The sequence below is a fragment of the Bradyrhizobium sp. BR13661 genome, from assembly GCF_029892425.1.
In the GTDB taxonomy this organism is placed as follows: Bacteria; Pseudomonadota; Alphaproteobacteria; order Rhizobiales; family Xanthobacteraceae; genus Bradyrhizobium.
The window spans coordinates 1-57,671 of the sequence record NZ_JARXWB010000009.1; the positions used below are offsets into that span (position 1 = coordinate 1).

At 64.9% G+C, this 57,671-nt stretch carries 49 protein-coding genes (1 of these 49 running past the window's edge); 33 read left to right on the top strand and 16 right to left on the bottom strand.

Going from position 1 to position 57,671, the window contains the following annotated elements:
• Positions 1-234: 234 nt before the first annotated feature.
• Positions 235-3,024, top strand: a complete 2,790-nt coding sequence (gene ppc / locus M2427_RS16550) for a phosphoenolpyruvate carboxylase (protein WP_280707491.1) — start codon at positions 235-237, stop codon at positions 3,022-3,024.
• A gap of 167 nt (positions 3,025-3,191) precedes the next feature.
• Here the strand turns inward: ppc and M2427_RS16555 are convergent, their stop codons facing one another.
• The 3 genes from M2427_RS16555 to M2427_RS16565 all read right to left on the bottom strand — a co-directional run bounded on the left by M2427_RS16555 (position 3,192) and on the right by M2427_RS16565 (position 5,768).
• A complete protein-coding gene (locus M2427_RS16555) occupies positions 3,192-4,106 on the bottom strand; it encodes an SDR family oxidoreductase (RefSeq protein WP_280707492.1) in 915 nt (304 codons plus the stop codon).
• Positions 4,107-4,211: 105 nt separating this feature from the next.
• Complete coding sequence (locus M2427_RS16560; RefSeq protein WP_280707493.1) at positions 4,212-5,351, bottom strand: thiolase; 1,140 nt, start codon at positions 5,349-5,351, stop codon at positions 4,212-4,214.
• Positions 5,352-5,354: 3 nt separating this feature from the next.
• Complete coding sequence (locus M2427_RS16565; protein WP_280707494.1) at positions 5,355-5,768, bottom strand: Zn-ribbon domain-containing OB-fold protein; 414 nt, start codon at positions 5,766-5,768, stop codon at positions 5,355-5,357.
• 190 nt (positions 5,769-5,958) lie between these two features.
• On the opposite strand from M2427_RS16565, the gene M2427_RS16570 reads away from it, so the two are divergent.
• From M2427_RS16570 to M2427_RS16590, 5 genes are all read left to right on the top strand, one after another.
• A complete protein-coding gene (locus M2427_RS16570; protein ID WP_280707495.1) occupies positions 5,959-7,320 on the top strand; it encodes an amidase in 1,362 nt (453 codons plus the stop codon).
• Complete coding sequence (locus tag M2427_RS16575) at positions 7,313-7,999, top strand: DUF2848 domain-containing protein (protein ID WP_280707497.1); 687 nt, start codon at positions 7,313-7,315, stop codon at positions 7,997-7,999. Before M2427_RS16570 ends, M2427_RS16575 begins: the two co-directional genes overlap by 8 nt.
• Before the next feature lie 158 nt (positions 8,000-8,157).
• Positions 8,158-8,904, top strand: coding sequence for a 2OG-Fe(II) oxygenase (locus M2427_RS16580; protein ID WP_280707498.1), 747 nt, complete (start codon positions 8,158-8,160; stop codon positions 8,902-8,904).
• Positions 8,905-8,913: 9 nt separating this feature from the next.
• Positions 8,914-9,567 carry a DNA oxidative demethylase AlkB gene (alkB, locus tag M2427_RS16585; protein ID WP_280707499.1) on the top strand — a complete coding sequence of 218 codons (654 nt, stop codon included), beginning with the start codon at positions 8,914-8,916 and terminating at the stop codon, positions 9,565-9,567.
• Between the two features lie 50 nt (positions 9,568-9,617).
• Positions 9,618-10,859, top strand: a complete 1,242-nt coding sequence (locus tag M2427_RS16590) for an MFS transporter (protein WP_280707501.1) — start codon at positions 9,618-9,620, stop codon at positions 10,857-10,859.
• Here the strand turns inward: M2427_RS16590 and M2427_RS16595 are convergent.
• The 6 genes from M2427_RS16595 to hpaH are packed head-to-tail and all read right to left on the bottom strand — an operon-like array spanning position 10,837 to position 17,141.
• The gene (locus tag M2427_RS16595) at positions 10,837-12,462 is read right to left on the bottom strand and encodes a thiamine pyrophosphate-dependent enzyme (protein ID WP_280707502.1); all 1,626 of its coding nucleotides are present in this window, start codon (positions 12,460-12,462) and stop codon (positions 10,837-10,839) included. The genes M2427_RS16590 and M2427_RS16595 overlap by 23 nt on opposite strands.
• Before the next feature lie 25 nt (positions 12,463-12,487).
• Positions 12,488-13,357 (bottom strand): fumarylacetoacetate hydrolase family protein, encoded by an 870-nt coding sequence (locus tag M2427_RS16600; protein WP_280707504.1) that lies wholly within the window; start codon positions 13,355-13,357, stop codon positions 12,488-12,490.
• Between the two features lie 3 nt (positions 13,358-13,360).
• Positions 13,361-14,344, bottom strand: coding sequence for a 3,4-dihydroxyphenylacetate 2,3-dioxygenase (gene hpaD, locus M2427_RS16605; protein ID WP_280707505.1), 984 nt, complete (start codon positions 14,342-14,344; stop codon positions 13,361-13,363).
• Positions 14,345-14,370: 26 nt separating this feature from the next.
• The gene (gene hpaE, locus M2427_RS16610) at positions 14,371-15,909 is read right to left on the bottom strand and encodes a 5-carboxymethyl-2-hydroxymuconate semialdehyde dehydrogenase (RefSeq protein WP_280707507.1); all 1,539 of its coding nucleotides are present in this window, start codon (positions 15,907-15,909) and stop codon (positions 14,371-14,373) included.
• The gene (locus tag M2427_RS16615) at positions 15,902-16,300 is read right to left on the bottom strand and encodes a 5-carboxymethyl-2-hydroxymuconate Delta-isomerase (protein ID WP_280707508.1); all 399 of its coding nucleotides are present in this window, start codon (positions 16,298-16,300) and stop codon (positions 15,902-15,904) included. The genes hpaE and M2427_RS16615 overlap by 8 nt, the downstream gene beginning before the upstream one ends.
• Before the next feature lie 34 nt (positions 16,301-16,334).
• The gene (gene hpaH / locus M2427_RS16620) at positions 16,335-17,141 is read right to left on the bottom strand and encodes a 2-oxo-hept-4-ene-1,7-dioate hydratase (RefSeq protein WP_280707509.1); all 807 of its coding nucleotides are present in this window, start codon (positions 17,139-17,141) and stop codon (positions 16,335-16,337) included.
• Between the two features lie 125 nt (positions 17,142-17,266).
• Between hpaH and hpaR the strand changes: the two genes are divergently transcribed.
• The 11 genes from hpaR to M2427_RS16675 all read left to right on the top strand — a co-directional run bounded on the left by hpaR (position 17,267) and on the right by M2427_RS16675 (position 32,842).
• Positions 17,267-17,785, top strand: a complete 519-nt coding sequence (hpaR, locus tag M2427_RS16625) for a homoprotocatechuate degradation operon regulator HpaR (RefSeq protein WP_280707510.1) — start codon at positions 17,267-17,269, stop codon at positions 17,783-17,785.
• Between the two features lie 186 nt (positions 17,786-17,971).
• The gene (locus M2427_RS16630; RefSeq protein ID WP_280707773.1) at positions 17,972-18,748 is read left to right on the top strand and encodes an aldolase/citrate lyase family protein; all 777 of its coding nucleotides are present in this window, start codon (positions 17,972-17,974) and stop codon (positions 18,746-18,748) included.
• Between the two features lie 166 nt (positions 18,749-18,914).
• Positions 18,915-20,438, top strand: coding sequence for an altronate dehydratase family protein (locus M2427_RS16635; protein WP_280707511.1), 1,524 nt, complete (start codon positions 18,915-18,917; stop codon positions 20,436-20,438).
• A 167-nt stretch (positions 20,439-20,605) separates the two neighbouring features.
• A complete protein-coding gene (locus M2427_RS16640; RefSeq protein ID WP_280707513.1) occupies positions 20,606-21,127 on the top strand; it encodes a PAS domain-containing protein in 522 nt (173 codons plus the stop codon).
• Entirely contained in the window at positions 21,105-22,409 is a 1,305-nt protein-coding gene (locus M2427_RS16645; RefSeq protein WP_280707514.1) for a methyl-accepting chemotaxis protein, read from the top strand. The genes M2427_RS16640 and M2427_RS16645 overlap by 23 nt, the downstream gene beginning before the upstream one ends.
• Before the next feature lie 263 nt (positions 22,410-22,672).
• Positions 22,673-25,942, top strand: a complete 3,270-nt coding sequence (locus M2427_RS16650; protein WP_280707515.1) for a transglutaminase family protein — start codon at positions 22,673-22,675, stop codon at positions 25,940-25,942.
• A 27-nt stretch (positions 25,943-25,969) separates the two neighbouring features.
• Positions 25,970-28,495, top strand: a complete 2,526-nt coding sequence (locus M2427_RS16655; protein ID WP_280707516.1) for a circularly permuted type 2 ATP-grasp protein — start codon at positions 25,970-25,972, stop codon at positions 28,493-28,495.
• The gene (locus M2427_RS16660) at positions 28,492-29,370 is read left to right on the top strand and encodes a transglutaminase family protein (protein WP_280707517.1); all 879 of its coding nucleotides are present in this window, start codon (positions 28,492-28,494) and stop codon (positions 29,368-29,370) included. Before M2427_RS16655 ends, M2427_RS16660 begins: the two co-directional genes overlap by 4 nt.
• A 159-nt stretch (positions 29,371-29,529) precedes the next feature.
• A complete protein-coding gene (locus tag M2427_RS16665) occupies positions 29,530-31,176 on the top strand; it encodes a tetratricopeptide repeat protein (RefSeq protein ID WP_280707518.1) in 1,647 nt (548 codons plus the stop codon).
• A 311-nt stretch (positions 31,177-31,487) separates the two neighbouring features.
• Entirely contained in the window at positions 31,488-32,315 is an 828-nt protein-coding gene (locus tag M2427_RS16670) for an HD domain-containing protein (protein ID WP_280707519.1), read from the top strand.
• Between the two features lie 83 nt (positions 32,316-32,398).
• Positions 32,399-32,842 (top strand): TspO/MBR family protein, encoded by a 444-nt coding sequence (locus M2427_RS16675; protein ID WP_348521929.1) that lies wholly within the window; start codon positions 32,399-32,401, stop codon positions 32,840-32,842.
• Positions 32,843-32,850: 8 nt separating this feature from the next.
• On the opposite strand, the gene M2427_RS16680 is transcribed toward M2427_RS16675, so the two are convergent.
• From M2427_RS16680 to M2427_RS16695, 4 genes are all read right to left on the bottom strand, one after another.
• Positions 32,851-34,389, bottom strand: coding sequence for a cryptochrome/photolyase family protein (locus M2427_RS16680; RefSeq protein ID WP_280707521.1), 1,539 nt, complete (start codon positions 34,387-34,389; stop codon positions 32,851-32,853).
• An 8-nt stretch (positions 34,390-34,397) separates the two neighbouring features.
• Positions 34,398-34,994: a sigma-70 family RNA polymerase sigma factor gene (locus M2427_RS16685; RefSeq protein ID WP_280707522.1), complete on the bottom strand. Its 597-nt coding sequence runs from the start codon at positions 34,992-34,994 to the stop codon at positions 34,398-34,400.
• A 68-nt stretch (positions 34,995-35,062) separates the two neighbouring features.
• Positions 35,063-35,716: a ChrR family anti-sigma-E factor gene (locus tag M2427_RS16690; protein ID WP_280707523.1), complete on the bottom strand. Its 654-nt coding sequence runs from the start codon at positions 35,714-35,716 to the stop codon at positions 35,063-35,065.
• 1 nt (position 35,717) lies between these two features.
• The gene (locus M2427_RS16695; protein ID WP_280707524.1) at positions 35,718-36,257 is read right to left on the bottom strand and encodes a sigma-70 family RNA polymerase sigma factor; all 540 of its coding nucleotides are present in this window, start codon (positions 36,255-36,257) and stop codon (positions 35,718-35,720) included.
• A gap of 466 nt (positions 36,258-36,723) precedes the next feature.
• Between M2427_RS16695 and M2427_RS16700 the strand changes: the two genes are divergently transcribed.
• Positions 36,724-38,805 carry a bifunctional diguanylate cyclase/phosphodiesterase gene (locus tag M2427_RS16700; protein ID WP_280707525.1) on the top strand — a complete coding sequence of 694 codons (2,082 nt, stop codon included), beginning with the start codon at positions 36,724-36,726 and terminating at the stop codon, positions 38,803-38,805.
• A 9-nt stretch (positions 38,806-38,814) separates the two neighbouring features.
• Here M2427_RS16700 and M2427_RS16705 read toward each other — a convergent pair whose 3' ends face one another.
• The gene (locus M2427_RS16705) at positions 38,815-39,147 is read right to left on the bottom strand and encodes a hypothetical protein (protein WP_280707526.1); all 333 of its coding nucleotides are present in this window, start codon (positions 39,145-39,147) and stop codon (positions 38,815-38,817) included.
• 98 nt (positions 39,148-39,245) lie between these two features.
• Here M2427_RS16705 and M2427_RS16710 point away from each other — a divergent pair, with 98 nt between their 5' ends.
• From M2427_RS16710 to M2427_RS16735, 6 genes are all read left to right on the top strand, one after another.
• Positions 39,246-40,145, top strand: coding sequence for an alpha/beta hydrolase (locus M2427_RS16710; protein ID WP_280707527.1), 900 nt, complete (start codon positions 39,246-39,248; stop codon positions 40,143-40,145).
• 104 nt (positions 40,146-40,249) lie between these two features.
• Positions 40,250-40,825, top strand: coding sequence for an HdeD family acid-resistance protein (locus M2427_RS16715; protein WP_280707528.1), 576 nt, complete (start codon positions 40,250-40,252; stop codon positions 40,823-40,825).
• Between the two features lie 22 nt (positions 40,826-40,847).
• Positions 40,848-41,072, top strand: a complete 225-nt coding sequence (locus M2427_RS16720; RefSeq protein WP_280707529.1) for a hypothetical protein — start codon at positions 40,848-40,850, stop codon at positions 41,070-41,072.
• Positions 41,073-41,185: 113 nt separating this feature from the next.
• Positions 41,186-42,397: an ABC transporter substrate-binding protein gene (locus M2427_RS16725; protein ID WP_280707530.1), complete on the top strand. Its 1,212-nt coding sequence runs from the start codon at positions 41,186-41,188 to the stop codon at positions 42,395-42,397.
• Between the two features lie 212 nt (positions 42,398-42,609).
• Complete coding sequence (locus M2427_RS16730; RefSeq protein WP_280707531.1) at positions 42,610-43,824, top strand: acyl-CoA dehydrogenase family protein; 1,215 nt, start codon at positions 42,610-42,612, stop codon at positions 43,822-43,824.
• Positions 43,825-44,170: 346 nt separating this feature from the next.
• Positions 44,171-44,662 carry a septal ring lytic transglycosylase RlpA family protein gene (locus tag M2427_RS16735; protein WP_280707532.1) on the top strand — a complete coding sequence of 164 codons (492 nt, stop codon included), beginning with the start codon at positions 44,171-44,173 and terminating at the stop codon, positions 44,660-44,662.
• A gap of 37 nt (positions 44,663-44,699) precedes the next feature.
• Here the strand turns inward: M2427_RS16735 and M2427_RS16740 are convergent, their stop codons facing one another.
• A complete protein-coding gene (locus tag M2427_RS16740) occupies positions 44,700-45,743 on the bottom strand; it encodes a carbon-nitrogen hydrolase family protein (RefSeq protein ID WP_280707533.1) in 1,044 nt (347 codons plus the stop codon).
• 159 nt (positions 45,744-45,902) lie between these two features.
• Here M2427_RS16740 and M2427_RS16745 point away from each other — a divergent pair, with 159 nt between their 5' ends.
• From M2427_RS16745 to M2427_RS16765, 5 genes are all read left to right on the top strand, one after another.
• Positions 45,903-46,850, top strand: coding sequence for a LysR family transcriptional regulator (locus M2427_RS16745; protein WP_280707534.1), 948 nt, complete (start codon positions 45,903-45,905; stop codon positions 46,848-46,850).
• A gap of 93 nt (positions 46,851-46,943) precedes the next feature.
• Positions 46,944-47,237: a DUF485 domain-containing protein gene (locus M2427_RS16750; protein WP_280707535.1), complete on the top strand. Its 294-nt coding sequence runs from the start codon at positions 46,944-46,946 to the stop codon at positions 47,235-47,237.
• A gap of 9 nt (positions 47,238-47,246) precedes the next feature.
• Complete coding sequence (locus tag M2427_RS16755) at positions 47,247-48,812, top strand: cation acetate symporter (protein WP_280707536.1); 1,566 nt, start codon at positions 47,247-47,249, stop codon at positions 48,810-48,812.
• Between the two features lie 73 nt (positions 48,813-48,885).
• Positions 48,886-49,392: an AAA family ATPase gene (locus M2427_RS16760; protein WP_280707537.1), complete on the top strand. Its 507-nt coding sequence runs from the start codon at positions 48,886-48,888 to the stop codon at positions 49,390-49,392.
• 295 nt (positions 49,393-49,687) lie between these two features.
• Complete coding sequence (locus M2427_RS16765; protein WP_280707538.1) at positions 49,688-49,951, top strand: hypothetical protein; 264 nt, start codon at positions 49,688-49,690, stop codon at positions 49,949-49,951.
• A 526-nt stretch (positions 49,952-50,477) separates the two neighbouring features.
• Here M2427_RS16765 and M2427_RS16770 read toward each other — a convergent pair.
• Complete coding sequence (locus M2427_RS16770) at positions 50,478-52,208, bottom strand: HAMP domain-containing methyl-accepting chemotaxis protein (protein WP_280707539.1); 1,731 nt, start codon at positions 52,206-52,208, stop codon at positions 50,478-50,480.
• A gap of 314 nt (positions 52,209-52,522) precedes the next feature.
• Here M2427_RS16770 and M2427_RS16775 point away from each other — a divergent pair, with 314 nt between their 5' ends.
• The 4 genes from M2427_RS16775 to M2427_RS16790 form a co-directional block, all read left to right on the top strand.
• Positions 52,523-53,905: an ethanolamine ammonia-lyase subunit EutB gene (locus M2427_RS16775; protein ID WP_280707540.1), complete on the top strand. Its 1,383-nt coding sequence runs from the start codon at positions 52,523-52,525 to the stop codon at positions 53,903-53,905.
• Positions 53,906-54,078: 173 nt separating this feature from the next.
• Positions 54,079-55,665: a B12-binding domain-containing radical SAM protein gene (locus M2427_RS16780; RefSeq protein ID WP_280707541.1), complete on the top strand. Its 1,587-nt coding sequence runs from the start codon at positions 54,079-54,081 to the stop codon at positions 55,663-55,665.
• The gene (gene eutC, locus M2427_RS16785) at positions 55,662-56,447 is read left to right on the top strand and encodes an ethanolamine ammonia-lyase subunit EutC (RefSeq protein WP_280707543.1); all 786 of its coding nucleotides are present in this window, start codon (positions 55,662-55,664) and stop codon (positions 56,445-56,447) included. Before M2427_RS16780 ends, eutC begins: the two co-directional genes overlap by 4 nt.
• A gap of 205 nt (positions 56,448-56,652) precedes the next feature.
• Positions 56,653-57,671, top strand: partial view of an MMPL family transporter gene (locus M2427_RS16790; RefSeq protein ID WP_280707544.1) — the 5' end (the start) only. The gene runs 1,348 nt beyond the window's last position; the window shows 1,019 of its 2,367 coding nt (coding positions 1-1,019); it begins with the start codon at positions 56,653-56,655; its stop codon lies off the right edge, out of view.

Below are 57,671 nucleotides of genomic sequence, written 5' to 3' on the forward strand. Positions count from 1 at the left end.
CAGGAAGCTTCTAACCGTGCTCAACGCAATGATGCGCGACCGAAAACCTTATATGATCGCCCCATCGACATAACAGTTGCCGGCTCTGCGCAGCAACGCTGAAGGGCGTTGCAGCGCGTCCGGGACACGGAAGCTGGTGTGCGCCGCCCCAACTTCATCTTGCACTGCGGCAGAAAAATATCGCACACTCCTCCGGCCGGGGAGCCATTGGGAGCTCTAGAACAGGAGCGAGCCATGTCCCTCCAGACTGCACCATCCGACGCTGCCGATCTTCGCGCGAACCGGCCTGAGGACGCTCAGGCGCTGGAGGCGGACGTCCGGCTGCGCGACGATATCCGCCTGCTCGGGCGCATCCTGGGCGACACGGTGCGTGACCAGGAGGGGGCTGATGTGTTCGACCTGGTCGAGCGCATCCGCCAGACCTCGATCCGGTTTCACCGTGACGAGGACCGGCTCGCCCGCCGCGAGCTCGAGCAGATCCTCGACAGCATGTCGACCTCCGACACGGTGCGGATCGTGCGCGCCTTCAGCTATTTCTCCCACCTCGCCAACATCGCCGAGGACCAGAATAACATCCGCCAGATGCGTGCCGGCAAGAACGGCGGCTCCGGCGTCCTGGCGGAGACGCTCGCCAAGGCCAGGAGTGCAGGGATCGACGCCGACGCGCTGCGCAAATTCTTCAAGAGCGCGCTGGTCAGCCCGGTGCTGACCGCGCACCCGACCGAGGTCCGACGCAAGAGCACCATGGACCGCGAGATGGAGGTGGCCGCGCTGCTCGACCGTCGCGAGCGCGTCGCCTTGACAGCGGACGAGGCCGCCGCCAGCGACGAGCAGCTTCGCCGCGAGGTTCTGACGCTGTGGCAGACCAATCTCTTGCGCCGGACCAAGCTCACCGTGCTCGACGAGGTCGCCAACGGCCTGTCGTTCTACGACTACACGTTCCTGCGCGAGGTGCCGCGGCTGGTCAACGCGCTGGAAGACCGGCTGGAGGAGGGCGGCGAGCAGGCCGCCTCCGAGCTCGCCTCGTTCCTGCGCATGGGCAGCTGGATCGGCGGCGACCGCGACGGCAATCCCTTCGTCACCGCCGACGTGATGCGCGGCACACTACGGCTGCAGTCGAGCCGGGTGATGCAGTTCTATCTGAACGAGCTGCACGTGCTCGGCTCGGAATTGTCGATCGCGGCGCATCTCGCCGACATCTCCGAGGAGTTGCGGAACCTCGCGGAGCGCTCGCCCGATACCTCGCCGCACCGGAGCGGCGAGCCCTATCGCCTTGCGGTCTCCGGCATCTATGCGCGCCTGACCGCCACGGCCGAAAAGCTCGAGGTCGAGATCACCCGCCGGCCGGTCGGCAAGGGCGCTCCTTACGAGAGCGTCAAGGAATTGCAGGCCGATCTCGACGTGCTGCACCGCTCGCTGATCTCCAACAACGCCCGCGTCATCGCCCGCGGCCGGCTGCGACTGCTCCGGCGCGCCGTCGATTGCTTTGGCTTTCACCTTGCGCGGCTCGACATCCGCCAGAATTCGGCCGTGCACGAGCGCACCATCGCCGAGCTGATGGACGCCGCCAATCCCGGCATGTCCTATCTCGCGCTCGGCGAGGACGCGCGCATCTCGCTCCTGACGAACGAACTGCGCAGCACACGCTCGCTGGTGTCGCCCTTCGTCAAATACAGCGACGAGACCATGGGCGAGCTCAACGTTTTCCATGCGGCCGCGGAAGCGCATGCGCGTTTCGGCTCGGATGCGATCCCCCAATGCATCATCTCGATGTGCAAGGGCATGTCCGACATGCTCGAGGTCGCGGTGCTGCTCAAGGAAGTCGGCCTCGTTCATCCCTCCGGGCGCAGCGCCATCAACATCGTGCCGCTGTTCGAGACCATCGAGGATTTGCAGGCGTCCTCCGGCATCATGGATCGCATGCTGTCGCTGCACGATTATCGCCGTCTCGTCGACAGCCGCGGCAGCGTCCAGGAGGTCATGCTCGGCTATTCCGACTCGAACAAGGATGGCGGCTTCGTCACCTCGGGCTGGGAGCTCTACAAGGCCGAGATCGGCCTCGTCGAGGTGTTCGAGCGTCATCACGTGCGGCTGCGCCTGTTCCACGGCCGCGGCGGTTCGGTCGGTCGCGGCGGCGGTCCGAGCTATGACGCCATCATCGCCCAGCCCGGTGGCGCGGTGAACGGCCAGATCCGCATCACCGAGCAGGGCGAGATCATCTCGTCGAAATATTCCAATGCGGAAGTCGGCCGCAACAATCTCGAGATCCTGGCGGCTGCGACGCTGGAGGCGAGCCTGTTGCATCCGCGCCAGAGCGCGCCGCGCCGCGACTATCTGACTGCGATGGACGAGCTGTCGAGCCTCGCCTTCAAGGCCTATCGCGGCCTCGTCTACGAGACCGAGGGCTTCGTCGATTACTTCTGGTCGTCGACCGTGATCAACGAGATCGCGACGCTCAACATCGGCAGCCGCCCGGCCTCGCGCAAGAAGACCCGCGCGATCGAGGATCTGCGCGCGATCCCCTGGGTGTTCTCCTGGGCGCAATGCCGCCTGATGCTGCCGGGCTGGTACGGCTTCGGCAGCGCGGTCGAGCAATGGATCGCGGAGCATCCCGATAAGGGCATGCCGTTCCTGAAAGAGCTCTACAAGGAATGGCCGTTCTTCCGCATGCTCTTGTCGAACATGGACATGGTGCTGGCGAAAAGCTCGATCGCGATCGCCTCGCGCTATGCCGAACTGGTGCCGGATGAGGCCTTGCGCGAAAAGATCTTCGGCCGCATCCGCCGCGAATGGCATTCCTGCATCGAGACGCTGCTCGATATCATGGGGCAGGACCGCCTGCTCCAGGGCAACCCGCTGCTCGAGCGCTCGGTGCGCCACCGCTTCCCCTATCTCGATCCGCTCAACCACGTGCAGGTCGAACTGTTGAGGGCGCACCGCGCGCAGTCCCCAGACGAGCAGGTGCTGCGCGGGATTCAGCTGACGATCAACGGCATCTCGGCGGGACTGCGGAATACGGGGTAGGGCGACGCAGCCGCCACGCGCTCAGCCGTCATGCCCGGGCCTGTCCCGGGCATCCACGTTCTTCGTACCCCGCGTCAAGACGTGGATGGCCGGGTCATAGGCGAGCGGAAGCGACGCCGTCCTTCGGACGGCTATGCCCGGCCATGACGTGTGGAAAGACTGCGTCCTTACACCGGATCCCACGGGAAAATATCCGCCGAGCGGTCGAGCTTGTAGAACGAGCCCTTCAGCGCCGGCATGCCGTGCTCCGCGATCGATTGCGGCGTCCAGCCTTCGCTGCGATGCACCGAGCGCAGCGGGCGGTTCTGGCTGAACAGGAACAGCTCATTCATGCGTGCGCCAAAAATCTGGCCCGAAACGTCCTTGGCGGCATCCGAGAGCAGATAGGCGCAGATCGGCGCGATCTTCTCCGGGCCCATCTGCTTGATCTTCTCGACGCGCGCCTTCTCGGCCTCGGTCTCGGTCGGGATAGTGCCGATCATGCGGGTCCAGGCGAACGGCGAAACGCAGTTGGAGCGGACGTTGAAGCGGCCCATGTCGAGCGCGATCGACTTGGAGAGGCCGACGATGCCGAGCTTGGCGGCGGCGTAATTGGCCTGGCCGAAATTGCCGATCAGGCCGGAGGTCGAGGTGAAGTGCACGAAAGAGCCGCTCTCCTGCTCGCGGAAGATGCGCGCGGCGGCGTGGCTGACGTAGAACGAGCCCATCAGATGCACCTTGATCACGGCCTCGAACGCTTCCACGCTCATCTTGTGGAAGATCATGTCGCGCAGGATGCCCGCATTGTTGACGACGCCGTCGAGCCGGCCGAAATGATCGGTCGCGGTCTTCACGATCTTGCTGGCGGGGATGGCTTCCGCGACCGACTCGAAATTGGCAACCGCCGTGCCGCCGCGCTTCTTGATCTCGTCCACCACTTCCTCAGCCGGTGAAGCACTCGATCCGGCACCATCGGCAGCTCCGCCGGGATCGTTGACGACGACCTTGGCGCCCTCAGCCGCGCAGAGCAGCGCGATCTCGCGCCCGATGCCGCGGCCTGCGCCGGTGACGATGATGACCTTGTCCTGCAGTGATTTGCTCATGTGGGTTCTCCTGTTATGTCCGTCACTCCGGGATGGTGCGAAGCACCAGACCCGGAATCTCGAGATTCCGGGTTCGCGCTGCGCGCGCCCCGGAATGACGGGCTGCTACCTCTCGTTCGTAAACACGATCGTGCCCGACGCGGCGAACATGCCGCCGACGCCGTGGCACACGGAAATCTTCGCGTTCGGCACCTGTGCCGGCGCGATGCCGCGCATCTGCCGTACGCTCTCCTGGAGCGCGTACATGCCGTACATGCCCGAATGCATGTAGGAGAGGCCACCGCCATTGGTGTTGAGCGGCAGCTTAGCCCCGGGCCGCGTGTTGCCGTCAGCGATGAACTTGCCGGTCTCCTCGTGCGGCATGAAGCCGAGGTCGCCGAGGCCGAACAGCGGCAGATGCGCAAAGGCGTCGTAGATCATGAGATGGTCGACGTCCTTGTGGGCGATGCCGGCCTCCTTGAAGGCCAGCGGCCCCGCGGTCTTGAAGGCGCGCGAGGAATTGAACGTCTCCATCTGACTCACCATCGGCGTCTCCACGCTCTCGCCAGTGCCCATGATGTAGACGGGCTTGCGCGGAAAGTCCCTGGCGCGATCGGCCGAGGTCAGGATCAGCGCGCCGCCGCCGTCGGTGACGAGGCAGCACTGCAAGAGGCGAAACGGATAGGCGATCATGCGGGAGTTGAGGACGTCGGCGACCGTGATCGGGTCCTTCATCATTGCCCGCGGATTCTTCGCGGCCCATTCGCGCTGCACGACCGCGACCGAAGCGAGCTGCTCATGCGTGATGCCGTAGGTCTTCATGAAGCGCAGCACGGGAATCGGGAACATGCTGGGCGGACCATAAACGCCGTAAGGCGCCTCGAACTGGCCGTTGAGGCTGTCGGCCGGCGTCGAACGTGGCTGTTTGCCGATCATCGACTTGCCGCTCTCGGCATGGGTGATCAGCACGGTCTTGCAGAGCCCGGCCTCGATCGCAGCGGCAGCGTGTCGGACGTGCAGCATGAACGAGCAGCCGCCGACCGAGGTGCCGTCCACCCAGGTCGGCTTGATGCCGAGATAGTGGCAGACCTGCTGCGGCGTTTCGACCGCGGTGGCGAAGCCGTCGATGTCGGACAGCTTCAGCCCGGCATCCGCGATGGCATTGAGCGCCGCATCCGCGTGAAGCTGGAGCTGCGAAGCGTTGGGGATGACGCCGAGCTCGGTGGTCTCGGCCGCGCCGACAACGGCAACCTGGTTCTTGCGCATGGTCTACCCCTTCGCCGGACGGAACACGGGGAGGGTGATCTTGTCGTCCAGCTGCTGGAACGCGACCTCCAGCTTCATGTCGAGCTCGAGCGCCTCCGGCGTCTGCGGGCAGTCGATGATGTTGCTCATCATCCGCGGGCCCTCGTCCAGTTCGACCACGGCGATCGCGTAAGGCGGCGTGAAGCCGGGCGCGGCGGGGCGGTGGTTGATCACGTAGCTGTAGAGGAAACCCTGGCCGCTCGCCTTGAAGACAGACACCTTGCGCGAGGCGCAGGACGGGCAGAACGGGCGCGGCGGAAAGTAGACATGCGCGCAGGCGTCGCAGCGTTGCAGGCGGAGCTCACCTGCTTTGGTGCCGTCCCAGAAATGCTGGGTCTCCGGCGTCGGTTTCGGTCGCGCGCGCTGCGGTTCGGCCATCTTGGAAAGCCCTCCCCAAATATCTTGCCAATGGGCAGGCTCCAAGCCCGCCTGTTCCGATCTTGATGCGACAATCGGCTATCGCGCGTCAACGGTCCAGCCAGCAGCATGCATGACATCATGCGCACAATGCTTGTGTCGAACTGGGCCGGCGCTATAGATTGCGCGCGCAATATTCCGTGAGACAGACATGCCCGATTTTCCGACACTGGCGACGCTCGCCGCGGACCTCGAAAGCGGCCGCACCACCTCTCGCAAGCTGGTCGAGGCCTGCATCGCAAGGATCGCCGATCCGGCGGGCGAGGGCCAGCGCACCTTCCTCCATGTCGACAAGGACGCCGCGCTCGCAACCGCGGATGCGATGGACATCTTGCGCAAGGCCAAGGCCGCGCCGTCGCGCTATGCCGGTATCCCGGTTTCGATCAAGGATCTGTTCGACATCAAGGGCCAGGTGACGCGCGCCGGCTCCCGCGCCCTCAATGACTCCCCACCGGCCGAGCAGGATGCCGCCACCGTGGCGCGGCTGCGCAAGGCGGGCTTCGTCGTGATCGGGCGCACCAACATGACCGAGTTCGCCTATTCCGGCATCGGCATCAATCCGCACTATGGTACACCTAAAGGCGCCTGGAACCGGGGCGAGGGCCAAGGTCAGGGCCATGTGCCCGGCGGCTCGTCCTCGGGCGCGGCGGTCTCCGTGCTCGACGGCATGGCGCATGGCGCGCTCGGCACCGATACCGGCGGCTCTTGCCGCATTCCAGCGGCCTTCAATGGCATCGTCGGCTACAAGCCGACGCAGCGCCGCGTGCCGCTCGACGGCGCGGTGCCGCTGTCGTTCTCGCTCGACAGCATCGGGCCGCTGGCTCGATCGGTCAGCTGCTGTGCCATACTTGACGCGGTCCTTGCCAACGAGCCGATTGTTGCGCTGAAGCCGCGCCCTGTGAAGGGTATGCGGCTCGCGGTGCCGACCACGATTGCGCTCGACGATCTCGACGCGGAGGTCTCCGAGACCTTCGAGCGCGCTCTGAAATCGCTCGCCGATCATGGCGCCATCATCGAGCGCATCGAGATGGCCGAATTCCACGACATCGGCCCGATGAATGCCAAGGGCGGCTTTGCGGCGTCCGAGAGCTACGCCTGGCATCGCTATCTCATCACCGCCAAGGGCGACGTCTATGACCCCCGCGTCTCCGTCCGCATCCTGCGCGGCGAGGCGCAGAGCGCGGCCGATTACATCGATCTCCTCAACGAGCGCCGCTCGCTGATCGCCCGCGTCAATGCGCGCATCGCGCCCTATGATGCCCTGGTGCTGCCGACAACCGCCAACACGCCGCCGAAGATCGCCGATCTCGCCGATGACAAGGCATTCACCACGCAAAACCTGCGCGCACTGCGCAATTGCACCCTGATCAACATGATCGACGGCTGCGCCATCTCGCTGCCCGCACATCGCGAAGGCGATGTTCCCGTCGGCCTGATGCTTGCAGGGGCGGGCGGATCAGACCGGCGTATCTTTGAACTTGCTGCCGGCATGGAGGCCGTCATTCGTGTTTGACCTGACTTTCACCATCGATGCCAAGGACACCACCACGCCGCTGACGCTGGCGATCGACCAGATGGTCATCGCGGGCTGGACCGGCCGCGATCCTGTGGCGCGCGACAAGCACATCGCTGAACTGCAAGAAATGGGCATCGCCCCGCCGGCCTCGACGCCGATCTACTATCGCGCCTCGGCGCGGCGGCTCACTCAGGAAGACAGCATCGAATGCTGCGGCAGCGATTCCTCAGGCGAAGTCGAGTTCGTGCTGGTCGGCTGGCAGGGCCGCATCTTCGTCGGCTGCGGCTCCGACCACACCGACCGCAAGGTCGAAGCCTACAACGTCACCGTCTCCAAGCAGATGTGCGACAAGCCCATTGCGTCCACGCTGTGGGAGCTCGAGGACGTCGCCGGCCATTGGGACAAGATGATCCTGCGCTCCTGGGCCACCATCAAGGGCGAGCGCGTGCTCTACCAGGAGGGCACGTTGGATGCGATGCTGCCGGTTGCCGATTTGATCGCGCGCGGCTTCGAGGGCGGCGAGTTCCCTGACGGCTGCGCCATGTTCGGCGGCACGTTTGCCGCCAAGGGCGGCATCCGTCCGGCCGATCGCTTCGACTTCGAACTGGAAGATCCCGTGCTGAAGCGCACGATCAGGCATGGGTACGACGTGGTGACGCTGCCGGTGCGGGGGTAATCTCTCTCCGCGTCATTGCGAGCGAAGCGAAGCAATCCAGAATCCCTCCGCGGAACCAGCCTGGATTGCTTCGTCGCAAGAGCTCCTCGCAATGACGGTGAGGCAGTCATCGGAAATCGGGTGGCAGAGGGTTAGCCAGCTTTGCGAGAATGTCGGCCATGACAGCAACAGCACGCAAATCGCCGGAGAAACCGTCCGCCGATCTCGCAGCCAACGTTGATACCCTCGACTGGCCCCAGATCACCACCGAGCTCAATTCCCAGGGCTGCGCCGTCCTCAAAGGCCTGCTCACCCCCGACCAATGCCGCGCCATGGCTGCGCTCTATCCTGACGACGCCAACTTCCGCAGCCGCGTCGTCATGGGGCGCCACGGTTTCGGCCGCGGCGAGTACAAATATTTCTCCTATCCGCTGCCCGACCTGATCGCCCAACTGCGCCAGGCACTCTACGAGCACCTACAGCCTGTCGCCAACAGCTGGAACGAGGCGATGGGGATCGACATCCGCTATCCCACGGCACACGCCGCGTTCCTGAAACGCTGCCACGAGGCGGGGCAGCCGCGACCGACGCCGCTGCTGCTGCAGTACGAGGCCGGCGACTACAATTGCCTGCACCAGGACCTCTATGGCGAGCACGTGTTCCCGCTGCAGGTGGCGATCCCCTTGTCCGAACCGGGGCGCGATTTCACCGGCGGCGAGTTCGTGCTGACGGAACAGCGCCCGCGCATGCAGTCTCGCGCCGAGGTGGTTCCACTGGCACAGGGCGATGCGGTGGCCTTCGCTGTGCATCACCGCCCGGTGCAGGGGACTCGCGGCACCTACCGCGTTAATCTGCGCCATGGCGTCAGCCGGATCAGGTCCGGCCAGCGCCACACGCTGGGTGTGATCTTTCATGATGCCAAATGAGCGCGACGATTGACCGCCGATTTGTTCGATAGCGTTGCCGAGGCCCAGCCGTCGCGCGAGGAGATCGCCGACGGCGCCATGTTGCTGCGTGGTTTCGTCAGGCCGATCGAGCGCGAGCTGATCGACACCGTGCGCGCCATCGTGGCGCAATCGCCGTTCCGCCGGATGACGACGCCCGGCGGCTACCAGATGTCGGTGGCCATGACCAATTGCGGCGAGCGCGGCTGGATCACCGATCACACCGGCTATCGCTACGATCCCATCGATCCGCGAACCGGCGCGCCGTGGCCAGCGATGCCGGCGGTCCTGCGCGATCTCGCCCGCCGCGCGGCGGAGCAGGGCGGCTTTAAAGACTTCGCGCCCGATGCCTGCCTCGTCAATCGCTACGAGCCGGGTACGCGGCTATCGCTGCACCAGGACAAGGACGAGCTGGATTTCTCTGCGCCGATCGTCTCGGTCTCGCTCGGCCTGCCCGCGACCTTCCTGTTCGGAGGCCTTGCGCGCGCCGACAAGCCGCGCCGCTTCCGGCTCGTCCATGGCGACGTCGTGGTCTGGGGCGGGCCATCGCGGTTCGCCTATCACGGCGTCGCGCCGCTCGCCGACGGCGAGCATGGGCTGCTCGGGCGGATCAGGATCAATTTGACCTTCCGCCGCACGCGCTGACGTTTTCTCGCAGGCCTAGCTCGGTTAAGCTCCGGCGGGGAGGCGGCGATATGTCGACAGCACAGATCTCGGCTGATACTGGGACGGCCAATCGCACCGGCCTCTATCTCGCCGCGCTGCAGCTGGTGTTCACGCTGGGCTGGACCACTTACGTCATCTACCTGCCGAAGCTTGCTGCACAGGTTGGCATCGCGCCGTCCGCCGTGATCCTCATCCTGATGCTGGATCAGGCGATCTTCACCATTGCCGACACCGCGATGGGGATCGCCGCCGACAAGCTTGCGCCTGTTATCGGCAGGCTTGGCCTGTTCGTCGGGCTCGTGACTGCGATTTCCTGCGGCGCGTTTCTCGCGCTGCCCTTCGTTGCCGGTGCTGGCGCGTCTGCGCAGGGCTGGTTCATCGTGTTGATCGTGGTCTGGGCGGCCACCTCGTCGGCGCTGCGCGCGCCGCCGCTGACTTTGCTCGGCAAATACCGCGCGCGTCCGCAGGTGCCGTTCCTCGCCGCGCTCGCCATGCTCGGCTACGGCGTTGCCGGCGCGATCTCACCCTATCTCGGCGTGGTCTTGCGCGAGCACGACGCGCGGCTGCCGTTCGTGATCTCCAGCGTCGTGCTGCTGCTCACCGCGCTGGCGCTCTCGCGAATCGAATACGATGCCGCGCGGGATACGCCGCCGCCCACGCCTGAGGAGGCGGCCAAGCCGCTGGGCCTGACGTCGATTATCTTCATCGTCGCGATGGTCGCTCTCGCGCTCGGCTATCAGCTGCACTTTGCCATGAACAGCGCGCCGTTCTATCTGCGCTTTGCCAAGCCGGATCAGCTGCAATGGCTGATGCCGGTGTTCTGGATCGGCTTCAACATCGCGATGTTTCCGGCGAGCCTTATCGTCAAGCACCGCGGCGGCCTGATTGTGATGGGCGCGGCCGGGCTGTTCGGCGCGGTCGCGATCGCGGCGGCTGAATTCGCGGGAAGCCTCAACATTTTGATCGTCGCGCAATTTCTCGCCGGCGCTGCGTGGGGCTGCATGCTGATGAGCGCGATCTCGGCAGCGCTTGCGATCGGCTCGACCGGCGCGGAAGGCAAGGTGACGGGCCTCGTGTTCTCCGCGCTGGCGCTTGGCACGTTCGCGCGAATGGCGGCGGTCGCCGGCGGTCTGCAGAAAATCCCGGATTACGCGCCGATGCTGCACTGGGCGCCGGTTGCGTGCTGGTCGGTCGCAGGCGCCGGCCTCCTGGTGATCGCGGCCGCGCGGCTACAGGGCAGCACCCACCTCAAGGCTTCGGCGGGTGAATGAACGCCCACGGGCTCACTTCGGAATCCCTGGTCACCTCGACGGAGATCAGGTAGGGCCCGCCATGCGCCAGCGCCTTCTCCATCGCCGCCTTGAACTGGTCCGGCGCCGTGACGCGCGCAGAGGCTACGCCAAAGGATTCAGCCAGTTTGACGAAGTCCGGATTGACCAGGTCGGACGCCACCACGCGACCGTCAAAGCGTTCGCGCTGGTCGCGACGGACATTGCCATAGGCGTTGTTGTTGAACACCAGCGTCACCACGCCGATGTTGAACTGCACGGCGGTGGCAAGCTCCTGCACGCCGAACATGAAGCCGCCGTCGCCGGTGATCGCCACCACCGGCTTGTCCGGGTTGGCGACCTTGGCTCCGAGCGCAGTCGGGAAGCCCGAGCCAAGCGTGCCCTGATAGCCTGACGTGACGAAAGTGCGCGGCTCATAGATCGGAAAGCCGTACCAGGAGGCGAAGCCGAACTGCGACAGCTCGTCGGTCACGATCGCGTTCGCCGGCAGCACCTCGCGCAGGATGTTGAGATACGCCATCTGCGGCTGGATGCGCTGGATCTCCTGCTGCGCCGTCGCGGTGGCGTCTCGGATCGCGGCGCGTCGGCCGGCGGTCTTGCTGTATCCGGCCTTGCTGACGGCCGCAGCGAGATCGGCGGTGGCGGCCTTGGCATCGGCGACGATCGCTGTGTTCGAGGGATAGCGTCGCATCTCGACGGGATCGATGTCGATGCGGATGCTCTTGAGGCCGTCGGGCTGGTACGGCCAGCGCGACATGGTCGGCAGCTCCAGCCGCGTGCCGATGCCGATCATCAGATCGGTCTTGGCCCACAGCTTGTAGGCGGCGGCCATGGTGAGGCCGAGTTCGTGCGCATTGGAGACGATGCCGCGGCCGCTGCGGAAAGCAACGACAGGGGCATCGATCATCTCGGCCAGTTCGAGGATCTCCGCGCGCGCGTCGATCGCGCCGCTGCCGACGAAAATCATCGGCGCCTTGCTGTTCTTGATCAGCGCGGTCGCCTGCCTGATCATATCAGGATCAGGCTGCGGCGCGGGCAGCGGCTCCAGCACCTGTGCGGCGGCGGTCTCGGCGCGCTGGGTGAAGATATCCCAGGGCATCTCGACCGAGGCTGGACCACGTCGTCCCGACATCATCTCCTGAAAGGCGCGCGCGACGGTCGTCGGTGCGTTGCCGGGATGTTCGATGCGGTCGGCCCATTTCACATAGGTCCGCAAGGTCGCGAGCTGGTCCGGCATCTCGTGCAGATGACCGCGGCCCTTGCCGAGAAACTGCGTCGGCACCTGGCCGGTGACGCACAGCACCGGCTCGTTGCAGCCGAAAGCTGTCAGCAGCGCGGCACTGGCGTTGAGCACGCCGGGGCCGGGCACCACGCTGAACACGCCGGGCTTGCCGCTGGAGCGTGCATAGCCGAAAGCCATGTAGCCGCAGGCCTGCTCATGCCGTGCACCGATCACCTTGAGCTGGGCCTGGTGGAAGGCGTCGAACAGGCCGTAGACCTGCGCGCCGGGCAGGCCGAACACGGTGTCGACGCCATGGGCGACAAGCCCGCTTACGATCGCTTCGCCGCCGGTGAGGGTGGTCATTGCATCATTCCAGTTCGATTGTTGATCAGGCTTCGTCGACGACGCCGTTGCGCAACGTGCCGATGCCCTCGGCCGCGACCTCGATGACGTCGCCGGGCTTTAAGTACCGCGGCGGATCGAACCGCGCACCTGCGCCGGTCGGCGTGCCCGTGACGATGACGTCGCCGGGGACGAGCGTCGCGAAGGTCGAGATATAGCTGATGAGATAGCGGAACGGAAACATCAGCCGGCTGGTGCGGTCGTCCTGCCGCAGCTCGCCGTTGACATGGGTGGTCAGCCTGATGTCGGCGATCTGCGCTTCCCTGGTGTAGGGCACCAGCCACGGCCCGAGGCTGCCGCTGGAATCAAAGTTCTTGCCCTGCGTCACGTTGAACTTGGCGTGACGCAGCCAGTCGCGCACCGAACCCTCGTTGCAGAGGGTGAGCGCTGCGATGTGATCGAGTGCGGCACTCTCCTTGATGTGCCGGCCGGGCTTGCCGATCACCAGCGCGATCTCACCCTCATAGTCGAGCTGCGCGGATGCGCGCGGACGCACCAGCGGCGTGTCGTGGCCCACAAACGAGCGAGGCGAGCGCATGAACATGCTCGGATATTTCGGCGCCTCCTGGCCGTCCTTGTACTCGGCGTTACGATCAGGATAGTTGACGCCGATGCAGATGATCTTCTCCGGTGCTGGCACCGGCGGCAGCCAGGTGATCTCGTCGAGCGCGTGAACCGGCGTGCGACCGGCGGCCTCTTCGGCGAAGCTCACGAGCTTTCCGGCGGCGATCACTTCACGCAGCGTCGGATAGTCCTTCGCGTAGCGCGCGGAGAGATCGACGATGCCGCCCGCAAGGACGGCGCCGTAGCGGGTTGCACCATTGAGGGAATAGGTGGCGAGGCGGGGGAGTTTCATGGCCTAATCCGCCACCAGCACATCGGCCACGAATTTCGGTTCACGCACGACCTGTCCCGTAAAAGGCGAGCCCTGCTCGAACCAGGAGCGCGGCGCGGGCGCGCCCCACAGCGTCTGGCGGCGCGGATCGCGCAACGACCAGCGCAGCGGCTCATGGTCGTGATCTCCGGTGAAGTAGTCGCTGGTGTAGAGCTCGAGACGATGTCCATCGGGATCGCGGACGTAAAGGAAGAACGCGTTCGAAATGCCGTGGCGTCCCGGGCCGCGCTCGATGTTCTTCACAAAGCCCTGTGAGGCCATCACGTCGCAGAGATGGATGATGTTCATCGCCGTCGGCGTCCAGTAGGCGAAGTGGTGCAGCCGCGGACCCTTGCCGTTGGTGATGGCGAAGTCGTGGACGTTGCCCTTGCGATGCATCCAGGCGGCGGCGATGCGGCCGTTCGGTCCGTCTTCCTCGGCATATTCGGTGAGGCGGAAGCCCAGCCGGGCATAGAAGTCGATGGTGTCCTGGACCTCGGCAGCGAAGACGTTGAAATGGTCGAGCCGCTGCGGATGGCACCCCCTGTAGAGGTCATAGCGGCGCAAGAGATGCGGCCGGCGCTCCATCGAGGCGTAGAGCTCGATCTGGAAGCCGAACGGATCGGTGAACTGCAGCGTGCGGCCTTGGAAGGGCTGGTCGACGAAGGCGTAGTTGAGACTGTTCTCGGAGAGGAACTTTGCGGCCTTGTCGAGATCTTTGTCGTTGCCGACTTTGAAGCCGAGCCTGTTGCAGGCGGGCACGGCCGCTTTGCGCAGCACCAGCGAGTGATGCTGATGCTCCTCGGCGGCACGCAAATACACGACATTGGTGTCGGCGTCCTCGACATGCAGGCCGACTGTGGTCTCGTAGAACTCGCGGCTCAGCTTCAGGTCGGTGACGTCGAGCACGACGTGGCTGGAGCGGATGATGTTGAATGGCGGCTCGAAGATGTGTTGCGGTACCGGCATTTGCGTTTCCCTCGGAGCGACGAACGTCAGAGTCCCAGTTTCTGGATCTTGTGCGTGCCCCGCGCCAGCGAGACATGCTTGGTTTCCATGTAGAAGTCGAACGAGTAATCGCCGCCGTCGCGGCCGATGCCGGAGGCCTTCATGCCGCCGAACGGCGTCGGCAGATGGCGCACGTTTTCCGAGTTCAGCCAGATCATGCCGGCCTCGAGCGCGTCGGCAACGCGCAAGGCTCGGCCCACATCGTTGGTCCAGACATAGCCGGTCAGGCCATAACGGATGTCGTTGGCGATCTCGATCGCGTTTTTCTCGTCCTTGAAGGGCAGCACGGTGAGGAAGGGGCCGAACACCTCTTCCTGCGCCACGCGCATCTTGCCGTTCGCGCCGGTCACCAGCGTCGGTTCGACATAATGTCCGCCGCCAGGGCCATCATAGGCCTTGCCACCGACCGCGATCGTTGCGCCGTCCTGCCGCGCGACATCGAAATAGGAGCACACCTTGGCCAGGTGCCGCTCGTGGATCAGTGGCCCGATTTCGGTGGCGGGATCGAGGGGATGACCGACCTTCAGCGCCTTCACGCGCGCAGTCAGCTTCTCGATGAATTTTTCCGCGATGCTCGCCTGGATCAGCAGGCGGCTCGACGAGGTGCAGCGCTCGCCGTTGAGCGAGTAGATCATGAACACGACGGCATCGAGCGCGCGGTCCATATCGGCATCGTCGAACACGATGACGGGGTTCTTGCCGCCGAGCTCGAAATGCACGCGCTTCAAGGTCGGCGCGCCCTGAACCATGATCGCCGAACCCGTCGCGCTCTCGCCGACAAACCCGATCGCCTTGATCGCGGGATGCTCGGTCAGTGCCTTGCCGGCTTCCTCACCGAAGCCGTGCACGGTGTTGAGCACGCCGTCGGGCACGCCGGCCTCCTTAACGAGCTTCGACAAGATAGCGGCCGTCACCGGCGACCATTCGGCCGGCTTGTGCACGACCGTGCAGCCCGCGGCGAGCGCAGGGGCGATCTTCCAGGTCGAGAGCATGAACGGCGTATTCCATGGCGTGATCACGCCGACAGGGCCGATCGGCACGCGGGTCGAGACGTTCCAGTGCTCGTCGCTCGGCGTGTTGAGGCCGTCGCGCGCCTCGGCGCATTTGTCGGCGAAGAAGCGGAAATTCTCGGCGGCGCGGATCGCGGCCTTGGCCATGAAGCGATAGGCTTGGCCGGTGTCGATGCATTCGAGCACGGCGATGTCTTCGGCATTGTCTTCGATCGCGTCGGCCACCCGATGCAGCAGCTTGCGCCGCATCGCCGGCCCCATGTCCCGCCAGGACTTGAAGGCGAGCGCCGCAGCCGTCGCCGCGGCATCGATGTCCTCGGCATCGCCGCGCGCGACGGTTGCGAGCACGGCGCCATCGACCGGCGACTTGGTCTCAAAGGTCTGGCCGGAGATCGCCGGCACGATCTTGCCGTCGATCATGTGGCCGATGCCGTCCGCCTGCAGCTTCTTGAGCAGCGGCGCGACGCGGTCGCGGTTGGCCTGGAATATGTCGGTTTTCGGGGTAGGCTTATCCATGGGCGGCCTCCACTTTCAATGCGTCGTGGATGTTGTTGCGCTTCCAGCTGGTGTCCTTGTCGTTGATCTGCATGTCGAACGACAAGGCGAACTTGCTGGCGGCAAAGACGGGATCAAGATGCTTAGAGAGCGCCTGGAAGACATGCTCGCCGGCTTTCTGACGGGTCGGCAGATCGCGGCCTTCGCCGATGCGCAGCACCATGTCGAGAAAGCCGTAATCGTGCCTGTTATCGGCAATCGCATAATGTTCACACCTGACGGCGCGAACGCGGATGCCGCCAAGCGGGAAGATGCCGGTCTCGACGGCCGCCTTGCGCACGATCTCGCAGACGGCGCCGATGTCGAGACGGCCATCGAGATTGGCCGAATATTCGATCGTGAAATGCGGCATGGCAGTTTCACTCCCTGTGTATTCTTGTTGCTTTCTAAGCGAAGTAGCAGCTGACCGAGCCGTAGGCGCCATAGTCGGCTTGAATTGTGTCGCCCTTGCGGGTCTCGATCGGACGGATGAAGGAGCCCGCCAGCACGACCTGACCGGGCTCGAGCGCAAGGCCGAGCGGCGCGATCTTGTTGGCGAGCCACGCCACGGCGGTCGCGGGATGATTGAGCACGCCCGCGGCAAGCCCGGTCTCTTCCAGCTGGCCGTTCTTGAAGCACAGCGCGCCGATCCAGCGCAGGTCGGCATCCAGCGGACGGATCGGCCGTCCGCCGAGCACGATGCCGGCATTCGCGGCATTGTCGGCGATGGTGTCGTAGATCTTGCGCATCGCCTTGGTCTTGGGATCGACGCGCTCGATGCGCGTATCCAGGATCTCCAGCGCCGGCACGACGAAATCGGTGGCGTTGAGCACGTCGAATAGCGTGCAATTGGGCCCTTCGAGCCGCTTGCTCATCACGAAGGCGAGCTCGGCCTCGACGCGCGTCGCGATGAATCGCTCGGTCGGCACCAGGCCGCCGTCGGCGAAGAACATGTCGTCGAGCAGGACGCCGGAATCCGGCTCGTCGATGTTGAGCGCGCTCTGCATCGCCTTCGAGGTCAGGCCGATCTTGTGGCCTTTGACGACGCGCCCTTCGGCGATCTTGATGTCGACCCATGCCTTCTGAATCGCGTAGGCATGGGCGATGGTGATGTCTGGGAAGTCCTGCGAGAGCTGCCGGATCTGCACGCGGGTCTTCTCCGCCTGGTGCAGACGTTTCGCGCAGGCTTGGATATCGTCGTTCGAAAGCGCCATCGGTGATCTGCCAAATCCTGGTGCCGGGAGTTACTTAACATGTTAAGTGAATGCGTCAATCGCAATTCGCCTATGCTGCACCGCAAACGTTTTCCGGTCTGAACGGGCGGCTTTGAAAGAGCGTTATGGCCAAGAAATCCACTGAACCCACCAGCGCAAACGCGGCTGCCGCGCGGCAAGTGCCGATGCGCGATTTCTCCCGATCGCTGCCGATGTCGCTCTTGCGGGCGCGCGAGGCGGTGATGCGGCAATTTCGCCCATCGCTGCGCGAGCATGGTTTGACCGAGCAGCAATGGCGCATCCTGCGCGCGCTCGCCGCGATCGAGGCCGCCGAGGTCACGGAACTCGCGCGCACGGCATTTCTCCTCGGACCGAGCCTGTCGCGCATCCTGCGGGATCTCGAGGCGCGCAATTTGATCGAGCGCAAGACGGCGAAGGCGGACCAGCGCCGCAGCATGGTGTCGATCTCGAAAGAGGGTGTGAAGCTGATGGCGTCGGTCGCGCCGTCGTCGGAAGCAATTTATGCCGAGATCACGCAGCGTTTCGGCGCGCGCAAACTTGCCGAGCTGCAGGAGATGCTGGGCGAGCTTGAGCAGAGCCTCGCAGGGCTCGGCGCCGGCGATGAGGCAAGTGCCGAGGAGTGAAACCAGATATGCGCTTGGGTGCGGCAACAGCCATGGACATTGCCGCGTTTTTTAGCTCAAAGTGCCGCCCAAGCTGATCCGTCCAAAATCGGCATCGGAAAGCAGGATCGCGCTGTTGCGGCGCTCGTCATGGTGACGAAGATCCAGGCAACAGAGAAGATCCAGGCAACAAAGAAGGAAGGCAACGTGGCGAACAAGGTCAAGGAAATCTGGAAGTCGGGCAAGGCCGTGGTCAATGCGTGGCTGGCTATTCCCTCCGGCTTCTCCGCTGAGATGATCGCGCAATGCGGCTTCGACAGCGTCACCGTCGACATGCAGCATGGCGTGCAGGATTATTTGTCGATGGTGCAGTGCTTCCAGGCCATGGACAAGCATCCGGTGACCCCGATGGTTCGCGTGCCCTGGAATGAGCCCGGCATCATCGGCAAGGTGCTCGATGGCGGCGCCTATGGCGTGATCTGCCCGATGGTCAACACGGCGCAGGAAGCCAGGAACCTCGTTTCCTATTCCAAATATCCGCCACAGGGCGTCCGTTCCAACGGCCCGATCCGTGCCGGCATGTATGGCACCGCCGGCTCGTATCAGAAGACTGCGAATGCCGACACCATCCTGCTGCCGATGATGGAGACCAAGACGGCGGTCGAGAACATGGAAGCGATTCTCGATGTCGAGGGCATCGATGGCGTTTATATCGGTCCGTCCGACCTCGGCTTCTCCTACGGCCTCGAGCCCAAGCTCGATCGCTCCGAGCCCGAGATTCTTGCGATCTACGACAAGATCATCAAGGAGTGCGGCAAGCGCGGCCTCAACCCGGGCATCCATTGCAGCGGCGCCGAAGGTGCCGCGCGTGCCATCAACATGGGCTTCAAGCTCGTGACACTCTCCAACGAGGTCGGCATGATGACGACCTATGCCAAGATGCAGGTCAACGCGACCCGCAAGGATTCGGGCGGCAAGGCCTGATCTCCCTCTGTGTCCCGGACGCGATGCAGCGCGTAGCGCTGCTTCGCAGAGCCGGGACCCAGGTTGCTTGCGAACGATACGATAGATGGGCCCCGGCTCAGCAGCGCACCGTTTCACGCTGCGCTGCGTCCGGGGCACGATCCTTTGAAGACCCAAGGAGACTCTCATGACCGTCAGCCCCGTCATCCGCCTGCATCCCGATGATGGCGTGCTGATCGCGCGCGCCAGCCTGCCGCCGGGTACGGTGGTCGCTGACGGCATCGCTACGGTCGAGCGCATTCCCTCCGGCCACAAGGTCGCGATCAAGCCGATCGCGGTGGGCGAGCCTGTGATCCGCTATGGCCAGATCATCGGCTTTGCGACGCAAGCCATCGCGCCGGGCCAGCACGTGCACGTGCAGAACATCGGCATGGGCGATTTCGCCAAGGACTATGCGTACTGCGCCGACGTCAAGCCGACGCCGAACTTCGATCTGCCCGCGACCTTCGAAGGCATTCGCCGCCCGGACGGTCGCGTCGCCACGCGCAACTATATCGGTATCCTCACCTCGGTGAATTGCAGCGCGCATGTTGCCAGTCTCGTCGCCGACGTCTTCAAGAAGAACCCCTTCACCGGCGACAATCCGCTGGCCGAATTTCCCAATGTCGACGGTGTCGTCGCGCTCACCCACAAGACCGGCTGCGGCATGACGCAGAACGAGCCGCTGGCGCTGCTCCGCCGCACGCTCGGCGGCTATGCGCGGCACGTGAACTTCTCGCACGTCATCGTGCTCGGCCTCGGTTGCGAGGTGAACCAGATCGGCGGCCTGATGGAAGAGCAGAAGCTCGCCGGCCGCCTGCGCGCGATGGACATCCAGGAGGTTGGCGGCACCCGCAAGACGGTGGAAGCCGGCATCGCCTTCGTGCGCGAGGCGCTGGCGGATTCCAACAGGGTGAAGCGCGAGTCCGTGCCGGTGAGCGAGCTCACGGTCGCCCTGCAATGCGGCGGCTCGGACGGCTATTCCGGCGTGTCGGCCAATCCGGCGCTGGGCGCGGCCAGCGATCTGATCGTGCGTCACGGTGGTACGGTGATCCTGTCGGAGACACCAGAGACCTACGGCGCCGAGCATCTGCTGACGCGCCGCGCCGTCAGCCGCGAGGTCGGCGAGAAGCTGGTCGATCTCATGCGCTGGTGGGACGAATACACCGCGCGCGAAGGCGCCGAGATGAACGCCAATCCGAGCCCCGGCAACAAGGCCGGCGGCCTCACCACCATTCTCGAAAAGTCGCTTGGCGCGATGGCGAAGGCTGGCACCACGAACCTTGTCGACGTTTTGCGCTACGCCGAGCCGGTCACGAAGCGCGGCTTCGTGTTCATGGATACGCCCGGCTACGATCCGGTCGCCGCCACCGGCCAGGTCGCCGGCGGTGCCAATCTCGTCTGCTTCACCACCGGCCGCGGCAGCGTGTTCGGCTGTAAGCCGGCACCGTCGATCAAGCTCGCCACCAACACGCCCATGTACAAGCGCATGGAAGACGATATGGACGTCAATTGCGGCACCATCCTCGAAGGCGAGGAGACCGTCCAGGAGTGCGGCCAGCGCATCTTCGACCTCATCCTGAAGACCGCATCCGGCCAGCCGACCAAGAGCGAGAGCTTCGATTTCGGCGGCGCCGAGTTCGCGCCCTGGGTGCTTGGCGCGACGATGTGAGCCCACTGCGGCGGTAGCCGAACACGGCCCCTAGTAATTATACGTAGGCGTCATTTGACCGCACGGTGTCCCGCGCTCACGCCTGATTAATGATCCTGCCGTAATCCTGAATCGATTTGAGCGCGCTTCCTTTTGGGGGCGCTCGCCTTCGTGGGGATTGGCGACAGATGACGCACGTGATACGGCCGACCGGCGTGGAAAATTTCCTCGGCGAGGAAGAGCTGATCGTCTCGAAGACCGATCTGAAGGGCCGTATCACCTATGCCAATGACATCTTCCTCAGCATGGCGAAGTACTCCTGGAAGGAACTGATGGGTGCCCCCCACAGCCTGATCCGCCACCCCGACATGCCGCGCGCTGTCTTCAAGCTGCTGTGGGACACGCTCCAGTCCAAGCAGGAGATATTCGCCTACGTCGTCAATCTGGCAAAGGACGGCAGCCATTACTGGGTGTTCGCCCACGTCACGCCGACTTTCGATGAACGCGGCAATATCGTCGGCTATCATTCCAACCGTCGCAAGCCCGATCCCGTGCAGATCGAGCGCATCAAGCCGATCTACAAGACGCTGTGCGCGGAAGAGGCGCGGCATGCCAATGCCAAGGACGGCATGCATGCGAGCTTCGATGCGATGGTCGGACTGCTCAAGCAACAGGGTGTCGGTTACGATGAATTTGTGCTCTCTCTCTAAGGCGCAGGGAGCGACCGCGCTCGCGTGTGTTCTTGCAATCGTTGCGTTCGGATTCTCGCTCCTCGGTGTGACCGGACTGTCCGGCGCAGCGCTGCTGGGCGCGACGATCGTGCTGCTCGGCTACGCCGTCTGGTGCCAGCATCGCACCGCGATGGCGGTCGATGAAGTCGCCGATGTCTGCCGCAAGGCGGCCCACGGCGATCTCGAAGCGCGCATCCTGAGTGAACGGCAGGCCGGGCGCATCGGTGGCATTCAGAAGTCCGTCAACGACATGCTCGACATCACCGATGCGTATTTGCGTGAAGCCTCGGCGTCGATGGACTATGCCAGCCGCGGCAAGTATTTCCGCAAGATCCTCGCACGCGGTCTGCCCGGCTCGTTCCGCCGTTCGGCCACCGTCATCAATGCCGGTACCGACAGCCTCGGCCGCCGCGTGGTCGAGATCGCCGATCTCGCAAGACATTTCGGCACGCATCTCGACGAGGTTGCCGGCACGCTGATGGGGGCTGCGACCGATCTCGAATCCGACGCCGGCCAGATGGCTGCGGCGGCCGAGAGGACCAGCCGCCAGACCTCGGGCGTGCTCAACGCCTCCGATCAGGCCTCGCGCAATGTCGCGACGGTTGCCAGCGCCGCCGAGCAGCTCGCCTCCTCGATCGCCGAGATCGGCCGCCAGGTCACCGGCTCGACGGCGAGCACGGGCCGCGCGGTGACGGAAGCCAACCGCGCCGGCAGCGAGATCCGCACGCTTGCGGACGCCGCGCTGCGGATCGGCGACGTCGTCAAGCTGATCAGCGAGATCGCCTCGCAGACCAATCTGCTCGCGCTCAACGCGACCATCGAGGCGGCTCGGGCAGGGGAAGCCGGCCGCGGCTTTGCGGTCGTGGCCTCCGAGGTCAAGAGCCTCGCCAACCAGACGGCGAAAGCGACCGAGGAGATCAGCGCCAAGGTCGGCGAGATGCAGCAATCGACCACCAATTCGGTCGCGGCCGTCGAGGCGATCGCGCAGACCATCGCCGAGATCAACGGCATCACCGCCTCGATCGCCACCTCGATCGAGCAGCAGGGCCTCGCCACCCGCGAGATCGCCCGCAACGTCCAGGAAGCCTCGGCCGGCACCTCGCAGGTCTCTTCCAACGTCACAGGCATCAGCGAAGCCGCCGCCGACACCGGCCGCGTCGCAAGCCGCGTCAACGGCGCTTCCGAGCGCGTTCACGGCGAGGTCGAGACGCTCCGGCGCGAGGTGACGCAATTCCTGCAGCGGCTGACCTCGGCGGCGTAAGGGTCTCGTAGATCCGTAACAGATCGTCATGCCCGGGCTGGTCCCGGGCATCTATGTTCTTCGGCACCGCAGGCGAAGGTCGTGGATGGCCGGGACAAGCCCGGCCATGACGCCGCGGAGGTTTCAGGACCCCAAACTCCTACCTCTTGTGTGGCAACTCGGGACGACGGGATACTTCCTAGGCACGGTCTGCCCGTTGTTAATGCTTGATCGCGTTGACGTCAGGTGTTCTGCTCAAAAAAGCTGCTGGAGCAACGTACCCCGTGTCGATCTACGTCGCATTACACCACGTCACCCACTACAAATACGACCGCCCGATCGATCTTGGCCCGCAGACCATCCGCCTGCGGCCGGCGCCGCACACGCGCACGCCGATCCTGAGCTATTCGCTCAAGGTCACGCCATCAAATCATTTCGTGAACTGGCAGCAGGACCCGCAGGGCAACTGGCTTGCCCGCTACGTCTTCCCGGAGAAGGCCACCGAGCTGAAATTCGAGGTCGACTTCACGGCACAGATGACGACGGTCAACCCGTTCGACTTCTTCGTCGAGCCCTACGCCGACAGCTTTCCGTTCGAATACACGAAGGATCTCAAGACCGAGCTGGCACCGTATCTCGAGACCATCAAGCCCGACCCCGCCTTTGCCAAATATCTGGCCTCGATCCCGCGCGAGGCGCCGAACACGGTCAACTTCCTGGTCGATCTCAATCGCGAGCTGCAGCAGAAGATCAACTACGTCATCCGCATGGAGCCCGGTGTGCAGACGCCGGAGGAGACGCTGACCTCCTGCGCCGGCTCGTGCCGTGACTCCGCCTGGCTCCTGATCCAGACCTTCCGCCATCTCGGCCTCGCGGCCCGTTTCGTCTCCGGCTATCTCATCCAGATCCGTCCCGACATCGATCCGATCGAGGGGCCACCGGAGGTCGAGAACGACTTCACCGATCTGCACGCCTGGGCCGAGGTCTATCTGCCGGGCGCGGGCTGGATCGGGTTCGACGCGACCTCCGGCATGCTGGCGGGCGAGGGGCACATCCCCGTTGCCGCCACGCCGCATTATCGCTCGGCCGCGCCGATCTCCGGCGGCGCCGGCTTTGCCGAGGTCGAGTTCGCCTTCGACATGAGCGTGAAGCGCATCCGTGAGGCGCCGCGCATCACAAAGCCGTTCTCCGACGATTCCTGGGCGCGGCTCAACGATCTCGGCGAGCAGGTCGACGACGATCTCGCCGCGCAGGACGTGCGGCTCACCATGGGCGGCGAGCCGACCTTCGTCTCCGTCGACGATCTTGAAGCGGCGGAGTGGAATACGGAAGCCGTCGGCCCCACCAAGCGCGCGCTCGGCGACGATCTGATCCGCCGCCTGCGCACGCGCTTCGCGCCGGGCGGACTACTGCATTACGGCCAGGGCAAATGGTATCCGGGCGAGAGCCTGCCGCGCTGGGCCTTCGGCCTTTACTGGCGCAAGGACGGCGTGCCGATCTGGAAGAATGCCGACCTCATTGCCAAGATCGAGAATTCCAAGCGCGCCGTGACCGAGGACGCCGAGGATTTCATGGAGGGCACGGCGGTGCGGCTCGGGCTCGATTCCGGCTACATTATTCCGGCCTATGAGGACACCGCCTATTGGCTGCTGAAGGAGGCCGAGCTTCCCGTCAACGTCGATCCCGCCGATTCCAAATTGTCCAATCCGGAGGAACGGGCGCGCATGGCGCGGGTGTTCGATCAGGGCCTGCGCACGCCGCGCGGCTATGTGCTGCCGGTGCAGCGCTGGAACGCGCCGCCGCGCTGGCGCAGCGAGCGCTGGCAGCTCCGGCGCAATCATCTGTTCCTGATGCCGGGCGATTCCCCGCTCGGCCTGCGCCTGCCGCTGGGCTCGCTCGGCTACGTCCCGCCCGGTGAATATCCCTATATCGTCGAGCAGGATCCGATGGAGGCGCGCGGCAAGCTGCCGGTGTTCACGCTCCCGGAGCGCCCGAAATCGCCGCCACGAGTCGCGCCGGAGAAGCTCAACACGTCCGTCCCCGTCCGCACCGCGCTGTCGATCGAAGTCCGCGATGGCGTGATCTGCGCCTTCATGCCGCCGGTCGAACGCATTGAGGATTATCTCGAGCTGGTCGCGGCGCTCGAAGCGACCGCCGAGGAGATGCAGCTCCATGTCCATGTCGAGGGCTACGCGCCGCCATTCGATCCGCGCATTGAGGTCATCAAGGTGACGCCCGATCCGGGCGTGATCGAGGTCAACGTTCAGCCGGCGAAGAATTGGCGCGAGGCGGTCGACATCACCGTCGGGCTCTACGAGGATGCCGGCAAGATACGCCTCGGCGCCAACCGTTTCCTGGTCGACGGCCGCCACACCGGCACCGGCGGCGGCAATCATGTCGTGATCGGCGGTTCGAGCCCGCAGGACTCGCCGTTCCTGCGCCGGCCCGATCTCTTGAAGAGCCTCGTGCTGTACTGGCAGCGGCATCCGTCGCTGTCCTACTTCTTCTCCGGCCTGTTCATCGGCCCGACCAGCCAGGCGCCGCGCATCGACGAGGCGCGCCACGACAGCATCTACGAGCTCGAGATCGCGCTCTCGCATGTGCCGCCGCCGGGCTATCAGGTGCCACTGTGGCTGGTGGACCGGCTGTTCCGGCATCTGCTCGTCGACATCACCGGCAATACCCATCGCTCGGAAATCTGCATCGACAAGCTCTACTCGCCTGACGGGCCCACCGGCCGGCTCGGCCTGGTCGAATTCCGCGCCCTCGAAATGCCGCCGGATCCGCGCATGTCGCTGGCACAGCAGCTCCTGATCCGCGCGCTGATCGCAAAGTTCTGGCGTGAGCCGCAACAGGGCAAGTTCGTGCGCTGGGGCACGGCGCTGCATGATCGCTTCATGCTGCCGCATTTCATCTGGGAAGATTTTCAGGACGTGCTCTCCGAGCTGAAAGGCTCAGGCTATGCGTTCGAGCCGGAATGGTATCTGGCCCAGCTCGAATTCCGCTTCCCCGGCTTCGGCCGCGTCCACCATGGCGGCGTGACCATAGAGTTGAGGCAGGCGCTGGAGCCGTGGCACGTGCTCGGCGAAGAAGGCTCGGCCGGGGGCACCGTGCGCTATGTCGATTCGTCGGTCGAGCGGCTCCAGGTCAAGGCGGAAGGATTCGTCGAGGGCCGCCATATCATCACCTGCAACGGCCGCCGCCTGCCGATGACCTCCACCGGCCGCTCGGCCGAAGCCGTGGCCGGGGTCCGCTTCAAGGCCTGGCAGCCGGCCTCCGGCCTGCATGCGACCATCCCGGTCCACGCGCCGCTGACTTTCGATCTCCTTGACACCTGGAACGGCCGCTCGCTTGGCGGCTGCGTCTACCACGTCGCCCATCCCGGCGGCCGCAGCTACGATACCAAGCCGGTCAATACCTACGAGGCCGAGGCGCGGCGGCTGGCGCGCTTCCAGGACCATGGCCATACGCCGGGACCCATGCAGCCACCGCCCGAGGAACGCACAAATGAATTCCCGCTGACCCTCGACTTGCGGACCCCGCTTCTGCAATGAGTATGATGGTGGGGCAGGGAGAGGCGCATGGGCGAGGGCGCAGCCGAAGGGGACAGGGCAGGTAAGACGACGCAAGGTCAGCGTGAAGGCCAGCGCCGTCTTGCGCAATGGGTCCGCGACTATCGCCGCCTGCCTGGCATCCCCGACGAATTCCTGGGGCCTGACGGCGCCCCGCGCCCGGTCTGGAACCGGTTCTTCGGCGCTTTTGGTGCACTGGCGCCCGACGAGGTCGAACGGCGCTTCGGCATGGCCGACCGCCACCTCCGCGAGGCCGGTGTCACCTACCGCGCCCCCGGCGACAGCGCCGACCGGCCCTGGATGCTCAGCCATCTGCCACTCCTGATCGACGAGGCTAACTGGAAGCAGCTCTGTGCCGGCATAACCCAGCGCGCCGAGCTTCTGGAACTCGTGCTGCGCGATATCTATGGCGAGGGCCGGCTGGTTGCCGAAGGCGCGCTGCCCGCGGGCGCGATCGCCGGCAGCCCCGAATATCTTCGCGCCGTCTGCGGCGTGCCGCCGCCGGGTGGGCGCTATCTCTCGCTCTACGCCGCCGATGTCGGCCGCGGGCCCGACGGCCGCTGGTGGGTGCTCGGCGATCGCACGCAGGCGCCGTCAGGCGCCGGCTATGCGCTGGAGAACCGCCTGGTGCTCTCGCGCGCCTTCTCCGATCTCTACAAGTCGATGAACGTGCCGCGCGTCGCGCCGTTCTTCGAGGCGTTCCGCGACAGTCTTCGCGCACGTGCCGATCGCGATGAGCCGCGCATCGGCGTGCTCACGCCCGGCAGTTTCAGCGAGACCTATTTCGAGCATGCGACGCTGGCGCGCTATCTCGGCTTCCTGCTGGTCGAGGGCGACGATCTCGCCGTCAGCGACAATCGTGTCCACATCCGTACCGTCGCCGGCCTGAAGCGGCTCGACGTGCTTTTGCGCCGCGTCGATTCCAATTCGCTCGACCCGCTCGAACTCGATGCGTCCTCGCATCTCGGCGTGCCCGGCCTGATCGACGTGCTGCGCAAGGACGGCGTCGTCGTCGCCAACATGCCGGGCTCCGGCGTGCTGGAGGCGCGGGCGCTGCTCGGCTTCCTGCCGGCACTAAGCCGCCGCCTGCTCGGCGAGGAGCTGAAGATGCCGCACATCGCAACGTGGTGGTGCGGCCAGAAATCGGCGCGTGACGAAGTGTTGTCGCGGCTCGACGAGGTCGCGATCGAGGGCGCCTATCAGCGCGGCGTTCCCGGCTTCCACAGCAACGGTCCAGTGCTCGCAAGCGAGCTCGATGTAACAAGACGTCAGCGCCTGGTCGATGCCATCGGCGCGCGCGGCATGGACTACGTCGGCCAGGAGGTGGTGCGTCTGTCCACCATGCCGGTGTGGGAGCAGGGGCAGCTCACGCCGCGTCCCTTCGTGCTGCGCGTGTTTGCGGCGGCAACGCCCGATGGCTGGGCCATCATGCCCGGCGGCTTCTGCCGGATCGCCGAGCAGGCGGATGCGCGCGCGGTGTCGATGGGCGACGGCGCGCGTGCCGCCGACGTCTGGGTGGTCTCGGACAAGAAAGTCTCGACCGCATCGTTGTTGCCGACGACCGACAAGGTCCGCATCCGCCGCATCGCCGGCGTGCTGCCGAGTCGCGCTGCCGACAATCTGTTCTGGCTCGGCCGTTATCTCGAGCGCGCTGAGGCCACGCTGCGGCTGGTCCGTGCGCTTGGCTCGCCGAGCGGGCCCAACAAGGGCACCGCGGCCTCGCTGCAATCGGCCGAACGGATCCAGCGCCTGCTGGTGACCTGGGGCGCGATCTCGCAGACCTCGCGCGCGGCGCCAGGGCGGATCGTCGCCGAAGCCTTGCAGAGCGAGGCGCGTTTCGGCTCGGCGCTCTCGCTGGTGCGCTCGGCGCTGCGCACGGCGACCTCCTTGCGCGAGCGGCTGTCGCCCGACGCCTGGCAGGTCATCACCGAAATGGCCGAGCGACTCTCCTACGAGGTCGAGGACGACGACAGCGTGCTCAGCGCGGCCGAGCTGACCTTGCAGGAGCTTGCGAGCTTTGCGGGACTTGCGCAGGAGAACATGAACCGCGCCGCCGGCTGGCGCTTCCTCGATATCGGCCGCCGCACCGAGCGCGCCATCAACACGGCGCGTTTTGCGCGCCAGTTTGCTTATGACGAGGCCGGCGACGAGGACCTCGACATCCTGCTGACGCTGGTGGATTCCCAGATCACCTATCGCTCGCGCTATCTGCTGGCGCCGATCCTGGCGCCGGTGCGCGACCTCGCGGTGCTCGACAGCTACAATCCGCGCTCGGTCGCGTTCCAGGTGGCGACCTTGAACGAGCATATCGCCGCATTGCCGAGCCTGAAGGAGCACGGCCTGATCGAAAAACCGCAGCGGCTTGCCGTCGCGGTGCAGTCGATGCTGGCAACGGCCGAGGCCGAGAAGCTCGAGGTCAAGAACCTGTTCGCGCTGGAGCAGGATCTGCTCAGCCTCGCCGAGGCGATCGGACTGCACTACTTCCCGCACGGCCCGAATGCGAGCCGGCCGGAAAAGTTGACGGGGCTGGCGTGATCTACGACATCCAGCACGTCACCACCTACGAATATGAGAGCCCGGTCAGCTTCGCCCGCTGCACGCTGCGGCTTGAGCCGAAGAACGGCCATGGCCAGGAGCTGATCTCGCACAAGGTCGAGATCCGCCCGCGTCCGTCCGAGCGCAACGTCCGCCGCGATTTCTTCGGCACGCTGACCGAGAGCATCGTCATCGAGGCCGCGCATCGCAATCTGCGGATCGACTCGCGCTCGCGCGTTTCCGTCGAGCGCAAGCCGCCGGCGCGCGATGCCGCGAGTCCGGCCTGGGAGAGCATCCGCGACATCGCCTTCGAGGCCACGAGTCTCGGGCCGTCCTCGCCGGTCGGCTATGTCTTTGCGAGCCCGCTGGTGCCTGTCCTGCGTCCCGTCAGCGCCTATGCCACGGAGAGCTTCAAGCCTGGCACGGGTATCGTCGCCGGCGCCGTCGATCTGATGCACCGCATCCGTGCCGAGTTTCGCTACGACCCCAAGGCCACGGTGATCTCGACGCCGCTCAACGAGGTCTTCGACCAGCGTCATGGCGTCTGCCAGGATTTTGCCCATGTCATGATCGCGGGGCTGCGCGGGCTCGGCCTGCCTGCGGCCTATGTCAGTGGTTATCTGCGCACCATTCCGCCGCCGGGCCAGGCGCGCTTGCAGGGTGCGGACGCGACGCATGCGTGGGTGTCGCTATGGTGTGGGGCGGAACTCGGCTGGATTGATTTCGATCCGACCAACGATCTCCTGGTCGCCAACGACCATATCGTGCTGGCGGTCGGCCGCGACTTCTCCGATGTGTCCCCGATCGACGGCATCATCGTCGGCTCGCCGAAGCAGAAGCTCGGCGTCGCGGTGGACGTGCTGCTGGTGGAATGACCGTAGTTTCACCGGTTCGGCTGTGTGACCGTATGCGTCTGGTTGCGGGAAATTTGTTTCGGTGTGTGTCCTTGATGTGGCGAGCCGCGGCTCATTAACACGCTGTTAACGCTGTCCCGCGACATATTGGCTCGCTCTCAACGCTGCTGAAGCCGACTCATGACGTCACCATCGATGGCCCTCGCGCTGCCTGCCGCCGGCACGCCAAGCATCGCCGACATGCTGCGCACCGGGCGCGAGCACTACCGGCGCGGCGAGATCAGGCCTGCGATCGCGGTGTTTCAGGCCGGCCTCGCGCTCGCAGCCTCGGTGTCGATTGGCGTCGTGGTCGATGGCGTTGCTGACCTGCACGCTTCGCTCGCCAATGCCTTCATGCTCTGCGGCGACATCGGCTCCGCGGCCGACAACTACAAGGCAGCCTTGCGCATCGCGCCTCATCTCGTCGCCTGCTGGTGCAATCTCGGCATCGTCCATCAGCAAAGCGGCATGATGCAGGATGCGATTTCGCTTTACCTGGAAGCCTTGCGGCGCAATCCGGTCCATCGGCCGTCGCGCACGAATTTGGTCCAGGCGCTGATGGCAACGCGCCAGTTCGCGATCGCCAAGGCGCTGTTGCTCGAATTGATCGAGGAGACGCCTGACGATGCCGACCTCCGCAGCGAGCTCGGCAAGGTCTGCTTCGAACTCGGGGAGAGCAGCGAGGCGGTGGCTCAGTTCGAGCGGGCCATCGCGCTCGCGCCTGGACAGGCCGAGAATTTCTACTGGGTCGGGGCGATCCGTCAGGCCTGCGCTGAGCAGGAGGAGGCGGAGGCCGCCTACGCTCGTGCCGCGCAAATGCATCCGATCCTGCGCAGGCAGGCGACCCAATCGCCGCCGGCGTTTCGGGCGCTGGCGTTGTTTGCGCCTTTCGTCGGCAACACGCCGGTCGAATTTCTCTTCAGGGATTGCGCCTACCAGACCAGCATCCTGTCGCTGCTTCCAGGCAGCCGGCCTGATATCGCGCTGCTGGCGCTGGAGGCCGACGTCGTCGTCAACCTTGTTTCCGACGCCGACCAGGGCGCGGAAGCGCTTCCGCTTGCCTTGGCCATCGCACGAAGCCTCGGCAAGCCTGTCGTCAACGATCCCGCCAAGATCCGGAACACAACGCGCGACGCCACGGCTCGGGCCCTCGCCGATGTCGAGGGCTGCCGCGTTCCGCGCACGATCCGCATCGGCGCCGGCGAGGGGCTGCCCGGCGGGCTGGAGCTCGCCTTTCCGCTGCTGGCGCGTCAGGCCGGCATGCATGGTGGCGATGTCTTCGAGAAGCTCGACGACGTTGCTGCGTTGACCGCATTCCTCGCGGCCCGTGCGGACCACGACCGCTACGTGATCGACTATGTCGACTATCGCTCCAAAGACGGCTTCTTCCGCAAGTACAGGTTCTTGTTCGTGGGCGAGGAGATCCTGCCTTATCATCTGGCGATCGGCGACGACTGGAAGCTCCATCGCGATGCTACGGAGATGCGCAGTTGCGCCTGGATGCAGGACGAGGAGGAGCGTTTCCTTCGCGCGCCCGGGCAGGTCTTCGGTGCGTCTCGTTATCAGGCGTTGCGAGTCATTCGCGACCGCATCGGTCTCGACTATTTTGGCATCGATTGCGGGTTGGATGCCGACGGCCATCTCGTCGTGTTCGAGGTCAACGCCTCCATGCTGGTGCACGACCAGAATCCGGAATTTCCTTACAAGGACCTGTACATCCGCAGGATCAAGCTTGCGTTCGACGCGCTGCTCGCGCGCTTCGCAAAGCAATTGACGCTGCCGTCCTAACGCGGTGCAGGTGCCCCGACCACGCCTCGGCGGACGCCCGGCTCTGGGGCGTCCCTCCTCACAAGACGAGGCCCTGCAGTCGGCCATTGGCCGGGCTGGATGAGTCCCCGCAAGCGCTGGCGACGGGCTTCGCCGAACTGTGACGCACCGTGATGTTGCGCGGCGGCGCAGGATCATATTTACGTATTTTTGTTTCGGGATTTGGTCAGCCGGCCCGGATTGGGCTATGCTGAACCTGCGTCGAGGGCGACAATTAGAGAATAGACATCGGGAGTTTGCGTGGGACACCAGCGACAGACGGGGCTGCATCTATGATGACGTTGCCGAGACTGGCGGCTGAGACCCTGGAGAAGTTGCTGGGCCAGTTCATGCGCCGCCGGTTCGACGAGTCCTATGCCAGGGTGCTGGAGGCGTCGACCCGCACCGCGCTCGAATGCATCGGCAACAGCGACGCGCTCTACCACAACATTGAGCATACGATGCTGGTGACGCTGGCCGCCCAGGCGATCCTGATGGGGCGCAATCTCCACGCGCACCTCGACGCGGAAGACTACCTCCACGTCCTCATCGCCTGCCTCGCCCACGATATCGGCTATGTGCGTGGCCTGTTCGCGGAGGACGACGAAGACGGTTTTCTGGTCGACGAGGCCGGCACCAAGGTGTCACTGCCGCGCGGTGCATCCGATGCCAGTCTGATGATGTACCACGTCGACCGGTCGAAGCTTTTCGTGAGGCGGCGACTGCCGTCGATCCGCGGCGTGGACCCTGAGCGCATTGCTCGCGCCATCGAGGGGACGCGTTTCCCGGCGCGTCAAGGCCAGGAATACGACGACGAGGCCTCGATCCTGCGCGCCGCCGACTTCATCGGCCAGCTTGGCGATCCCAATTACCTGCGCAAGGCCAACGCACTCTACTACGAGTTCGAGGAGGTCGGCATGAACCGGCAACTCGGCTATGACTCGCCCGCCGACATCGTGAACCGCTATCCGCAATTCTACTGGAACAGCGTCGCACCGCACATCCAGACCGAGATCGGCTATCTCAACAAGACCGAGATCGGCCGGCAGTGGATCGCCAATCTCTACAGCAACGTCTTCCGCGCCGAACGCGATATTACGCTGTCAGGGCCGCAGAGATAAACAGGTGATCCAAACCTGATGATGCCGCGTTGACAGGGGTGATGGCTCCCCTTTCACGCGGTCATGGCGGCATGCGCTCATCTTTGACGACCCAAATCATTTTCGTTCTCCTCGTGCTCGGGATCGGCTTCGCCATCGGAAGTACGACCATGCCGGGCCAATGGTACGCCGCGCAGATCAAGCCGTCGTTCAACCCGCCGAACTGGGTTTTCGCGCCGGTGTGGTCCGTGATCTATCTGCTGATCGCGCTCGCCGGCGCGCGGACCTGGCAGCAGGCGCCATATGGCGTCGCCATGATGCTCTGGACCGTGCAGATGCTGCTCAACTTCGCCTGGTCGCCAGTCTTCTTCGCCTGGCATCGGAGCGGCCTCGCGCTGGGGATCATTGTTGCGATGCTGTTTGCGATCATCGGGTTCATCGTCGAGCGCTGGCCGACGGACCGGACGGCGGCATTGCTGTTCGTTCCTTATGCTGCGTGGGTCGCATTCGCCACCTTGCTCAACGCCGGCATCTTCATGCTCAATTGAGCAGGCGGTCAGGCCGCGGCGTCCGAAATCTTCGCCGCCTGCCGCCGGATCGCGCGCAATTCCGCCGCGTCCTTGCGATCGAGATTGGCGTATTGATTGTTCATCCGGCCGTTGGTGGCGAAGCGTTTGCGGTGCTTGTCCAGGAAATTCCAGTACAGCGTGGTGAAGGGGCAGGCGTTCTCGCCGGTCGCCTGCTTGGGATCGAAACGGCAGTGCCTGCAATGATCGCTCATGCGGTTGATGTAGTTGCCCGACGCTGCATAAGGCTTCGTGCCGACGATGCCGCCATCCCCATGCTGGCTCATGCCGAGCGTGTTCGGCAACGAAACCCAGTCGATCGCGTCCCAGAACATCGACATGTGCCAGCGATGGACATCGTAGGGCCTGACGCCGAGCAGCATGGCGAACAGGCCCAGGACCATCAGCCGCTCGATGTGGTGGGCATAGGCGTGGTCGATGGTATGGCCGATCGCCTCGGCGAGGCAGCGCATCTCGGTCTCGCCGGTCCAGTAGAATCTCGGCATCGGCAGTTCGGCGCCCAGCGCGTTCTCTTCGGCGTAGTGCGGCATTCGCCGCCAATAGATGCCGCGGACGAATTCGCGCCAGCCGATGATCTGGCGTACAAATCCTTCCAGCGCGTTCAACGGCGCGGAGCGGCTCTGCAACGCTGACTGGACGACCTCCAGCGGGCGCAGCTGGTGCAGGTTCAGCGGCCCTGACAGAACCGAGTGGTAGAGGAACGGCTCGCCGGAGCGCATTGCGTCCTGATAGGTCCCGAACAGGGGGAGCCGCTTTGCGACGAAGTCCTCCATTTGCGTCAGCGCCTGCGCGCGCGTGACAGGCAGGTCGAAATCGTCGAGCTTGCCGGGGCTGTCGGCGAAACGCAGGGCGACGAGCCGCAGCACCTGCGCCGTGAGTGCGTCCGGCGCACAGGTCGGCCGGGATGGCAATGGTGGACTGGTCTTGCCGAACGATTTGCGATTCTCGGCGTCGAAATTCCAGGACCCGCCCACGGGTCGTCCCTCGCGATCCATCAGCAGGCCGGTCTTCCGGCGCATGGCGCGATAGAACGTTTCCAGGATCGGCCGGGGATGCCACTCGGAAAAGGTCGCGAACTCGTCGCGCGAACACAGGAAATGGCGATCGTTGCGAAGCTCCGGCGGCTGGACCAGCCGGCGCAGCTTTTCGGCGACCCGCCAGTCGCCCGGCTCGACCACGATCGTGCGGGATGGCCTGAGCATCTGCTGGGCCCGGGCGATCTCGGTTTCGAACCGGCCGGTGTTTTCGGGTGCGTCGATCTCGACATAGTGCACGCGCCGTCCGCGTGCGGCGAGCTCATCCCTGAAATGGCGCATCGATGCGAGGAAATACGCGATGCGCTTCTTGTGCTGCGGGATGTAGGAGGTTTCTTCCATCACCTCCATTTGCAGCACGACGTCCCGGCTGGCCTCGAAGCCGTCGAATGCGGCGCTATCGAGATCGAGCTGGTCGCCGAGCACCAGCACCAGGTTCCTGACCTCCCGCTGCGGCTCACCGGATCGGGCCATGCGCCGGCTCACGGACGCGGCGCCACCACGTTGGGTGTGCAGGCCAGACATTCGTCGCGCAGCGAGGCAACCGTCCGCCGCAGCCAGGTCTTGATCGTGCCGACCGGCACACCGAAACGCTGCGCCAGCATCAGGCGGCTTTCGCCTTCGAGATAGGCCCGCGACAGCAACTGCCGGCGTTGATCGGGAAGCCGCTCGATGGCACGTGCTGCGATCGGCTCGACGAGGTCGTAGTCGAATGCGTCTTCGGAAGCGGCGGCGTCCGGCACCGCCAGCGCTTCGTCGAGTTCCGCCGTCGGCACCTGCTTGAGCCGCGCCGCGTCGATCGCGGTGTTGCGCATGATCGCGCACATCCAGGTGATCGGCGATGAACGGCCTGGATCGAAGTGGGCCGCGTGCTTCCAGATCTTCAGATAGGCATCCTGGAGCAGGTCGTCGAGATCCGCGTTTACAGGCGCAAACGGGCGTGCGGTCTTGCGCAGCTTGTTGCGCGTCGCGGCGAAGAGCTCGGCGAAGGCCCGCTGATCGCCGCGCCCGACGCGGGCGAGGAGATCGCTCAGGCGCTCGATCAACGGATCCCGGGCCGTCAGCCTGCCGCAGCTCATTCCCTCGTCCTCCAGCTTAACCTGCCAAGAGAACGACGGCGTGGCTGGACTGGATCACATGAGAGCGCTCAAAGCCGCACGAAGGGCGAGATCAGCCGGCCGAGCCAGCCGTGCATCTGCAAATCCCCGCTCATGGCGACAAGACATAGGCACGGCCTATCGTTGCCGACCATCGGCTGATGATCGACCTCGCCGTCACCGAAGTCGAAATCGCCCGGCCTGAAATCGCCGCCCTGATGGCTGAAGCTGCCTTTCAGCACCAGGGTCAGCTCCGTCCCGGTGTGCGAATGCTCCAGCATCCGCGTGCCAGGCGCCGACCACAGCAGAAACGCGCGCGACTTGTCCGCGCCAGGCAGCATGATCGGTTGCATCTTGACGCCCGGCGCCACGCGCCGGCTCTTGCTGAACCGGCAGCGGAGCAGGATCTCCGGGAGATCGTCGTCAATGAGCGGCACCGGTCGCGAAACTTCCGGGGCCGGCGCAGACGTCGTCTCCGGCTCGTCGATCGCAGCCATGATCGTCGCGAACGCATCGTCCGCCATGGCGACCGGGGCGGCTTGCTCGAGCGCGGCGCCGGCAAGCTGCTCGATCGCGGCGATGAAGCGCCGGCAGCGCGGGCATTGCGCGGCATGGACGCCGATGACGAGTCGGTCGGCCTCGTCGAGCCGGCCGGCGGCGAAATCGGCCAGGAGATCTTCAGGGGGATGATGGTTGATGGTCATGTCAGTCGTCCAAAAGATCCCTGAGCCGCGCCATGGCAAGCCTGATGCGAGACTTGACCGTTCCGAGCGGAAGTCCGAGCCGCTCGGCGATCTCGCCGTGCGGCTGCTCCTCGATAAACGACATCCGGATCACCTTGGATTGCTCTTCGGACAATCGCTGCAGCGCGGCCGTCACCCGCGAGATATCTTCGCTCCTGACCATCATGGTCTCCGGCGAATCCGCGACCTCGGGCGTCTCGTCCCGCTCTGCGCCCAGCGCGACCTTGGCCTGCCGTGCCGCAGCCCGGGCGGAGTCGATGCGCAGATTGCGCGCGATGGTGAAGATCCAGGCGGCCGCGCCCGCGGACGCGGGGTCGAACTGGGCGGCCTTGCGCCACACCGTCAGCAGCGTCGTCTGCGCGATTTCCTCCGCAGCGTCTGCGTTCATCCCGGTCTTCACCAGGAATCCCTTCACGCGCGGAGCAAAATGCTCGAACAAGAGCTTGAACGCGTCCCGGTCGCCATGGGCCGCGATGCGTCCGATCAATTCAGCCCATTCCACTGTCGCCTTGGGCCTTTCGCCTGGGAATCCGCGAGGCCGATCCCGCCGGGTAGCCGCCGCAGGGTTGCTGCGCCACAAGGGCCTGCTCACAGCGTAAAGACCGGCGGTCATGGAGCCTCTGATGACATGTCCTGTCCATAACGCCCGACGCCGCCCTCCGGATCACTTCCATGAGTCCTTTCCTTGTAGGTGCCCGGCCCGGCCGCGACAAGCAGTGGGATCGCGGTGGCCAAGGTTCCCGTTGGCGGCAAAACTTCGGGTACCGAGAACCGTTTCTTCATCGTGCAGACTTCGGGTCCGGCTGATTTCTCCTGCATACACCAGCGTTTAATACGCCGCATGGCTGGATTGGTCGCCCGGCCTTGGTCGGGCGAGGCGGCGTTCACGTGCCGCTAACCCTGTCCGAACGTGCCCTGATCCAATCGCCACCCTGCCTCGTATCTGCTTTCCAGGAGAACAAATTCGCATGTGGCAAGCTTTGACCTGTCTGCCCGGCCAGCACGATCTGCGCTACCTCGCAGTCGCGGTGCTGGTTTGCGTGCTCGGGTCGCTGCTGTCCATGCGGCTGCTCGCACGTGTCAGGCGCAACACCGGGGCGCGGCGCTTCAACCTGCTGTTCCTGTCTGGCCTCGTTGCCGGCGGCACGGTGTGGACCACGCATTTTGCGGCGATGCTCGGCTACCACGCCCCGGTCGCGCGCGCCTTCGAACCCGGGCTGACCTTCGCCTCGCTGATGATCACCGTGCTCTTCGCCTGGGTCGGCTTCTTCATCACCACCCGCACCCGGCTCGGGCCTGCGATCGAGGGTGGCGGCGCGATTTTCGGTCTCGGCATTGCCGCGATGCATTATACCGGCATGGCCGCGTTCGAAGTTCCCGGCATGCTCGGCTGGAATTATCCGCTCGTGGCACTGTCGGTCGTGTTCGCGGCCGGCTTCGGCGCGGTCGCCGCCAACCGCATCGCGCGGCCCATCACCCGCTTCTGCAAATATGGCGGCGCGCTCTCTATGATCCTGGCGATCGTGTCGCTGCATTTCACCGGCATGGCCGCGGTGACCGTCTATCCCGTGTTCGACATGGCGATGCCGCCGCAGGCGCTGTCGGATACGTTCATGATCACCAGCGTCATCGTCGGCATCAGCCTGATGATGGCGATGGCGGCGTCTGCCTATGCCATCGACCTGCAGGCCGCCAACGAGGCGACCGAGAGCTTCAAGCATCTGGCGATGCATGATCCGCTCACAGGCTTGCCGAACCGCAATGGCCTCGTGCAGCGCCTGCACGATCTGCTCGCGGGACGCGGAGACGACACGGCGCGCGTCGTCGTGCTGGCGATCGATCTCGACCGCTTCAAGGACATCAACGACGTCCACGGCCATGTCGGCGGCGATTACCTGCTGCAGCAGGTCGCCCAGCGCATTGCCGGCGAGCTGCAGCCCGGCGAATTTCTGGCCCGCACCGGCGGCGACGAATTCGTCGCCGTGAAGAGCGACGTCTTCGCCCGCGGCGAGGCGGTCAAGTTCGCCGAGCGCCTGCGCAACATCGTGCTCGACCCGGTCGAGTGGCAGCACCAGACTTTGGCGGTCGGCTGCAGCATCGGCGTTGCGCTGTTTCCGGAGCATGGTCAGACCGGCGATGAGCTCACCCAGCGCGCTGATCTGGCGATGTATCGCGCCAAGAGCCTCGGCCGCGGCAAGATCTGCACCTATGAACCGTCGATGGACGAGGCGAGCCGCCTCCGCGCCGAGCTCGCGATCGATCTCAAGCGCGCGCTCGCCGGCGACGAGCTCGAGCTGCACTATCAGGTCCAGAACGACACCAACACCGGCGGCATCGTCGGCTTCGAAGCCCTGATCCGCTGGAATCATCCGCAGAAGGGACGCATTCCGCCCGATGCCTTCATCCCGATCGCTGAAGAGACCGGCCTGATCATCGAGATCGGCGACTGGGTGATGCGGACCGCCTGCACCGCCGCCGCGGGGTGGCGCCTGCCGTTCAAGGTTGCGGTCAACGTCGCGCCGATGCAGCTCAATCACGAACTGCCGCGGCGCGTGGCGGAAATCCTGAGCGAGACGGGCCTGGCGCCGTCGCGGCTCGAGATCGAGCTGACCGAGAGCGGCATCATCGCCGACCGCCAGCACGCGCTTCAGGTCGTGCTGGCTCTGAAGGCGATCGGCGTCACTGTCGCCATGGATGATTTCGGCACCGGCTATTCCTCGCTCTCGACGCTGCAGGCGTTCCCGTTCGACAAGATCAAGGTCGACAAGAGTTTCGTGCAGGCGGTCGAGACCAGCGTTCACGCGGCCGCGATCGTCAAGGCGACGCTGCTGCTCGGCCGCAGTCTCAACATCCCGGTGCTGGCCGAAGGCGTCGAGACCACGCGCCACCTCGACTTTCTCCGCGGCGAAGGCTGCGACAGCGTGCAGGGCTATCTGTTCGGCCGGCCGATGCCGGTCGAGGTCGTGACCCGGATGATTGACGACGAGAAGGCGTCGCGTCCGCAAGCGGCCGATGCGCGCAAGGAGCGCAAGTCGGTTGAGGCGGCCTGAGACGGCCGGTCAAACCTCTCGGCCGTGCAGCATCCAGAGCTCGTACACAGTGTTCCAATCCGGAATCTGATCGGGAGCGTAGCCGAAGATCCTGCCGGTGCCGAGCTTCCGGAAGTTCTTCATGGCCTTGAGATGCGCGCCGCTCGCAACGAAGGCGCGCATGCTGACGAGATCCGACCAGGCTGTCAGCGTGTGATAGGTCCCGCCGATGATCCTCGCTTCGACCACGACAACGCCGGATGCATGGCGTGCCTGCGCGAGAGACTGAACCGTTCGCCACCAGAACCTCGGCAACTGCGCGATCCCGCGCGGGCGGAAGCCGGTCATGGAGACATAGACCATGCTGCACCTCGATTGTGATGCAGCAGGAACGATGCGCAAAAGGGGTTGGATCACCGACGGGCGCGAGTTAGGTTCTTGCACCGGGTCGAGTGCGCCTCATGCAATACAAATCCATCACGACGGACGTTCTGGAGATCGCCTATCTCGACTACGGCGCGCCGGACGGCTGGTCCTGCATCATGGGTCACGGCTTTCCCTATGACGTAAACGCCTATGCCGCGGCCGCGCCGTTGATCGCGCAGGCCGGTGCGCGGGTGCTGGTGCCGTGGCTGCGCGGCTACGGGCCGACGCGGTTCCGGTCGGCTGAGACGCTGCGCTCCGGCGAGCAGGCGGCGCTCGGTGCCGATCTCCTGGCCTTCATGGATGCCCTCGGTATTCAGCGCGCCGTTGTCGGCGGCTATGATTGGGGCGGGCGCGCGGCCTGCGTCGTCTCGGCGGTGTACCCCGAACGCGTCGTCGGGCTCGTCTCCGGCAATTCCTACAACATCCAGAACATCGCCCGTTCCATGGAGCCGGCCTTGCCGCCGGAGGAGGCGGCGCTGTGGTATCAATATCTGTTCCACAATGAGCGCGGCCGCCGCGCGCTGGAACATAATCGCCGCGGTTTCGCCCGCCAGCTGTGGGCGATGTGGTCGCCGACATGGCAATTCGATGACGCCACGTTCGAGGCGAGCGCGGCGTCGTTCGACAATCCTGATTTCGTCGACGTCGTGATCCATTCCTATCGCCACCGCTATGCGCTGGTCGAAGGCGATCCGGCCTATGCCGCCATCGAGGCGAAGCTCGCCGGGCAGCCGCCGGTCCGTGTCCCCACCATCGCGATCGACGGTGACAGCGACGGCGTCAATCCCGGCACCGCGCATCATGCGAAGAAGTTCGAGGGTTTGTTCGAGCGGCGCGTGTTCACTGGTGCCGGTCACAATCTGCCGCAGGAACGGCCGGCCGAATGGGCGCAGGCTGTCCTGGATGTGCGCAAAATGGCGTTGTCGCAGGCTTGATTTGCGTCAACGTCCGCGCGCGCCGGAGCTGATCTGCTCGCCGTCGTCCCGGCACGATGCTATCCTGAGATGTGCTCGGGGGCGTCACATGCAGGAGGTACGTCATGACAAGTGCTTCGGATACGTCTCACCATGCGAGCCTCGGCTCCGGCATCGCCGCGTTGCATGCCAAATGGGGCTGGATCGTTGGTCTTGGCGTCGTCTACCTCATCGCCGGCTTCGTCGCGCTCGGCAGCGTCGTGATGGCGACGGTGGCGAGCGTGCTGGTCGTCGGCGCGATGATGATCGTCGCCGGCGCTGCCGAGATCATCGGTGCGTTCCAGATGAAGAGCTGGGGCAAGTTCCTGATCTGGGCGTTGCTCGGTGTGCTCTACGTCATCGCCGGCTTCCTCACCTTCGACAACCCGCTGTTCGCGGCAGTCCTGCTGACGCTGTTCCTGGGCGCGTCGCTGATCGCCTCCGGCGCCGTCAGGCTGTTCCTCGCCTTCAGCATGAAGCGCGAGAGCCCGTGGGTATGGGTCGCGTTGTCGGGCGCGATCACGCTGCTGCTGGGCCTGTTGATCGTGGCGCGCTGGCCGGTCAACAGCGTCTACATCCTCGGCCTGTTCCTCGGCATCGACCTGGTCATGGCCGGCGCCGGATGGATCAGCCTGGGCTTCAGTCTGAAGCAGCGTCACTAGGCGCGGTGCGAAGGAGATCGTGATGCGCTGGCTCTACATTGCCGTCATCGCGCTGTTCGCCGCCGGCACGGTCATCTTTGCCGCGCAGAATTTCGAGACGGTCACGATCTCCTTCTTCAGGATGAATCTCAGCCTGCCGCTCGCGGTCCAGACCCTGGTTGTCTATCTGCTGGGAGCTGCGACCGGCGGCAGCCTGTTCGCGCTGCTCAGGCGCTCCTACACCGGCTCGAAGCGTAGCGTCGAGTGAACCAGCAACTCGACGCAAGACCACCTCGCCGAACTCCGCTGAGCTGACGCGCTGGCAAAAGGCAGCACGCCGTGCGGTCGCCTCGCGCGGACGATCATCATTGGGGAGAAACCATGAAAGCCGCTTTGGCCCTGGCCGCAGCGCTGGCTGCCGCCTGTCTGTCCGCGCCCGTCTCCGCCCAGAAATCTTACGGTCCCGGTGTGACCGACACCGAGATCAAGATCGGCAACACCATGCCGTATAGCGGGCCGGCCTCGCCACTTGGCATCACCGGCCGGGTGCTCACGGCCTATTTCGACGAGATCAACGAGAAGGGCGGCGTCAACGGCCGCAAGCTCAACCTGTTGTCGCTTGATGACGCCTTCTCGCCGCCGAAGACCATGGAAGCCGCGCGGCGCCTGGTCGAAGGCGATGGCGTTGCCTTCATCTTCGCGACCATGGGCACGGCGCCGAGCTCGGCGATCGCGAAATATCTCAACAGCAACAAGGTGCCGCAGCTGTTCCTGATCAGCTCGGCCTCGAAGTGGAACGATCCCGCCAACATGCCGTGGTCGATGGCGCTGCCCTGGGCGCCGAACTACACCAGCGAGGCCGCCATCGACGTCGCCTATGCCCGCGCCAAGAATCCGAATGCGCGCTTCGCCGTCCTCTATCAGAACGACGATGCCGGCAAGGAATATCTTCGCGGGGTGAAGGAAGCGCTCGGCGCCGACGCCGACAAGGCGATCGCGATGGCCTCGAGCTTCGAGGTCGCCGACCCCACCGTCGACTCCCAGGTGCTGACGCTGGCCAACACCAAGGCCGACGTTTTCATGATCTACTCGGTGACGCCGCGCGCCTGCGCGCAGGCGATCCGAAAAGCGCATGAGGTCGGCTGGCAGCCGACGCGCTTCCTCGCGAGCGGCTGTGCCAACAAGGCGACCGTGATGGCGCCCGCCGGCCTCGATGCGGGCAAGGGCGTGCTGTCGCTCGGCTCGCTCAAGCCGTTCACGGCGGAGCCGAAGGACGATCCGGCGATGTCGGCCTATATCGACTTCATGAAGCGGCGCCTGCCGAATGCCGACATCAACAACGTCGCCGCGCTCTATGGCTATACGGTCGCCGAGGCGCTGGTGGTGGTGCTGACGCAATGCAAGGACGATCTGACGCGGGAAAATATCATGGCTCAGGCCTCGAACCTGAAGAACGTGCCGCTGTCGCTCCTGCTCCCCGGCATCACGCTCAACACCACGCCGCAGGATTTCCGCCCGATCAAGGACGGCTATATGCTGCAGTTCGACGGCAACGACTGGGTGGTCGCGAGCGAGCTGTTGCGCGGGACGTGAGGGGGAAGGCGAGCGGCCATGGAGACGGCGCACCCTCTCCCCTTGCGGGAGAGGGTGGATTGCCGCGAAGCGGCAAGCCGGGTGAGGGGTCTCTATCCGCGAATCCAAATGCAGCTGAGTATGCGGTGACAGACCCCTCATCCGGCGCTTCGCGCCACCTTCTCCCGCAAGGGGAGAAGGGAAGAGACACCTTTAGCGAGCAGGAGACCACCATGGACTTTCACCACACCGGCCGCTCGCTGGAGCTGCAGGAGCGCGTCCGCCAGTTCATGCGGACGCATGTCGAGCCGGTCGAGGAACTCTATTACGATCAGGTGAAGCCGGAGGCCGCTCGCTACGAGACACCTCCTGTGCTGCAGGACCTGAAGCGGCTGGCGCGGCAGCAGGGGCTCTGGAACCTGTTTCTATCAGGCGAGCATGGTCCCGGATTGACGAACCTTGAATACGCGCCGGTGAAGGAGATCATGGGCCGCATCCTCTGGGCGCCCGAAGTGTTCAATTGCTCGGCCCCCGACGTCGGCAACATGGAAGTGCTCGCCAATTACGGCACAAGCGCGCAGCAGGAGCGCTGGCTGAAGCCGCTGCTCGAGGGCCGCATTCGCTCCGGCTTCTCGATGACCGAGCCGCAGGTCGCTTCCAGCGATGCCACCAACATCCAGTGTGCGATCACGCGCGATGGCGACGACTATGTCATCAACGGCCGCAAATGGTTCACCTCGGGTGCGATGAACGAGGATTGCGAGATCCTGATCGTGATGGGCAAGACCGCCCCTGACGATCCCGACCGCCATCGCCAGCAATCCATGATCCTGGTGCCCAAGAATACGCCCGGCGTCCGCATCGTCAGGGACATGCTCACTTACGGCTATGACGATGCGCCGGTCGGCCACCCCGAAATCGTCTACGAGAATGTCCGCGTGCCCGCCGAGAACATTTTGCTCGGCGAAGGCCGCGGCTTCGAGATCGCGCAAGGAAGACTGGGGCCCGGTCGCATCCACCACTGCATGCGGCTGATCGGCTGCGCCCAGCGCGCGCTGGAATTGATGTGCCAGCGCTCGGTCTCGCGCACGGCCTTCGGCAAGCCGCTGGCCGAGCAGGGCTCGGTGCGCGAGGATATCGCGCACTCCTTCTGCGAGATCGCGCAGGCGCGCCTGCTCACGCTGCAGGCTGCGGACAAGATGGACCGCGAGGGCAACAAGGCCGCGCGCGACTTGATCGCCGCCGCCAAGATCGTGGTGCCCAGCATGGCCGCCCGCGTCATCGACCGCGCGATCCAGATCCATGGCGCCGCCGGCGTCTCGCAGGACACGTTCCTCGCCCGCGCCTATGTCTACGCCCGCTTCATCCGCATCGGCGACGGCCCGGACCAGGTGCATCTGGCCGCGGTCGGCAAGGAACTGATCAAGCGCGGCGGCGTGATGGGGTAGGGGAGGCTGGAGCCTCCTGTTGCCGAACAACGGCGCGCAACATGTCTGCAGTCTGGCGCGATCGTGGTTTTCACGGGTATTGCGCGACACGCTTCGATCGCCAGCCCCGTAAGATTCCGGGGAGTCGAGATACATGACTCCCCGAGTCATGTTGCTGACGCAATCCCTGTCTTAGACGGCGACAACTCAAAAACAGTGCGGGAATCACTCTGGTTCCCCCAACGGTTCCGCGGCCAGCGTTGGCGCGAATCCGCAAAGGACTGGCGCAGGTTCGCAAAACGCTTCGCGTTTGCTTGCCCATGTTTTTGCGGCATCGGGAACCGAACGAACAATCAAAGGAGAATTGATGGAGTTCCGCTCGAGCGCCGCGATGTGCGGCGCCCTGGTTGCGCTTGCCGTGTCTGTGACCGTCGCCCGCAGTGAAACAAATGAGGCTCAATCAAGCGCCGTTGTCGAAGCTGCCTGTGAGGAAGCGATCGTCGGCGCGGCATCCACGTATAATCCCCTCAAGCCCGGCAAGGAGGAGGGCGGCCCGAGCACGGCCTCCGGCGAGCGTTATGATCCCGAGGTGTGGACAGCCGCCATCAGGACGAGCTTGCGTGAGAAGTTTGGCGGCGTCCAATTCGGGGCGAGGCCGAAATATGCGCTCATCGAGGCCATCGGCAAGAAGGTGATCGTCAAGATCAACGACGTGGGGCCGCTCAAGCCCGGCCGCATCATCGACCTCAACGAGCGAACGATGCGCCATTTCGATCCGAGCATGGAGCTTGGCGTCATTCCCGGCGTCACGGTCAGGCCGCTGTCCGGAGACGATTGGACGCCGGGGCCGGTTGGCTGACGGTGCTGACGGCGTGACGGCTCACGCGTTGAAATGATTACGCCGGCCCGTCACCGACTTTCACTTGATCGGTGGATGGCAGCGAGGCGACGGGCGACGGTCGTGTCGCATCGTCGGAAAAGTTCGCCGGAGCAAGCCGCGTCCGATCGATCGACAGATCGAAAATGTCGAACCGGTTGTAGTAGCCGACGACATCGTGGAATTGCTTCGGCTCGACGCATTTGTTGAGATCGATGTTCGCGTAGGCGATGCCTTCCTCGTCCTGGAGCGTGTCGCCGAAGGCCTCGCCGGTCGGATCGACGAAGAAGCTCGCCGCACGCGGGGTCTGGTCGATCACGTCGGCGACACTGGGATCCCGCGCGATCAGGAAGGCGCGCATCGGCGCATCCATGTATCCGGCGGTGACGATCCCGAACGCCTTGGCCTCGAACGAATGCGCGCTGGCGCGGATGCGGTTGGCCGCGACGTTGTTGAAATTTCCGCCGCCGCTCGGCCTGCGTGTCGGCCACATCGGCGGCCAGCTCGAGATATGCACCTGCTCGCCCTGGGCCATCAGGGCAAATCGCGCCAGCGGATTGGTGTTCTCGCCGCAGATCAGGCATCCGATCCGGCCGAGCCGCACCTCTGCCACCTTGAGGCCGGCGCCGTCACCCGATGCCCAGACCAGCTTCTCGTAGAACGTCGGCACCAGCTTGCGGTGATGGACGAGGATCTCGCCGTCGTCCCCGATCAGCAGGTTCGAATTCCACAATCCGCCGGCACTGACCGGAGAGCGTTCGCTGATGCCGATCGAGACGGTGACGCCCAGCGCCCGCGCCTCAGCGCGCAGCCGCGCGACCTCCGGACCGTCGACCAGGACCGATTGCCCGGCCATGCGGGCGAACAGATCGTGGTTGTCGATTGGCGCCCAGAGCGCGGCCCAGACCGGAAAGGCCGGGATGTAGGTCTCCGGAAAGGCGATCAGCTCCGCGCCGGCCCTGGCGGCCTCGCGGATGATCGAGATGGCCTTCTCCGTGGTTGCGGTGCGGTCGAGAAAGACGGGTGCGGCGTGGACGGCGGCAGCCTTGAAACGGGGGAGCATGGGATCTTCCTGGCGTCCTGGTCGATCGGTCCGGTAGCATTGTCCATTCCGTCCTACGCATAGGGATTATCGCAAGCCCGGTTGCAGAGGATCGAAAGCGCCGGCTGGAACAGGAATTGCAGCCTTCGTCGGAAGATTCACGACATGCAGGAGCCGGCCATGTTCGACACGCTCAACTGGGATGATCTGCGCGTCTTTCTGCACGCCGCCCGCGCCGGCAATCTCAGCCAGACCGCCAAGCGGCTGCGGCTCGATCATTCCACGGTGAGCCGGCGCATCGCCCAGATGGAAGCCTCGCTCGGCACGGCCGTTTTCGAGCGCCACCGCACCGGCCTGAAGCTGAACGAGATCGGCGAGCGGCTGCTGCGTCATGCCGAAAAGGTCGAGAGCGCCGTCATCGCCATTCATGAGGAAGCGAGCATCGGCGACACCGAAGGGCTCGCCGGCACCGTCCGGCTGGCGACGATGGAGGGCATCGCCTCGCTGTACCTGGCGCAGCGCTTCAGCGGTTTGCGCAAGACCATGCCGCAATTGACCGTCGAGCTCGTGACCTCGGCGCAGACGGTCTACGTCCATAAGCGCGAAGCCGATTTGTTCGTGTCGTTCTTCCAGCCGCCGGGGCCGGGCCTGATCTCGGAACGGATCGGCAAGTTCGCCCTCGGACTCTATGCCAGCCGCTCTTATCTCGACAGCCACGGCACGCCTGAAAGCTTGCGCGACCTCGAGAAGCACTGGTTCGTGTCCTATATCGAGGACCTGATCCAGGTGGATTCGGTGCGCTGGCTCGACGACGTCATCGAAGAGCCCCGCATCGCCTTCCACTCCAACAGCATGATCGCGCAGATGAACGCCGCCGCGGGCGGGCTCGGCATCGTGTTGTTGCCGAGCTTCGCGATTGCCGAGCGGCCGGACCTCATTCCCGTGCTGCCCGGTCTTGCCTCGACCAGTCGCGAGGTCTGGCTCAACGTGCACGGCGATCTCCAGTTCGCCCCGCGCATCCGCGCCGTCCGGGCGTTCCTGCGCACCACGTTGAAGAACGACCCGGACATGCAGCTGGGGCTCACGCCCATGCCGCAGATGCGCACGGCAGATTGCAAAAATCCGTAGTTCCCTTTGTTGCGAGCGGGCCGGAAGCTGCCTTCAACGGCCGGCGGCTGAATTTGCCGGTCAAGTCTGCCGGCACGCAACATCGAGACCGCAATGGACGCACGGACTGACACGGCAAGCAAGGCGAGGGCCCAGGCCCGAGCGCTGGCGAGCCAGAGGCTTTGGGTCGCGCTCGGCCTGAGTGCCGCGATGATGATCATCTATTTCACGTTCATGGCGCTGTTCGCGTTCGACAAGCCGTTGCTCGGCCAGATGCTGGCGCCGGGATTGTCGCTCTGTATCGTTCTCGGACCACTCGTCATCATCAGCTCTTTCCTGCTGTGCCTTGTCTACGTGCTCTGGGCCAACCGGGTGTTCGATCCGGCCTTGCGCGATCTTGATCGATAGGGGAACGACATGGGCAGCAACGCGATCTCGATCGGCTTCTTCTTCGCCTTCATGGCGCTCACCCTTCTGATCACCTACTGGGCGGCGCGGCGCACGCGCACGACCGAACATTTCTTCGCGGCTGGCGGCGAGGTGACGCCCTGGCAGAACGGCTGGGCGCTGGCTGGCGACTTCCTCAGTGCCGGCGCGCTGCTCGGCATTGCCGGCATCGTGACCTCGAACGGCTTCGACGGCATGATCTACTCGATCGGCTGGCTGGTCGGCTGGCCGATCATCCTGTTCCTGATCGTCGAGCCCTTGCGCAACGTCGGCCGTTTCACCTTCGCCGACGTGGTGGCCTACCGCTTGCGCCAGCGACCGGTGCGGGTTGCGGCGGCGGTTGGAACGCTCGCGGTGATCCTGTTCTATCTGATCGCCCAGATGGTCGCGACGGGATCGCTGATCAAGCTGCTGTTCGGCCTGTCCTACTCGTGGTCGGTGATGCTCGTGGGCAGTGTGATGCTGGTCTACGTGCTGTTCGGCGGCATGCTCGCCACCACCTGGGTGCAGGTGGTCAAGGCAGCGCTGCTGATGGCGGGCGGCGTGCTGCTCGCCTTTCTCGTGCTGACGCATTTCGAGATGAACCCGCTGAAACTGTTTGCCGCGGCGTCGGAAAAGTACGGAGCAAGGGTGCTTCAGCCCGGTTCGCGCGTGGTCTCCGGGCAATGGGACGCCGTTTCGCTCGGCCTCGGCCTGATGTTCGGAACGGCGGCGATGCCGCATGTGCTGATGCGGGCCTACACGGTGCGCGACGCCAAGGCGGCGCGCCTGTCGATCCTCTATGCCACAGGCCTGATCGGCTTCTTCCACCTCATGGTGTTCATCATTGGCTTCGGCGCGATGGTCCTGGTCGGCCCCGAGGCCGTGACCAGGGCTGGCGGCGGCGGCAACATGGCGGCGCCTCTGCTTGCGCTCGCCGTCGGCGGCAACGCCTTCTTCGGCTTCATCTGCGCGGTGGCGTTCGCGACCATGCTCGCGGTCGTCGCGGGGCTCACCTTGTCCGGCGTCGCCACCCTGTGCCACGACGTCTGGACGAATGTCGTCCGCAACGGCACCGCCTCCGAGGCGGAGCAGCTGAAGGTCGCACGCATCGCAACCGTGGCGATCTCCGTGCTCGCCGTCGTCCTCGGGGTCGCCTTCGAAGGCCAGAACGTGGCGTTCATGGCGGGGCTTGCCTTCTCGGTGGCGTGCGCGGCCAATTTCCCGTCGCTCGTTCTCGCCATCATTTGGCGGCGCTTCACGACCTCGGCAGCAGTGGCCAGCATTCTGGTGGGAACGCTGAGCTCGCTGCTGCTGATCGTGCTGTCGCCGACCATCCAGGTCGACGTCCTCGGCAAGACGCTGGCGCAGGTCGAAGGCGCCTGGTGGTTCGTATCGCTGCGTAACCCGGCCATCATCTGCATGCCGTTGTCGTTCCTTGTTGCGATCGTGATTTCGCTCGTGACGACCGAGACGAACGCGGATGCGACCTTCGCTTCCATGCAGGAGCGCATCCTGTTCGGACGCGCACGGCCGGTCGCGGCACGGCAGGACTAGGCCGCGACGCGGGGCAAAGCGCCGGACGGGAGCGACCCATTGCAGGTCCACCCGCGTCGAGAGATCATGAGGCATGACAAGCCGGCAGCCCATCCTCATCGTCTTCGGCGGCCTTCCCGCCACTGGGAAGACGACTCTCTCTCGCGAGCTGACCCGACGCATAGGGGCGACCTATATCCGCATCGACGCGATTGAGCAGACGCTGCGCGCGCAGGGCCATGAGGTCGGCCCGATGGGCTACGTCATCGCCAATGCGCTGGCGGCCGAGAATCTCAGGCTCGGCCGTGCTGTCGTCGCGGACTGCGTCAATCCGGTGCAGGCAAGCCGTGACGGCTGGCGGCAGACAGCTTTGCTGGGATCGGCGCGCCTTGCCGAGATCGAAGTGATCTGCAGCGACGTGGCCCTCCACCGGCGGCGCGCGGAAGTCCGTACGTCCGACATTGTTGGCCTCACCTTGCCGACCTGGCACGAGATCGCCAATCGGCACTACGAGCCGTGGGACCGCGAGCATCTGCTGCTCGATACCGCCCATGAATCGATCGACCGTCTGTTGCAACGGGTGGAGATTTATCTGTCGTGACGCGATCGGGTGATCCGCTGCTGGCCATGTTTCGAGGCGATCGCCGCCTCTCAGGTTCCGGCCGTCGCGACATTCTGTCGTCGACATCTCGTCATCATCCCTTCAAGATTCGCCGCTAGTTTCGTGCGTGACGATTGGTTCGCCGGATGTACGCGGGCCGGATCGCAAGCCTCGGCCTTTGCGCCGGGGCTTTTCGTTTTTTGGGCCGCTGCCATTCGTTGATCTGGATCAAGGAGGAAACGTTGCCGGATGGCGCGATGTGCCGTGTGCTGCATCGCTTGAGCCGGAGCCCCTCATGTGGGTCCTGATGTACGTCTTTTCCTATTCGGTCAGTCCAGCCGCAACGAATGACAGGGCGGAATGGCGGCTTTTGCCGACCGTCGTGTTCCAGGAATTTTCGAACGAGGATCGGTGCAAGGCGGCCAAGTCGACCCTTGAAGCAAGCCTGGGTCAGGCAGGCGCGCGGCTGAAGAGCGGCCTTGAGGATTTGAAAGCCCTGGGAAAGGCCGACCCCAGTCAGATCATCATTGCCTACAACGTGGAGTGTCTCCCGAAATAGGCCAAAACGCCCTCTTGCGTGGTCCTGAGGGCGGACGAAACCTGACCACTGCCGCGCCCGTTTTGGCACAAACTGCACAGACCTCCGGCGCTGACATGGGTTAGTTTCGGGCATGGACAGCGAGCTGATCATACGCGTTGTGGCTATTGCGGCCGGCACTTTCACCGTCGCCGCCGTCTCGGTGCTCCTGTTCAGCTATTGATCTATCTCAACGCGCGCATCGCGTTCGGGCCCTGTGATGGGCAGAGAGATCCGACGGGGGCGCAACGATGCGGCCGTGGATGTTACACGCGCTGGCCTGGGGACTGACGGCGATCGGCCTGTTCGCCATCGCGTCCATGCTGTTCTGAGCGGAATGGCTCAGCGTGGGCGCTACCGCCATGATGGCATCATGCCGGTGTTTTGCCCGACGAGTCAAACGGATTTCGTAAAATCAGCAATATGTCCGTGACGGCCGGCAAGCCCTTGATAAGGCTGACCCAGCCTACTGTGCATGGGGTTGTTTTCGAGATTGATGTGTGCGCGATCATCCCGCCCTGGCGATGCGGCTGTCGGCGCGCAGGTTCTGGAAGAATTTCTCCACCTCGCGCGACAGCGTGTCCGCGGTCGCGGTCAGGCTGCTCGCCGCCGTCAGCACCGAGGATGCCGCCGTATCGGTCTCGCCGATGGCGTCGCGGAGCGAGGTGATGTTGGCGACCAGCGTCTCGTTGCCTTGCGCCGCCGACTGGGCATTGGAGGAGATCTCGCGCGTGGCCTGGTCCTGCTGGCCGACGGCGCCCGCGATCGCGGAGGTGACCTCGTTGATCTCGCGCACCGCGCCGCCGATCTCGCGGACGGCGTCGACCGCATTGCGGGTCGATGACTGGATCATCGCGACGTTCTCGCTGATGTCGGCCGTCGCCTTCGCGGTCTGGCCGGCCAGCGCCTTCACTTCGTGCGCGACCACGGCAAAGCCGCGGCCGGCATCGCCGGCGCGCGCGGCCTCGATGGTGGCGTTGAGCGCAAGCAGATTGGTCTGTTCGGCGATCGCCTGAATGAGGCTCAGAACGCCGTCGATGCGCTGCGTGGCCGCGGCCAGGCTCTCGATCTCGGCGATCGATTTTTCGGTGCGCTGGCCGGTCTGCTCGACCGCGCTGGCGCTCTGCCGCACCTGGCGTCCGATTTCCTCGACGGAAGCGGAGAGCTCTTCGGCGGCGCCCGCGACCGCAGTGACGTTGTGCGAGGCCTGCTCGCTGGCCCCAGCCGCCGTGCCGGCGCGGCTGTTTGCATCCGCCGTGACGCGGGTGATGGTCTGCGCGGTTTCGCGCATGACGGAAGCATTGTCGCTGAGCCCACGCATGATCGCGCCGATCGCCTCGCGGAACGCCTCGACGGACTGCTCGATGTGGCGTGCGCGGGCGTCGCGAGCGGCGGAGTCCTGCGAGACCTGCGAGGCGAGGTTGCGGTTGCGCCCCATCGCGTCCTGGAACACCTCGATGGCGCGGGCGAGCGCGCCGATCTCGTCGGCGCGTCCGGCGTGCGGCACCACGACATTCTCGGCGCCGTCGGCGACCTGCTTGATGGTCGCGGTGATCGCGGCGAGCGGCCGGGCGATCGAGCGGGCGATGATGATGATGCCGATCACGACAAGGGCCAGCGCCACGCCGGCGAGGCAGGTCAGCACGAACGACAGCGTGCGGTTGGTCTCGGTCTGAAGCGCGATCTGCCTGCCCCGCTCTGCATAGACCTTGGACAGCGCCTCCAGATCCTTGTTCAGCGCCGAGCGCACGGCGCGGTTGGCGTCGTTGTCGCCCCATTCGCGCCCCGCAGCCGCGTTGATCTCGACGCCGCGGCGGACCAGCTCCTTGCGGAACTCGACGAACTGCTCGATGCGCTTCTTGAAGGTCGCGAACTGCTCGGAATCGTCAGCCTTGACGATGGTCTCCCAGCGCTTCACGACGTCCAGGATCTGCTCGTTGAACTTGAGCAGTCCCTCGCCGTATTTCTTCACCACGGCCGGCTCGGTCGACATGTAGACGCCGCGCGATTCCATCACGACTGCGTAGACCAGCGAGTTGACGCGCTCGACATTCAGCGCGGCTGCATTCGCCGTCTCGATCGCGCTGGTCAGTTCGGCGCTGCGGCGGCTGTTGTAATCGGACAGCATCGCGATCGCCCCGGTCAGCAGGGCGAACAGCGCGAAGATCGCGTAGAGCTTGGTGGCCAGGGTGAAACGGCCTGCCAGGCCGGCAGCATTCCCAGATCGATCGATTTGCATGTGGTCGGGGCCCGAATGGCCAGGAGCGGCCGGTGCGCGCGGTCGTGTAAAATTGATGCAAAACTATGCAGAATGAAGATGGACGCTGTGTTAACGCGCAAGTGTGGGGTGTGCGCCCTTTGTCGCAGGAAAGACGTGCTGCCTCAGTGATTTGGAGCGATCCTATCGGTTCCCGGCAAGTCGACCCCGGGGATCGCCCGGGATGCCCCAAACATCGGCGTGCACACCGGCCGCCAAGCGCGTATCCCTGACGCCAGCGCCACCCCGGGCTCGACCGGGGGCCGGTCGCTGGCCGACGAATTCCGGAGGGACCTGTGGTCTACCGCCACACCATCGACGCCACGACCTACACCTTCCCGGACCTGCGCGACCTCCTTGCCAAGGCGACGCCGCCGCGCTCGGGCGACCGGCTGGCCGGCGTTGCCGCCGGGAGTGCCGAGCAGATGATCGCCGCGCGAATGGCCTTGGCCGACGTTCCCCTCGGGCAATTCCTGCAGGAGGCCGTCATCCCCTATGAGGCCGACGAGATCACCCGCCTCGTCATCGACAGCCATGACATCAGGGCCTTTGCGCCGGTCTCCTCGCTGACAGTCGGAGCCTTCCGCGACTGGCTGCTCTCGGACGCCGCGACGCCTGAGGCTTTGCGCAAGCTCGCGCCCGGCATCACCCCGGAAATGGCGGCCGCGGTCTCAAAGCTGATGCGCAACCAGGACCTGATCCTGGCGGCGCGGAAGTGCCAGGTCACGACCGCCTTCCGCAACACCATCGGCCTGAAGGGCCGGATGAGCACGCGGCTGCAGCCCAATCACCCTTTCGACGATGCCAGGGGCATCACCGCCTCGATCCTCGACGGCTTGCTGCTTGGGGCCGGCGACGCCTGCATCGGCATCAACCCGGCGAGCGACGATCCGGCCGTGATCGGGCAATTGCTGCGGCTGCTGGACGAGATCATCGCGCGGCTGAAAATTCCGACGCAAGGCTGCGTGCTGACCCATGTCACCACGACGCTGTCGCTGATCGGGCAGGGCGTGCCTGTCGACCTCGTCTTCCAATCGGTCGCCGGCACCGAGGCCGCCAACCGGTCTTTCGGCATCGACCTCGCGCTGCTGAAGGAGGCGCAGGCGGCCGGGCTGTCGCAGAAGCGCGGCACGGTCGGTGAGAACGTCATGTATTTCGAGACGGGGCAGGGCTCGGCGCTGTCGGCCAATGCCCATCACGGCGTCGACCAGCAGACCTGCGAGGCGCGGGCCTATGCGGTGGCCAGGGCTTTTGCGCCGTTACTGGTCAACAGCGTGGTCGGCTTTATCGGTCCGGAATATCTCTACGACGGCAAGGAGATCATCCGTGCGGGCCTGGAGGACCATTTCTGCGGCAAGCTGCTCGGCCTGCCGCTCGGGGTCGACATCTGCTACACCAACCATGCCGAAGCGGACCAGGACGACATGGACAACCTCCTGACGCTGCTTGCCGCGGCCGGCGTCACCTTCATCATGGGGGTGCCCGGCGCCGACGACGTCATGCTGAACTACCAGTCCACCTCCTTCCACGACGCGCTCTATGTCCGCGACGTCTTCGGTGCGGCCCGCGCGCCCGAGTTCGACGACTGGCTGGTGCTATCAGGCATCGCCGGCGCCGACTTGCGGCTCGCCCGCGACGCCGGCCTCTTGCCCGATTTTGCCGCGCGGCTGATCGCGTGATGCGGAAAAACCTCGCGAAAAACCCCGCTCATCGGCGTGAACCGGGGAAACCATTGGCGCGTCTCACGAATTAGTTCGGTGCCACAATATTGAGGAATTCCGGTCGCAGCGTTACGCTATGTGTCTGGAGACCTCGTCGGTACCATCAGTGGAACGTGGTAGGGGGAAGTTCGATGCGCGCTGAAAGCAACGGAACGAGCCGGAAGATTCTCTGTGTCTTTCCGCGGTACACGTCCTCCTTCGGTACCTTCGAGCATGCCTATCCGCTGACCGACGGCGTTCGCGCCTTCATGCCGCCGCAGGGCCTGCTACTGCTCGCGGCCTATCTGCCCAAGGAGTGGCAGGTCAAATTTGTCGACGAGAATCTCCGTCGCACCACGAAGGAAGAGTTCGAATGGGCTGAGGCCGTCTTCGTCAGCGGCATGCACATCCAGCGCCAGCAGATGAACGACATCTGCCGCCGCGCCCATGAGTTCGACCTGCCGGTCGCGCTGGGCGGTCCCTCGGTGAGCGCCTGTCCGGACTATTATCCGTCGTTCGACTATCTCCATGTCGGCGAGCTCGGCGATGCCACCAATCAGCTGCTCGAGATCCTGTCGCGCGATACCTCGCGCCCCGAGCAGCAGGTCGTGCTGACGACCAAAGACCGCGTGCCGATGACGGAGTTTCCGATACCGGCCTACGAGCTTGCCGACGTGAAGCGCTATTTCCTCGGCAGCATCCAGTATTCCAGCGGCTGTCCCTATGAGTGCGAGTTCTGCGACATCCCCGGCCTCTACGGCCGCAATCCGCGCATCAAGTCGCCGGAGCAGATCATCGCGGAGCTCAACCGCCTGCGCGAATGCGGCATGACCGACACCGTCTACTTCGTCGATGACAATTTCATCGGCAACCGCAAGGCCGCGCTGGACCTGTTGCCGCATCTGATCGAGTGGCAGAAGAAGACCGGCTATGTGATGCGGCTTGCCTGTGAGGCGACGCTCAACATCGCCAAGCGTCCCGAGATCCTCAAGAAGATGCAAGAGGCCTATTTCATCACCATCTTCTGCGGCATCGAGACGCCCGACCCCGACGCGCTGAAGGCCATGAACAAGGATCACAACATGATGGTCCCGATCCTCGAGGGCGTGCGCACCATCAATTCCTACGGCATGGAGGTGGTCTCGGGCATCATCATGGGGCTCGACACCGACAAGCCGGGCACCTCGGAGGCGCTGCTCGCCTTCGTCGAGGAATCCCGGATTCCGCTTCTCACCATCAACCTGCTTCAGGCACTGCCGAAGACGCCGCTTTGGGACCGATTGGAGAAGGAAGGGCGCCTGGTCGACGATGAGGGGCGCGATTCCAACGTCGACTTCCTGCTGCCCTATGACGAGGTCGTCGCGTCCTGGAAACACGCCATGAGCGTCGCCTACGAGCCCGAGAAGGTCTACGAGCGCTTCCAGTATCAATGCGACAACGTTTATCCGCACCGCCTGAAGATGCCGGTGCCGGACGAGATGAAGACCTGGGCCAACATCAAGCGCGGCCTTGTCATGATGCGCAACATCTTCTGGAAGGTCGGCGTGCTCGGCGACTACAGGCGCGTGTTCTGGAAGTTCGCGCTGGGGCGCATCAGGCGCGGCGACATGGAAGGCCTGATCGGCTGCACCATGATCGCGCATCATCTGATCACCTTTGCGCGCGCGGCCACCAGCGGCAAGCAGAACGCGTCGAACTATTCGATCCGCCTGCGCGAAGCCTCCGTTCCCGCCGAATGAGCGAGAAGCCCGTTCCGGCGCGACCGACCGTCGACCTCAGATCGTTCACGCCCGCGCGCGTCGCACTCGGGCGCAGCGGAGTGAGCTTGCCGACCAGGCCGCTGCTCGATTTCACGTTGGCCCACGCGCGCGCCCGCGATGCCGTGCATGCCGTCTTCGATGCGCCGCATCTGGTTGCCGGGGCGAAGGCGCTCGGCCTTGCTGTCACCGAGGTCAGTAGCCGGGCGGCCGATCGCGGCGACTATCTGCGCCGGCCGGATCTGGGACGGAAGCTCGATGCCGGCTCTGCCGCGACGCTGGCGGAGCGCGCCACCGTGCCGTGCCAGCTTGCGATCGTGATCGGTGATGGATTGTCGGCCGCCGCTGTCCACGCCCATGCATTGGCGCTGCTGCAAAGCCTGCTGCCGCTGCTTGGCGAAGGCGACGCTGTCGCAATCAGCCACGTCGTCGTCGCCTCGGGCGCGCGGGTTGCCCTCGGTGACGAGATCGGGGCTATCATCGGCGCCCGCATGGTTTTGATGCTGATCGGTGAGCGCCCGGGCCTGTCCGCGCCCGACAGCCTCGGGGCCTATCTGACCTTCGCACCGAGGCCCGGCCTGACCGATGCCGAGCGAAATTGCGTGTCGAACATCCACAAGGCTGGGTTGAGCTATGACGAGGCCGCCCTCAAGATCGCCTGGCTCGTCCGCGAGGGGCTGGCGCGACAGGTCACGGGTGTGGCGCTCAAGGACGAGAGCGCCGATCGCGCGCCGCGTCGAATCGGCACGGCTGTGCCAGAATGACGGGCATTCCGGCAAAATCGCCGCATCTTGATCGATTCAGAGAGCGTTGGTGCGCTTGCGAAAAGGGCGCTTGACCTGCTAAACCGCTGCCGGCGATTTTCCGCGCATTTTCAAAGGGCAAGCCTCCCATTGGTATGGCGTTTTCAAGCCGTTCGCGGGGCGCAACAAGCTCACAGCTAGAGCCGATTGAGGAACTGGACAAGGCATGCTCGAAAAGCACAGCGAGAGTGAGGTTCATGTCGACAAGGTCGAGCAGGGGCCTGCGTCCTCCATTGCCTTCGGGCTGGAGCGTCTCGGGCTGATCGCCGTCAAGGCGCCGATCGTCTCCTGCATCATCCTGCTCGCGCTCATCGTCGGCGCGGTGTTCGGCATCGAGCGGATCAAGATCGACGATTCGCTGTCGCAGCTGTTCCGCTCCAACACGCCGGAATTCCGCCAGTATGAAGCGGTGACCAAGAAGTTCCCGGCCGAGGAATTCGATGTCCTCGTCGTGGCCGAGGGCCAGAAACTCCTGGCCCGAAACAATCTCGAGAAGCTGCGTGACTTCGTCACCGATCTGCAGCTGGTCGAAGGCACGCGCGGGCTTGTCTCGCTGTTCTCGGCGCGCCAGGCTCCGGCGCCGGGCAAGCTGCCGGCCGCACTGTTCCCCTCCGAGCTGCCCGAGGGCGCGGCCTACGATCAGTTCATCGAGACCGTCAAGAACAACGAGATCATCCGCGGCAAGCTGCTGTCCGAGGACGGTACGCTCGCACTGATCGTGCTCTCGCTCGATCCGGAAGTGGTGGCCTCCAGCAAGCTTACCAAGGTCGTGGGCGACATTCGCGCGCTGATGAAGGAGGATCTCGGCGACACCGGGCTCAGCGTGCAGCTCTCCGGCGTGCCGGTGATGCAGCTCGAGATCCGCAACGCGGTCGAGCGCGACGGGCTCACCTACAACATCCTCGGCATTCTCGCCGGCTGCATCATCGCCATCATCTTCTTCCGCAAGATCTCGTTCATGGTGGTGGCGGCGTTCCCGCCGATGATCGCGATCCTGATCGCGCTCGGCGCGCTCGGCTGGGCCAATTTCAATCTCAACATGTTCCTGAACGTGATGACGCCGCTTATCATGGTGATCTCGTTCTCGGACTCGATGCAGCTGACCTTCGCCGCGCGCGACCGGTTGATCGCGGGCCAGGACAAGTTCACGGCGTTCAAGAACGCCGTGCTGGTGGTCGGCCCGGC

Excerpts from the sequence above, each read along its gene's own strand:
- ppc (WP_280707491.1), top strand. The coding sequence starts at position 235 with ATGTCCCTCCAGACTGCACCATCCGACGCTGCCGATCTTCGCGCGAAC.
- M2427_RS16555 (WP_280707492.1), bottom strand. The coding sequence starts at position 4,106 with ATGAGCAAATCACTGCAGGACAAGGTCATCATCGTCACCGGCGCAGGC.
- M2427_RS16560 (WP_280707493.1), bottom strand. The coding sequence starts at position 5,351 with ATGCGCAAGAACCAGGTTGCCGTTGTCGGCGCGGCCGAGACCACCGAG.
- M2427_RS16565 (WP_280707494.1), bottom strand. The coding sequence starts at position 5,768 with ATGGCCGAACCGCAGCGCGCGCGACCGAAACCGACGCCGGAGACCCAG.
- M2427_RS16570 (WP_280707495.1), top strand. The coding sequence starts at position 5,959 with ATGCCCGATTTTCCGACACTGGCGACGCTCGCCGCGGACCTCGAAAGC.
- M2427_RS16580 (WP_280707498.1), top strand. The coding sequence starts at position 8,158 with ATGACAGCAACAGCACGCAAATCGCCGGAGAAACCGTCCGCCGATCTC.
- M2427_RS16590 (WP_280707501.1), top strand. The coding sequence starts at position 9,618 with ATGTCGACAGCACAGATCTCGGCTGATACTGGGACGGCCAATCGCACC.
- M2427_RS16595 (WP_280707502.1), bottom strand. The coding sequence starts at position 12,462 with ATGACCACCCTCACCGGCGGCGAAGCGATCGTAAGCGGGCTTGTCGCC.
- M2427_RS16600 (WP_280707504.1), bottom strand. The coding sequence starts at position 13,357 with ATGAAACTCCCCCGCCTCGCCACCTATTCCCTCAATGGTGCAACCCGC.
- hpaD (WP_280707505.1), bottom strand. The coding sequence starts at position 14,344 with ATGCCGGTACCGCAACACATCTTCGAGCCGCCATTCAACATCATCCGC.
- hpaE (WP_280707507.1), bottom strand. The coding sequence starts at position 15,909 with ATGGATAAGCCTACCCCGAAAACCGACATATTCCAGGCCAACCGCGAC.
- M2427_RS16615 (WP_280707508.1), bottom strand. The coding sequence starts at position 16,300 with ATGCCGCATTTCACGATCGAATATTCGGCCAATCTCGATGGCCGTCTC.
- hpaH (WP_280707509.1), bottom strand. The coding sequence starts at position 17,141 with ATGGCGCTTTCGAACGACGATATCCAAGCCTGCGCGAAACGTCTGCAC.
- hpaR (WP_280707510.1), top strand. The coding sequence starts at position 17,267 with ATGGCCAAGAAATCCACTGAACCCACCAGCGCAAACGCGGCTGCCGCG.
- M2427_RS16635 (WP_280707511.1), top strand. The coding sequence starts at position 18,915 with ATGACCGTCAGCCCCGTCATCCGCCTGCATCCCGATGATGGCGTGCTG.
- M2427_RS16640 (WP_280707513.1), top strand. The coding sequence starts at position 20,606 with ATGACGCACGTGATACGGCCGACCGGCGTGGAAAATTTCCTCGGCGAG.
- M2427_RS16645 (WP_280707514.1), top strand. The coding sequence starts at position 21,105 with ATGAATTTGTGCTCTCTCTCTAAGGCGCAGGGAGCGACCGCGCTCGCG.
- M2427_RS16655 (WP_280707516.1), top strand. The coding sequence starts at position 25,970 with ATGGGCGAGGGCGCAGCCGAAGGGGACAGGGCAGGTAAGACGACGCAA.
- M2427_RS16665 (WP_280707518.1), top strand. The coding sequence starts at position 29,530 with ATGACGTCACCATCGATGGCCCTCGCGCTGCCTGCCGCCGGCACGCCA.
- M2427_RS16670 (WP_280707519.1), top strand. The coding sequence starts at position 31,488 with ATGATGACGTTGCCGAGACTGGCGGCTGAGACCCTGGAGAAGTTGCTG.
- M2427_RS16680 (WP_280707521.1), bottom strand. The coding sequence starts at position 34,389 with ATGGCCCGATCCGGTGAGCCGCAGCGGGAGGTCAGGAACCTGGTGCTG.
- M2427_RS16685 (WP_280707522.1), bottom strand. The coding sequence starts at position 34,994 with ATGAGCTGCGGCAGGCTGACGGCCCGGGATCCGTTGATCGAGCGCCTG.
- M2427_RS16690 (WP_280707523.1), bottom strand. The coding sequence starts at position 35,716 with ATGACCATCAACCATCATCCCCCTGAAGATCTCCTGGCCGATTTCGCC.
- M2427_RS16700 (WP_280707525.1), top strand. The coding sequence starts at position 36,724 with ATGTGGCAAGCTTTGACCTGTCTGCCCGGCCAGCACGATCTGCGCTAC.
- M2427_RS16705 (WP_280707526.1), bottom strand. The coding sequence starts at position 39,147 with ATGGTCTATGTCTCCATGACCGGCTTCCGCCCGCGCGGGATCGCGCAG.
- M2427_RS16710 (WP_280707527.1), top strand. The coding sequence starts at position 39,246 with ATGCAATACAAATCCATCACGACGGACGTTCTGGAGATCGCCTATCTC.
- M2427_RS16715 (WP_280707528.1), top strand. The coding sequence starts at position 40,250 with ATGACAAGTGCTTCGGATACGTCTCACCATGCGAGCCTCGGCTCCGGC.
- M2427_RS16720 (WP_280707529.1), top strand. The coding sequence starts at position 40,848 with ATGCGCTGGCTCTACATTGCCGTCATCGCGCTGTTCGCCGCCGGCACG.
- M2427_RS16725 (WP_280707530.1), top strand. The coding sequence starts at position 41,186 with ATGAAAGCCGCTTTGGCCCTGGCCGCAGCGCTGGCTGCCGCCTGTCTG.
- M2427_RS16730 (WP_280707531.1), top strand. The coding sequence starts at position 42,610 with ATGGACTTTCACCACACCGGCCGCTCGCTGGAGCTGCAGGAGCGCGTC.
- M2427_RS16735 (WP_280707532.1), top strand. The coding sequence starts at position 44,171 with ATGGAGTTCCGCTCGAGCGCCGCGATGTGCGGCGCCCTGGTTGCGCTT.
- M2427_RS16740 (WP_280707533.1), bottom strand. The coding sequence starts at position 45,743 with ATGCTCCCCCGTTTCAAGGCTGCCGCCGTCCACGCCGCACCCGTCTTT.
- M2427_RS16745 (WP_280707534.1), top strand. The coding sequence starts at position 45,903 with ATGTTCGACACGCTCAACTGGGATGATCTGCGCGTCTTTCTGCACGCC.
- M2427_RS16750 (WP_280707535.1), top strand. The coding sequence starts at position 46,944 with ATGGACGCACGGACTGACACGGCAAGCAAGGCGAGGGCCCAGGCCCGA.
- M2427_RS16755 (WP_280707536.1), top strand. The coding sequence starts at position 47,247 with ATGGGCAGCAACGCGATCTCGATCGGCTTCTTCTTCGCCTTCATGGCG.
- M2427_RS16760 (WP_280707537.1), top strand. The coding sequence starts at position 48,886 with ATGACAAGCCGGCAGCCCATCCTCATCGTCTTCGGCGGCCTTCCCGCC.
- M2427_RS16765 (WP_280707538.1), top strand. The coding sequence starts at position 49,688 with ATGTGGGTCCTGATGTACGTCTTTTCCTATTCGGTCAGTCCAGCCGCA.
- M2427_RS16770 (WP_280707539.1), bottom strand. The coding sequence starts at position 52,208 with ATGCAAATCGATCGATCTGGGAATGCTGCCGGCCTGGCAGGCCGTTTC.
- M2427_RS16780 (WP_280707541.1), top strand. The coding sequence starts at position 54,079 with ATGCGCGCTGAAAGCAACGGAACGAGCCGGAAGATTCTCTGTGTCTTT.
- eutC (WP_280707543.1), top strand. The coding sequence starts at position 55,662 with ATGAGCGAGAAGCCCGTTCCGGCGCGACCGACCGTCGACCTCAGATCG.